The organism is Limnomicrobium aquaticum, from assembly GCF_040545545.1.
In the GTDB taxonomy this organism is placed as follows: domain Bacteria; phylum Pseudomonadota; class Alphaproteobacteria; order Rhizobiales; family Rhizobiaceae; genus Ensifer_A; species Ensifer_A aquaticum.
In genome coordinates this window covers 1-57,671 of sequence record NZ_JBEPMB010000003.1, presented here as the reverse complement: position 1 = coordinate 57,671, position 57,671 = coordinate 1, and the positions used below count along the sequence as shown (strand labels likewise).

Genomic DNA, 57,671 nt, shown 5'->3' with positions numbered 1-57,671 from the left:
AGAAATCATGCGCCGGGCAAGACGGCCTGCGGCACCCAGGAACGTATCGGGTGCGGAGCCCAGAGCAAGGCCCCTCTGTTTGGCCGTCGTGACGAGGCTGCGGCCTTCCGCGCCTGTGACACCCAACGGCTTTTCAGTGAAGACATGTTTGCCCGCCAGCAGCGCCTGCATCGAAATATCATGATGGGCGGCGGGTATGGTGAGGTTCAGGACGAGGTCGATATCCCTGGAAACGATCAGGTCCTCGACTGCCTGGGCGCGGAGGCCGAACTGCTCCGCGCGCGCTTTTGCCGCAGCCGGATTGATGTCGGCGCAGGCGGTGATTTCGACATTCCGAAACAGCGCGGCGTTGCGCATATAGGCAAGCGAAATGCTGCCGCAACCGACCACGCCGATGCGCAGAACCTGTTCTTTTTGTGTTGTCATATCAATTACCTATAACTTCCTGCGTGGGGGATTGAGATCCGAAAGGACGGCCGATGACTGCGCGCGCTTCACGATTAAACTTGACGCACGATAACATTTAATCTTACGTAATGACAAGACGTTGGGAGGCGTCTCGATCCCACCAAATGCTCGTCTCCGGTACCCCTGCGTCAGCGGCAAATGGCTTGCGACTTTCGCAAGGCCGGAGCACCCCATCGAACAGCCAGCGCCCCCTGGCTTGCACAGGACAGGTCAGGACCATCATGAACACGACAGAACTGAAAATCGGCTGCCAGACATTCACCTGGGAGATGCTCGGCAGCGGCTGGGACGGCGGGCCGGACGACCTCCTGAGCGCCATTTCTGCGGGCGGCTATTCGGGTATCGAAATCACCGATACGATGATCGGCCACTATGCCGGCAAGCCGGATGCCTTTGCAAAAGCGCTGGCCTCGGCCGGACTGCAGCTTGTTTCCTTTGCCTTTGGGTCGCAAAGCGGCTTCACAATTCCTGCGATGCTCGCCGAAGATCTGGAGGCAACGCGGCGCTGGGTGGATTTTGCCGCGCATTTTCCGGGCGCGCTCGTGTCGATGGGCTCCGCAACGGTCATGGATGAAGGTCCGCGCGAGGAGAAATTCGCCATCGCCGCAGAATGCTACAACCGGTCGAGCGAAATCGGCAGGGCGGCAGGCGTGACCGTCGCCATTCATCCCTCATCGCACCACAACACGCTTCTGTTCACCCGCGCCGATTACGACGCCATTTTCGAGAAGCTGGAGCCGACGGTCGGCTGGGTGCCGGATACCGGCCATATCCTGCGCGGCGGCCAGACGATGGGCGACACGCTCAACGCCTACCGCGACCGCATCCGCTACGTTCATCTGAAGGATGTGGACAAGGCGGGGAACTGGGCGATGCTGGGGCAGGGCGCATGTGATGTGCCCGCAGTGATTGAAGCTGCGAAAAACGCGCCGAATTTCAATGGATGGATCGTGGTGGAGGAGGAATCGAAAGAAGCGGGAGCAGACCCGGCCCGCGCCGTGAAGGTCAATTTCGAGACATTGCGCAGGTTAGGGTTCTAAGGGCGAGCAGCGGCGGCCGGCCACGCCTGAATTGTCAGGCGTAGCGCACTTCGACGCCAAGCTTGTCGAGCCGATGGCGGATGCTGTGGGGCAGGCCGCTGTCGGTAATGATCAGATCGACGCGGGAGAGCGAGAAGGCCTTGGAGGATGCGCCAATGTCCCACTTGCTCGAGTCAGCCACCAGGACGACGCGACGGGCCATGCGCACCAGGTTCCGCTTGGTGCGGGCGACGTCTTCGGAGACATCGACGACGTCAAAGGACTGGTCGATCGCGTGCGCACTGACGAAGGCCTGATGGGCGACGAGCCCGCCGAGCACCTTGTCGGAATCGGCGATCAGCGTGCTGACCGTGCTCGGAAATACCCGGCCGCCGATCATGTGGACGTCGAGGCCGGGCCGATACATCAGGTGCTGCGCGATGTTCATCGCCGTCGTCGCCACGACGACATTGTTGACCGGCGGCATCTGCATGGCGACCTGCAGCAGGGTGGAGCCGCTGTCAAAGACGATGGACTGGTTGTCGATGATCTGTTTCGCGGCGAGATGCGCGATCCGCCGCTTGGCGTCGAAATTGCGCTGCATGCGCTCTTCGAAGGCGGCGGCGGGCGATGCTGCAGGCAGCGCAATCGCGCCGCCATGGGTTTTGATGAGGAGTTTCTTCGACGCCAGAAGCTCGAGATCGGCGCGTATGGTGACCTCTGAGACTTCGAACAGCTCCGAAAGCTGGTTCGTCCTGATCTGACCGACCCGCTGCAGCTCGATCAATATCTGTTGCCGTCTCTGCTCTGCCAGCATGTGCAATCCCAAATGAACCGCGCTTTTCGAAGGTGGCTTTTGAAATTCGAAAGGGCGGAGACGTTTCGAAAGGTTTCGTTTTGAATTTCGCATCATTTAGCACGGAAATTTGATCTCGCTAAGTGAAAAATGAAAGGTTTCGAAAGATTGAGTCTTTGTTTGCTTTCGAGTTAAGGTCCGCTCGATCTCTTCAGCTCACATAAGGAAATCATCATCATGGGTCTTGGAACCAAAATTCGCCTGTCTCGCCTTTTCTCCAATCCGTCCGGAAATCTCTTCGGCGGGGCCGTCGACCACTTCGTCGGCTACGGCAATGTCCGTGAAGGCGGGCTGGCAGATCTGCCGGGCGCGCTCAGCCGCGTCATGGCAGGCGGTCCCGACTATGTGAGCATCCAGCCGGGTGCTGCCCGCCATCTCTGGTCCCAATATGCGGGCAAGGCGGCTCTCGTCATCCAGGCCGGCTGCTTCACGGCCGACGACCGCATTCGCCAGCTGATCGCAACGCCGGAAGACGCCGTGCGCTATGGCGCAGATGCGCTCGCGGTGGCCATTCCAGTTCGCGGCAATACCGAGGGTGAGTATATCCGGTGGCTGACAGATACGGTCAACGCGGCGGCACGCTTCGAAATGCCGGTCATCGCCCATGTCTATCCGCGCGATTTCTCCGACGGTGGCAAGATCGTCTTTACCCCGGACGAGATCGCCTATGCTGTGCGCATCGGCTACGAGACGGGCGTCGATGTGATCAAGGTCGGCTACACTGGGGACTTCGACTCGTTCCGCGAAACGGTTGCGACCTGCCCGGTCCCCGTGGTCATCGCCGGCGGACCGAAAACCAAGGACCTCCTGGGCGCATTGACCCAGACCGCAGACGCCTTGCGGGCGGGCGCGAAGGGTGCCGTCGTCGGCCGCAATCTCTGGGGCCATGGCGACACGACGAAGGCGGCTCTCGCCTATAAGATGGTCATCCACGATGGTGTGGCGCCTGCAGACGCGCTCGCTGCCGCAGGAGCATAATCCCATGTCGGGCCGGATCGATGTCATCGGATTCGGAGCCATTGCGGTCGATCACATCGTCTATGTCGATCGACCGCTATCGGCCGGCAAGGGCAAGGTGACGGGCCGCCGGCTCGCCCACGGCGGCAATGTCGCCACGGCCCTTGTGGCCGTGGCCCGCCTTGGCGGTCGTGGCGCCTTTATCGGCTGGTTGCCCGATCTTGCAGACGATGTCGCCGGTATCGAACTTCAGCGCGAAGGCGTCGATATTTCCATGGCGCCGCACCGGCCTGACGCAGCGCCCATACGATCGCAAATTACCGTCGGTTCCGATGGAGAGCGCTTCATCGCCTATGATGACGACGTGCCCCACGGCACGTCCGATAGCCTGGCCGAAGAAACATTCACCGCCGCGGCGGTTCTGCTTGTCGATGGCTATGCGGTGCATTCTGAGCCGGCCGTCGGGCGCGCGAAGGCGCTGGGCGTGACCATCGTTGCCGACATCGAGTGGTCGGTGGGTGAGGCGACAGACCGCGTCATGGCGCTTGCCGATCATCTCGTCCTGCCGATGGCCTTCGGGCGCGGGGCGACCGGTCTGAACGATCCCGTTGACATCCTCGACCGGCTCTGGCGCAGCGACTTGACTGCCGTCGTGCTGACAGATGGCGAACGCGGCTCCTATTTGCGCCAAATTGGCGACGAAAGAATTTGGCATATCCCGGCAATTCCGGTGCAAACGGTGGATACGACCGGAGCCGGCGATTGCTATCACGGCGCCTATGCCCTGGCTGTCGCCAGGGGCGAAAAGCCGCTGGACTGCGCCGCCTACGCGACCGCCGCCGCCGCACTTTCCGTGACCGCCGAGGGCGGACGCAGCGGGCTTCCGACAGACACGGCCTGCCGGGAAATCATGCGCCAGGCCGCCGCGCCGACAATCGTGAAGCTCCGGTAAAAGACTGCATCCGAATGTTGATTCAGGTCAGCGCAGCCTGCCGCAGTCGAGGCCGCATGGAAGCATGCCGGCGCGTGTCTTCAACACAAAAAATTACGCGCGTCAAAAAATAATATCTCCTGAAGCTATTCATGCTACGTCATTTTAATATATATTTTACAATAGCTTATGTATTTCATTCCGACATCTCGAGGATCGAGACCCAAAATTTTCTATTGACAAGCCAGCCCAGTCCTGACCCTTTGGGAAGCAAGAACGGCAGCGGGAGACTGCCTGATGAATGCTGATACGCGCCGGGAGGAATCGTCGTGGCTGTCGTGGTGCTGGACAAGATCTGCAAGACCTATGGAAACAAATTTCACGCGATCAAGGATCTCAGCCTGACGATCGAGGACGGCGAATTCCTGATTCTCGTCGGCCCGTCCGGCTGCGGCAAATCGACGGCTCTGCGCATGATTGCCGGCCTTGAGGAAATCACCAGCGGGACGCTGAGCATTGGCGGGCAGGATGTCGAAGACCTGCCGCCCAAGGATCGCGATATCGCCATGGTGTTTCAGAACTACGCGCTCTATCCGCACATGACGGTGTTCGACAATATCGCCTTCTCGATGAAGCTCGCCGGCAAGAGCAAGGCAGAGCGGGAGAAGCGCGTCAATGAGATCGCCAAGGTCCTGCAACTGGAAACGCTTCTGCAGAACAAGCCGGCGCATCTCTCCGGCGGCCAGCGCCAGCGCGTCGCCATGGGCCGCGCCATGGTGCGCGAGCCGGCCGCATTCCTCATGGACGAGCCGCTCTCCAATCTCGACGCGAAGCTGCGCGTGCAGATGCGGGCGGAGATTGCGGGCCTGCAGCGTCAGCTCGGCGTGACCACGATTTACGTGACGCACGACCAGACCGAGGCCATGACGATGGGCGACCGGGTTGCGGTGCTGAAGGGTGGTGTGCTGCAACAGGTCGACACGCCAAAGGCGCTCTATCATCACCCGGTCAATGCCTTTGTCGCCGGCTTTATCGGCTCTCCGTCCATGAACCTCTTCGAAGGTCGCCTCGAAAATCGCAGCCTCCGGTTTGCCTCCGTCTCCCTGCCGCTTCCCCCGGCGGCATTCGAGCGCGCGCCGGGCCTGGCTCGTTTCGAGGGCAAGAGCGTGGTTTTCGGGATTCGTCCTGAAGATCTCTACGACAGCAAGTTGCCGTCCGGCTCTGCCTTCTCGACTGTGCCGGCCATGGTCAAGTCCATCGAAGAGCTGGGTTCGGAGCTGATCGTGCATCTGAAGCTCGACGCGAGCCGCGTTGATTCCGGCGACCCGGATGCGGTCGAGGATCTGAGCGGTGCTGCCAACACGGTGGCCAAATTCGAGGCCGCAAGCACGATCCAGCTGGGTCAGCAGATCGATCTGGCAATCGACGCATCGAAGCTGCATTTCTTCGATCCTGTCACCCATTTGGCACTCTGAGACGGGAGGCAATCCGATCATGCCTGCAAAACAGGAAAAACGTCTTCGCGTCGGTGTTCTGGGCGCCGGGCAGATTGCCCAGGCCGCGCATTTCGAAAGCTGCACCAAGGCCGCCAACGCCGACCTCTACGCAATCTGCGATGTTGCCGACGACCTGCGCGAACGCATGGTGATCACCCATGGCGCAACGAAGGGCTATAACGATTACGCCGCCATGCTTGCCGATCCCGAGCTTGACGCCGTCGTCATTGCGACCGCCGATGCCTTCCATGTTCCGGCTTCCATCCAGGCGCTCGAGGCCGGCAAACATGTGCTCTGCGAGAAGCCCGTCGGCCTGACCGTCGAGGAATGTATCGATCTCAAGGCAGCGGTTGAACGCACGGGCAAGGTTTTGCAGGTCGGCCACATGAAGCGTTTTGACGCCGGTCTCCAGGCGGCGAAGTCCTTCATTCGCGACGAGATGGGCGAGATGATTGCGCTCAAGGCCTGGTACTGCGACAACACGCATCGCTACGCGATGACGGACGCCGTACAGCCGCTGATCGTCACCAGCGCGAGGGCAAAAAAACCCTCCGCCAATCCGAAAGCCGACCTGCGCCGCTACTACATGCTGGCTCATGGCTGCCATCTCATCGATACGGCACGCTACCTTGCCGGCGATATCGTCTCGGTCGATGCGCGCTTGCTGGAGCGTGCCGGCATCTGGTGCTGGTTCATCGATGTCGAGTTTGCATCCGGTGCGCTCGGGCATCTGGATCTCACGGTCCAGGTGCGCATGGACTGGCACGAGGGCTTCCAGATCTATGGCCAGAACGGCAGCATTCTCGGCAAGACCTATAACCCCTGGTACTACAAGTCGAGCGAGGTGGACATTTTCCGCGAGGCCGATGGGGCGACGCATCGCGTGCTTGGCGCTGACGGCCATTTTTACCGCCGGCAGCTTGAGGGCTTTGCCCGCACTGTGCTCGACGGGGCGGCAATGGAAGGCGCCGACATTGACGACGGGCTTGCCTCGGTGCGGGCCATGGTGGCGATTGCCCGCTCGGCGGAATCCGGCAAGCCGGTCGCGCTGGCCGATGTCTCCGGTGGCGTGTGATGAAGCTCGGCATCTTCGCCAAGACCTTCGACGGACACGATCCACAGACCGTTTTGCAGGCGGTCGCAGCGGCAGGCTACGCTGCCGCGCAATATAACATGGCCTGTTCGGGCCTTGCCTCCATGCCGGACAGGATCGAGGCTGCCGAAGCCCATCAGGTGGCGGTGGCCGCAGCGAGCAACAAAGTCGAAATCGTCGCCGTTTCCGGCACGTACAACATGATCCATCCCGATCCTGCCATACGCGAAGCCGGGCATGCGCAGCTAGCGACCATGGCCGCGCGCTGCGCGGAGATGTCGACCCGGCTGATCACGCTGTGCACCGGCACGCGTGATCCCCACGACCAGTGGAAGGAACATCCCGACAACGACACGCCGGAAGCCTGGCGTGACCTTCTGGACTCCATGGCGAAGGCGGTCCGGATCGCCGAGGAACGTGACGTGGATCTGGGGATCGAGCCGGAGCTTGCCAACACCGTGAACTCCGCCGACAAGGCGTTCCGTCTCATCTCGGAATTGCAGAGCCCGCGGCTGAAGATCGTCCTCGATCCGGCCAATCTCTTTGAGGTCGCGACGCTCGAAGACCAGCGCAGAACCGTCTCCCGCGCCATCGATCTTCTGGCCGACCGGATCGTCATGGCACACGCGAAAGATCGCACTCCAGACGGCAGGTTTGCGACAGCGGGCACGGGCGTGCTCGATTACCGGCATTATCTGACCTGCCTGAAGGACATCGGTTTTGCCGGAAGCCTGGTCACTCATGGCCTTGCCGCCGCCGAAGCAAACGACGTCGCCTTCTTTCTCGGCGACCATCTGAAGGCCATCGGCGCATGACAAGCCTCGGGACGTTTCAAACTGCCGATGGCACCACCCTTCATGTCGATGGCGACGCCGATGATCAGGGTGATAGCCTGCCGGTCGTCTTCCAGCACGGGCTCTGCGGTGATGCCGGACAGACAGCGGAGGCCTTTCCAACCTCCGCAAGTTTTCGCCGGATTACGGTCGAAGCGCGGGGTCACGGTCGTTCGGCATCCGGCGACGCATCCCGCTTTTCCATTTCGACCTTTGCCGATGATATCGCGGCCTATTTCGAGCGCCATCTGACGCCGCCGGTCGTGGTGGGCGGCATTTCCATGGGGGCGGCAATTGCGCTCCGGCTCGCCGTGCAGAGACCGTATCTGGTGCGTGGGCTCATTCTCGCCCGGCCCGCCTGGTTCGTCGCCGCAGCCCCGGACAACATGCAGCCAAATGCAGAGGTTGGACATTTGCTGGCGACGATGCCGCCGGAAGCAGCAAAAGAGGCCTTTTTGGCCGGCAAAACCGGCCGCCGCCTCGCCGAGGAGGCTCCAGACAATCTCGCCTCGCTGACCGGCTTCTTTTCCCGCGAGCCCATTGCCGTCACTGCGGCCTTGCTGACCGCCATTTCCGCCGACGGTCCGGGTGTCAGCGAGGCCGATCTTGCCCGTATCAACGTGCCGGCACTGGTCATCGGACATGGCCGCGACATCATTCACCCTTTCGCCCATGCCGAGGCGCTTGCTGCATCAATTCCGCATGCGCGGCTCGTGCGCATCACACCCAAGGCAGAAGACCGTGCCCGATACGTCTCGGACTTCCACGCCGCCGTCCATGCCTTTCTGAAGGAGATCGCCGCAAATGCCTGATCGAAACAAAAACTGGATCGCAAATTTGCCAAAGGACAGGCTCATTGCCGAGTTTTCGGTCTGGTCGGCAGACCTTGTGCGTTTGGCGGATGATCTTGCGCGCGTCGATCCGTATGTCGATGTCCTTCATATCGACGTTGCCGACGGCCATTTTGCGCCGGCCATGCTGTTCTTTCCCGATCTGGTGGCCGGCGTGCGAAAGATTTCGACACGACCCATCCACGTCCATCTGATGATCGATGACAGCATTGTTCTCTCGCAGATCGAGCAGTTCGCGGATGCCGGCAGCGATTTGATCAGCCTGCATGTCGAAAACGAAAGCGTCGCAGACGCAGCGCTAGCGCTGCTGGAGACACGGAACATTGCCGCCGGGATGGTCTTGCGGGTGGAAACGCCCGTCGAAGCCATCCGCAAATATGCCCCCCGCCTGGACTTTATCACCCTGCTCGGCACGGCCATCGGCGTCAAAGGCCAGGGCCTGAGCGACAAGGCCTGCGATCGGCTTGGCGAGGCACGGCGGATCATCGCCGACTGCGGCGCTGCGCACCGCATTGTTCTGGCCGCAGACGGCGGGATTCGCGAGCACACCGTCCCGCTCTTGAGACAGGGCGGTGCCGAAACGGTGGTGCTGGGATCGCTTGCCTTCAACGCGCCCTCGCTGGAAGAGCGGATGGCCTGGCTGAAGGCTCTCTAGACGCTCTTTCAACGAAAAGCTCTTTCGGTCTAACTCGGATTCCAACATGCAGCAGATCGCCATCGGTGTAGATCTCGGAGGAACACAGGTTCGTGCGGCGCTTGTCGGCGAAGCCGGAAACCTGCTCGCTCAGGCCTCTGAGCCCACCGACGCGATGGCCGGACCCGAGCGCGTACTCTCCCAGATCAGCCATCTGGTGGAGGGACTTCTTGAAACCGATCGTTCGCTGCAACCGCTTGGCGTCGGCGTCTCGACGCCAGGGCCCGTCGATACGACCACAGGGATCGCCAGCGACATTCCGACTCTGGCGGGTTTCGACGGTTTCCCACTGCGGGCAGAGCTGCAGCGTCGTTTCGATCTGCCGGTGAGCCTCGAAAACGACGGCATTTCCGCCGCCATCGGCGAATGGCGCTATGGCGCCGGGAAAGGCTGCGATGATCTCATCTACATCACCGTCAGCACCGGAATCGGGGGCGGCATCGTTTCGGGCGGCCGTGTCCTGCGCGGAAGAAAGGGAATGGCCGGCCATGTCGGACACATGGCAATAGTCCTCGACGGCGAAGCCTGCCCCTGCGGAAGTCGTGGCTGCTTTGAAGCCTATGCCTCCGGCACCGCATTTGCCAGAAGGGCACGCCTGGTTGCGGCTGGGGATGCGCAAACAAAGCTTGGCAAAAATGGCAAGCCGATCGACAGCCGCGGCGTTTTCCTTGCCGGACGCGAAGGCGACGCGCTGGCCAATCGTCTGATCGACGAGGAAGCCGAGCTGCTTGGACGCGGCATCACGAACCTCATCCACATTCTGAGCCCCGAGATCGTGGTGATTGGCGGAGGCCTCGCCAACGAATTCGACAGATTGCATCCCCGCATCCGCGACTGCATTTCCCGCACCGCGATGCCAGCCTTTCGCGATGTCCCGGTGGTTCATGCGGGTCTGGGCCAGAATTCCGGATTGATCGGTGCCGCGGCCCTTGTCTTTCTGTAACTGAAGCATTCGCTTGGCCGTCGGCGGCTCCAAGCCGCATTCCCATTTCCGCGCCGAGCGCCTGAAGGTGGCTCATTGGACGCACCATTCCCTCGAATTCGACGATCTCCACCGCTTCGTTGAAGCGGACAAGGTCGATGTCCTTGTGCGTCTTGTCGCTGATACGGCACGACATATTCGCTTCAGGCGACCTGAACGACTTCTCTCTTGACGACCGCGCGCAAAGCTGTTTGGATAAGTGGATACAAAAATCCAGTGAGCCAGAATGATCGCAAACCTCTCATCTCCATCACAAGCTGCCTCTACGGCCGAAGAGGAGGCGTATCTCTACCTGCACAAGGCACTGCGCCTTGGCCGGTACAAGGCCGGCGAGCGGCTGATCCCGGAAGACATTGCCGCCGAGATCGGGATGAGCCGCATGCCGGTGCGCGAGGCGTTTCGCCGGCTTGCTGCCGACGGGCTGGTGACGCTTCGGCCCAATCGCGGCTGCGTGGTGGCCGGGCTCACGCTTGACGAACTCAATGAAGCCTTCGAAATCCGCTCCGTGCTGGAAGGTCTGGCCGTCCGGCTCGCGATGCCAAAGCTGGCGGAAGAGCATTTCGAGGAAATGGACCGTCTGCTCCTGCGCCTGGAGCGTGCCGGCGAAGCCGGCAGCAGCGACTGGGTCCTCCGGCACCAGGAGTTTCACGCCTATATCTATGGCTTGAGCGGCCGGCCGAAGCTGATCCGGCAGATCGCCGCGCTCCACGTGGCGATCGAGCCCTACATGCGCATCTGGTTCGACTATGTCGAAAAGCCGCTTTCGGCACGCGATGAGCATCAGAAGCTGCTCGACGCGCTGAAGTCAGGGGACACGGCAGAAGCCGAGCGGGAAATGGAAGATCATGTTCTCGGCACAGCCTCTCTACTGGCCGAGTTCGCAAGTCCCGGTCGGCGCGACTATGGAATACATGGGCAATGAGCCGTGCTTCATTTCGGAATAATCCGAACTAAAGCCGAATTGCTTACGACTAGGGTAATGCCTGGCGCTCAGGCGAGATCGCGATGACAGGCTGGGGTCTGTCGGCACGCGAAAGCCTGCTTGGCGCCGCCGCTCGAAGCTGCGATGGCAGGACGAGCGATGCAAGACAATATTCTCGGCACAGCCTCGCTGCTGGCCGAGTTCGCAAGTCCGGCTGGCGATAAGCACCGGACCGTCACGATTGTCCGAAGCCGGGGAGACATCCGGCAAGGACGGGGAACAGCCGCTTATGCGGCACAACAAAAAGGGAATAGCCATGACAATTCGTCGTATGGCCGCAACTGCGGCTGCCTTCATGACACTCGCCGCCGCGTCGTTTGCAAGCGCTGCGGAACTGCCGAAGGAAATCAAGATCGCCACGGAAGGCGCCTATGCACCGTGGAACTTCGTCAATTCCGACGGCAAGCTCGATGGCTTTGAAATCGACCTCGCCAACGATCTTTGCGCCCGCATCAAGGTGAAATGCTCGATCGTCGCCCAGAACTGGGACGGCCTCATCCCCTCGCTGAAGGTCGGCAAGTTCGACGTGATCATGGCCGCCATGTTCATCACGCCGAAGCGCCTGGAAACCATCGACTTCACGCAGCCCTATGCCATCGACCCGACCGCCATCGGCGTTGCCAAGAGCAGCGATCTGGGCAAGCAGGGCCCGTCGGCGGAAAAGATCAAGCTTGAAGATGAAAAGGCTGCCCAGGCTGCCATCGACAAGATGAAGCCGGCACTCAAGGGCAAGGTGATCGGGGTTCAGTCCGGCACGCAGCTTCTGGCATTCGTGAAGAAATACTTCGGCGATGTGGCCGAAGTGCGCGAATACAAGACCACGGAACAGCATGACCTCGATCTCGCCGCCGGACGCATCGACGCCGTCGTCGTGCAGCAGACCAATCTGGCGGCTATTTTCGCCAAGCCGGAATTTGCCGATTACACGGCAGCAGGTCCGGGCTTTGTCGGCGGCATTCTGGGTATGGGCACCGGCGCCGGTGTCCGCAAGGAAGACGCGGCGCTGAAGACGGCCTTCAACAAGGCGATCGATGACGCCATCGCCGATGGCACGATCAAGCGCCTGTCGGAGAAGTGGTTCCACGCTGACGTGACCCCGGTAAAGTAAGCCAAGGCGGACCAATGGGGATCGGGTGCGAAACCCGATCCCTCTCCATCACTTTAAACAACCGGACTGCTGCGCCGTCCGACAGGTTTCTTGATCCCCATGTTCGACAAACTCCCTCTGCTCGGTTTCGGAGCAGGCGGCTGGGGTGCCCTGCTTGTTGAAGCAGCCGGCATCACCCTGGCTCTGTCTGTCCTCGGCTTCGCGCTTGGCGCCGTTTTTGGCGGCCTGGCTGCGGCCGGAAAGCTTTCGCCCAAGAAGGTGCCGCGCGGTCTTGCCTCGTTCTATGGCACCGTGTTTCGCGGTGTTCCGGATCTTCTGAGCATCTATCTCTTCTATTATGGCGGCAGCGTCGCGCTGACCTCCATTGCCCGTCTGTTCGGCGCGGAAGGCTTTGTCGGGCTGCCCACCTTTGCCACCGGCGTCGTGACCATTGGTTTCATTTCCGGCGCTTACCAGTCGGAGGTCTATCGCGGCGCCTATCTCGCCATCGACAAGGGGCAATTCGACGCCGCCAAGGCGCTGGCGCTGACGCGCATGCAGATGCTGCGGCTCGTCATCGTTCCGCAATTGTTGCGCCATGCCATTCCCGGTCTCGGCAATGTCTGGCAGCTCGTGCTGAAGGACTCCGCGCTGATCTCGGTCATCGGCCTCGTCGAACTCATGCGCCAGGCGCAGATCGGTGCAGGCTCGACGCGCGAGCCGTTCCTGTTCTACTTGGCCGCAGCGGCCCTCTACTATGCCATTGCGGGCGTCACCGACCTCTTCTTCAGCCGGGCGGAAGCCAATGCCTCGCGGGGGATCGTCCACCGATGATCGATCCCGGCTTTTTCCTCGAAATCATTCCGACGCTTCTCGCAGGCTTGCCGCTGACCCTGCAGCTTTCCGCGCTTTCCGTGCTTTTCGGCTTCGTTCTGGCGCTCGCGCTGGCGCTTGCCCAGCAGGGCGAAAGCCCGTTCGTTCTTTGGCCGATCCGCACCTTCGTCTCGGTTTTCCGTGGGACACCGCTGCTGGTGCAGATCTTCCTGATCTATTACGGGCTCGGCCAGTTCCGGCCAAGCCTGCAGGCGATCGGGCTCTGGTGGATGTTCCGCGAACCCTATTGGTGCGCCATCATCGCGCTGACACTCAACACCGCCGCCTACAGCAGCGAAATCCTGCGCGGCGCGATCCGCAACGTGCCGCGCGGACTTTCGGAAGCGTCCCTGGCACTCGGGCTCACGCGGGTCCAGAACCTGCGGCTTGTGGTTCTGCCACTGGCACTGCGACAGGCCCTGCCGGCCTATAGCAACGAGATCATCCTGATTGTGAAAGGGACATCGCTTGCCTCGATCATCACGCTGACCGAAGTCACCGGCCTTGCTCAGGAACTCATCTCGCAAACCTATCGCGCCATGGAGGTCTTTGTCGCTGCCGGCGCGATCTACCTTCTTCTCAATTTCCTCATCGTGAAGGCCCTCGAACTGCTCGAGGTGAAGCTGACGCCTTATCGGCGGCGTTGAGGCAAGCAAAAAGCATATCAGGGAGTCCAAGAAACAATGCGCAATTTCGAAACGCCGACCCGCTCGGTCGTTGTCGCCGCACAGGCGATGGCCGCGACGTCGCATCCGTCCTCCACCCTCGCCGCGATCAATATCCTGCAGGCCGGCGGCAACGCCATGGACGCGGCCATTGCCGCCTGCGCAGTGCAATGCGTGGTGGAACCGGGTTCGACCGGCATTGGCGGCGACTGCTTCGCCCTCTATGCCCCGAAGGGCGGCGACAAGGTGATCGCCTATAACGGCTCTGGCCGCACACCAGCGGCTCTCACGGTCGAATGGTTCGAGGAACGGGGACTGACCGAAGTCCCGCGCTGCTCGCCGTCGGCCGTCACCATTCCCGGCGCCATTGACGCGTGGACGCGCCTGCATGCCGATCACGGACGTCTGCCGCTCGCCGACGTGCTGGCACCCGCTATCGCCTTTGCCGAAAACGGCTATGCGATTGCACCGCGGACCCAGTATGACTGGGCCAAGGAGGAGGCGCTGCTGGCGGCTGACGAACATGCCGCCCGTATCCTCCTGATCGACGGTCGCACGCCCCGCGTCGGCGAAATCCACCGCCAGCCGGAACTGGCCGAGACGCTCAAGCGGATCGCAGCCGAGGGCCGCGACGCCTTCTATCGCGGGCCGGTGGCCGAGGACATGGTAAGCCGCCTGCGCGAACTGGGCGGCCTCCACACACTCGAAGACTTCGCCGCGGCGAAGGGCGAATATGTGACGCCCGTCACCACGGATTTCCGGGGCTACACGATCCATGAATGCCCGCCGAACGGCCAGGGCCTTATCGCACTGATGATCCTCAACATCCTGTCGCATTTCGAAGCCAAGGGTGCGCCGGACGATATCGACCGCGTGCATATCGAGCTGGAGGCGACGCGGCTGGCCTACGCGGCGCGCGACACATGGCTGGCGGACCCGGCCAAGGCCGATGTGCCGATTGAAGAGATGCTCTCGGACGAGATGGCGAAGCGGCTTGCCGGTATGATCGACCTCAAGAAGGCCATAGCCGATCTGCCGCCCTTCGAACTGCCCGTCCACCGCGATACGGTCTATATCACGGTCGTCGATTCCGAGCGCAATGCGGTCAGCTTCATCAACTCGGTCTTCTATACGTTCGGCTCCTGCATCGTCGCGCCGAAATCAGGCGTAGTGCTGCACAATCGCGGCCAGAGCTTCTCGCTGCAACGCGGGCATCTGAACATAATCGGGCCGGAAAAGCGGCCGCTGCACACCATCATCCCCGGCATGGTGACGAAGAACGGCCGCACGGAAATGTCCTTCGGCGTCATGGGCGGCTATTATCAGGCCATGGGCCACGCACACCTCATTTCCAAGGTGCTCGACTTCGGCATGGATATGCAGGAGGCCATCGACATGCCGCGCCTCGTGCCCGCAAGCGGCTTCGAGCCCAAGATTGAGGTGGAGCATACCGTTCCGCCGGCAACCATTGCCGAACTGAAGGCGCGCGGTTTCGAGATCGTGCCCAGCGAAGACCCGATCGGCGGCGCGCAGGTCATCCGAATCGACTGGGAAAAGGGCACGCTGACCGGCGCATCGGAATCCCGCAAAGACGGGATCGCGCTCGGCCTCTGAGGCGAGAAAAGCCCGCTGCCGGACAACCGGCGGCGGGCTTCTCGGAGGCTTGCGGCAGGTCGAACGAGGGCGCCTTATACCGGCCGTTCCGGGAAAAGTGCCTTAAGGCCCTCCGGCGAGGCGTCGGCGATGCCGCGCTCGGTGATGAGCCCCGTGACGAGACGGGCGGGCGTCACATCGAAAGCCGGATTTCCGGCCGGCGTCCCCTCCGGCGAAACCCGGACCTGGACCACCGTTCCGTCGGCAAGCTTGCCCTGCACGAGCGAGACTTCGTCGCCGTTTCGCTCTTCGATCGGGATTTCCTTCACGCCGTCCTTCACCGTCCAGTCGATGGTGGGCGAGGGGAGGGCGACATAGAAGGGGATGCCGTTATCCCTGGCGGCGAGCGCCTTGAGATAGGTTCCGATCTTGTTGCAGACATCGCCATTGGCGGTCGTGCGGTCGGTGCCGACAATGACCATGTCGATCATGCCGTGCTGCATCAGATGGCCGCCGGCATTGTCGACGATCAGCGTATGCGGCACGCCGTGCCCGTTCATCTCCCAGGCGGTCAGCTGGGCGCCCTGGTTGCGCGGCCGCGTCTCGTCCACATAGACATGAACCGGAATGCCCTCTTCCGTCGCCAGATAGATCGGGGCGGTCGCCGTGCCGTAATCGACGGTCGCCAGCCAGCCGGCATTGCAATGGGTCAGGATATTGACCGGCTCGCCCGGCTTCTTCCGCGCCGCAATGCCGCGAATGACTTCAAGACCATGCTGGCCGATGCTGCGGTTGAGCGCGACGTCCTCCTGCGCAATTTCGGCGGCGCGCGCATAGGCAGCAGCCGCGCGCTCGGGAGGCGGCAGCGGGGAGAGTACGCGCTTCATCTCGTTGAGTGCCCAGCGCAGATTGATCGCGGTGGGGCGCGTTTCGTTCAGCTCATGCCAGACGCGCTCGAGATTTTCGTCGCTCGCATCGTCCGTCATGGCAATGGCCACGCCATAAGCTGCCGTGACGCCGATCAGCGGCGCGCCGCGCACCCACATATCGCGAATGGCGGCCGCCACGTCCGGCACGGTTTTCAGCGTGACGATGCGGAATTCGTGCGGCAGCCAGCGCTGGTCGATGATATCGACAGACCGGCCGTCTTCGTTGAGCCAGATCGTGTGATAGTGCTTGTCGCCGACATTCATTGGATGTCTCCCCGGTCAAGTCGCTCGGCCAGTCCCGCAAGCGCGGTAAGGCCCGTGATGGAGCGGCGGTTGACGGCGAGATGCCGTCCGAATTTGAGGGCTGCGGCCTCGCAAGCACCGCGCAGGTCGAGATCGGCAATCGTCTCGAAATCCGCATTGTGAGCAAGGCCGAGAATGCGGCGGTGCATTTCGATGCCGGCAAAGCCGAGCATGTCGGTCCAGATGTCGCCGAGCACGCGGGAAAGCGCCAGTTCGGCGCCCAGCGCGTCGCCCCGATCCTCGAACAGCGAGCGCTGGTAGAGAATGCCGGTGCGTTCCGTGCGCCACAGATGCGAGAACTCGGCGACGAAGGTTTCCCAGATCTCGTCGATGACGCCGATCAGGAAGCGGCGCATCTCATCGCGCGATCCGCTTTCCTCATGGCCACGCTGGGAGAAATAGCTCATCCAGAAATTGGAGAGCATCATGCCAACGTCCAGCGCCATCGGGCCGTAGAAGGCGAATTCCGGATCGATCACCTTGGTATCGTTCTTCGTCACCATGATCGAGCCGGTATGCAGATCGCCATGCAACATCGTCTCGGCTTTGGCCACGAAGAGATGCTTGAGCGCCTGCGCCTCGACTTTCAGATCGCGATCCGCGCGCAGCTCGGCGACCAGGCCGTCGAGCTGCGGTGTGTGACGGTTGAGCTCCGCCTCGAAATAGGGGTCGGAGAAGACCAGGTTTTCGGTGATGTCGCAAAGCTCGACATTGTCGGCGAAGAGGGCGAGGTCTTCCTTGCGGGCGCGGGCGCTCATCGAAAGGTCGGACCCGCGGAAGAGCGTGCGTGCGGCAAAACGTCCGAGGTCCTTGCCGATCTTCGGCAGGATCTCACCCCTGATCAGCGCCTGACGCAGGATGATGTGCGGGTTCAGGAACTCCATGACCACGATGGCCTGCGCACGGTCGAAGTGAAAGACTTCCGGCACCATGCCCGGATCGCGATCCGCCTGCCGGATGAGGGCATTATATTCAAAATAGGACCGCTTCAGCGGCAGCGGCCAGCTCTCGCCCACGAGGCGGACATAGGGCAGCGCCTGCTTGACGATGACGGCGCCGGCCGGGCCTTCGACGATAAAAACCAGATTGAGATTGCCGTCGCCGACTTCACGGACCCGCCATGCGGACGGATCCGATCCGATCCGCGTCTTCAGCACATCCAGCCCGCCCAGCTTTGTGGGCAGAGTTTCGGGCGTGAGCGCCACGAATGCTTCCGCGTCTGCCATTTATTCCTCCCATTTGCCTCCCCCGGAACACGGATGTTGCGTGTTCGGAGCCCATTTTAGACAGCCTGGTTTCGACCGGTCCTCTCTCCCGATCTAACCTGCATCTTGCGATCTGATCAATTTGCTAGGCGTCGCGCTGTCAAATGTCAATGGGCTTGACATATGACTAAGTGAGGTCATAGCATCATCGTCGGGAGGAAATTCATGAACGCAACGGCGATCTTTCGCGTCGAGAATCTGCGCAAGTCGTTTGGCCCTAACCGGGTCCTCGACGGCGTCAGCATCGACCTGCAGCCTGGCACGGTGACCGTGCTGATGGGCGCAAACGGCGCGGGCAAATCCACGCTCGTGAAGACGGTCTGCGGGGTTTACCAGCCCGACAGCGGTAGCCTCACGCTCGATGGCGCACCCTTCGCGCCGGCCTCGACCGCCGAGGCGATCCGCGCCGGCGTCGTGACCGTCCACCAGAATATCAATGACGGCGTGATTGCCGATCTCGATGTGGCGACCAACCTGATGCTCGACCGGCTCACCGGCTGGGGCAAGCCGGTCCTGTTCAATCCTTTCCGCATTCGCCGCGAGGCGCGCGAAGTCGCCGACAAGATGGGCCTGACGGTTGATCTGAGGGCCGAGGTCGCCGATCTGCCGCTCGCCGACCGCCAGATGGTGGCGATCGCCCGCGCCATGGCGCACAAGCCCAAGGTGCTGATCCTCGACGAGCCCACCTCGTCGCTCTCGAGCGCCGAGGCCGAGCGGCTCTTCGATCTGGTCGAGCGGCTGAAGGCCGGTGGCGTAGCCATCCTTTATATCTCTCACCGCATGTCGGATATCCGCCGTCTCGCCGACCGGATCGTGTCGCTGCGCGACGGGCGCATTGCCGGCACGTTCGACGGTCCGGTGCTGGACTATGAAGGCGCGGTCAATGCCATGCTCGGCGAGATCATCAGCCACGACCGCATCGAGGTGCGGGATGGCGGCGAGACTGTCTTTGCCGCGCGGAACCTGACACTCAAGGCGGGGCGCAAGCCGTTTTCCTTCGACCTGAAGGATGGCGAGATCGTCGCCGTCACTGGCCTGGTCGGCGTCGGCAAGACGGACCTCGCCGAAACGCTGTTCGGTGCGCGGCGTGTCGTTTCCGGCGACATGACCCTGTCCGGCCGGCCCTATCGCCCCAGATCGGCGGCGGATGCGATTGCCAACGGTGTCTTTCTTGTTGCCAAAGATCGCTCGGCAAGCTCGATCGTGCCCGACTTCAACATCTACGAGAATATCAGCCTTCCCTTCCTGAAGAACCTCTCGCTCGTCGGCGTTTCGGCCCGCTCACGCGAACGGGAGCGGGCGCGGGCGCAGATCGATGCACTCGGCATCGTCTGCCGCACAGAGCGCGACGAAATGTACACCCTGTCGGGCGGCAACCAGCAGAAGGTGACGGTGGCGCGCTGGCTTGCCGAACCGGCGCGGCTTCTCATTCTCGACGAGCCGTTCCAGGGCGTCGACATCGCGGCGCGGCGCGACATTGCGCGCAAGCTGCGGGCCTCGGCGGACGGACGCGCGACGCTGGTCTTCCTGACCGAACTGGACGAGGCCTTCGAGATCGCGGACCGCATTCTGGTCATGTCCGAACACACGCTTTGCGGCGAACACATCAACCGGAACCTCGATATGGAGCGCCTGCTCGCCGAGATTTCCGGCCAGACAATGACGGTGAATTGAATGAATACTGACGCCACCAACACCGCTCAATCCGCGCCCAAGGCGACGAAGACCGCAAAGGCCGGATCGTCCACGCCGACGCGGGATTTCGCCATTCGCTATGGCTTTCTGCTGCTGGTTCTCGCCATCGTCGTTTATTTCTCGGTGATGGCGGATGGCTTCGCCTCGCCGCAAAGCGCGGTCTTCATCCTGCAGTCGGTGTCGATTACCGGCATTCTGGCGCTGGGCGTGACGGCCACGCTGGTGGCGGGCGGTTTCGACCTCTCCATCGGTTCGGTCGCGACAACGGCAATGATGGCCTCGTCCTATGTCATGGTGGTCATGAACGGCGATGCGCTCTCGGCGACGCTTGTCTGCCTCGCCATCGGCATCCTGATCGGGCTGATCAACGGGTTCCTGATCGTCTATATGCGCGTTCCGGATCTTCTGGCGACGCTCGGCATGATGTTCCTGCTGCTCGGCCTGCAGCGCATCCCGACCGAAGGCCGCTCGATTGCGACCGGCATGACGATGCCCGACGGCACCGTGGCCTCGGGCACGTTTTCGCCGTCCTTCCTGGCGCTCGGCCGCTACCGCTTCGATTTCATCATTCCGAACCTCGTGCCGGCCTCGGTCGTGGTGCTCGTGGTTCTGGCGATCGTGATCTGGTTCTTCCTCGAATACACGCGCTTCGGCCGCATGATGTATGCGGTCGGCTCCAACGAGCGGGCGGCGAGCCTCGCAGGTGCGCCTGTCAAGGGCTACAAGATCCTCGCCTATGTGATCTCGGCGATCTTTGCCTCCATTGGCGGCATTCTCCTGGCGGCGCGTCTCGGGCGCGGTGATATCGCCTCGGGCAACAACCTGCTTCTGGATGCGGTGGCGGCAGCACTTACCGGCTTTGCCGTGCTGGGCGCTGCCAAGCCCAATGCGTTCGGCACAGCCATCGGCGCGCTTTTCGTCGGCATCCTCCTGCAGGGGCTGACCATGATGAACGCGCCTTACTACACGCAGGACTTCGTCAAGGGCGTCGTCCTTGTCTTCGCGCTGGTCTTCACCTTCGCCCTGTCGGGCAGGAACCGGCGCTGAGCAGGCGCAAAAGCAATCCGGAGCGCGTGGATGAGCCCCGCGCTTTTGGGAAGGGACATGAAACAACCACTTGTCTTTAGGGAGGATAGAACATGGATTTCACGAGAAGAACATTCGGCAAGCTGACCATGGCACTCATGGGCGCGGCAAGCTTCGGGACGATGGCCCATGCGGCCGATATGCCCAAGCCGTTCGACGATCCGGGCAAGGTAAAGATCGCGCTGGTGCGCTATCTTTCCACCGGCGACTTCTTCGAATCCTATCTCGCTGGTGTCACGGCGCAGTCCAAGGCGCTCGGCGTCGACCTGCGCGTCTTCGACAGCCGCCAGGATGCAGCACTTCAGTCCGACATGGTCGACCAGGCGATTGCGCTTGGCGTCAAGGGGATCATCATCCAGCACGGCCTGACGGAATCGATGAAGGCCGCAGCACAGCGCGCCGTCGACGCCGGCATCAAGGTCGTCGCCTTCGACGTCAATGTCGAAAACCCGAAGATCCCGCAGGTTGAACAGTCCGACCGCGATCTGGCCCGCCTCGCGCTCGAGCAGGCGGTGAAGGACAATGGCGAGAAGTTCAAGGCAGGCTATGTCTATGTCGCCGGCATTGCGCCGCTCGACCGCCGCAACGAGACCTGGGACGCCTTCAAGAAGAAGTATCCGGGCATCAACCAGGTCGCCATGTTCGGCACGATGGACAACCCGATCGCCAACTCGGTCGCCAACCAGGCCCGCTCGGTGGTCTCCGCCCATCCGGACATCACCGTGATGTTCGCGCCCTATGACGAATTCGCCAAGGGCGTGAAGATCGCCGTTGACGAAGCCGGTCTTTCCAAGAGCGTGAAGATCTATTCGGCCGACATTTCGACGCCGGATATCTCCGCCATGCGCGAACCCGACAGCGCCTGGGCTGCCACGGCCGCCACCAACCCGGCGCTCGTCGGCCAGGTCTCCGTCCGCGCGCTCGCCATGCTGCTCGCCGGCGAAGACCCCGGCCACAACGTGGTCGTGCCGCCGACGCTGATCACGCAGAAGGACCTGAAGGACAAGGACATCAAGAACATGGAAGAACTGTCGGCCAAGCTGCCGCAATTCGCCCAGACCGATGTTGCAGCGCCCAAGTGGATGCCGGTGCCGAAGGGCAAGTAAGGCGAAACGCAAGGATTTGAACGGGAAGCGCCGCTCGAAAGGGCGGCGTTTTTTTATGACGTCGACGTGTTGACATGATATCATATGAGATACCATGTTGGGCAATGATCGTGATTGACGCGAACATTCTTCTGGCTGCCTTTCGCTCCTCGCGCGGGGCCTCGCATCTTTTGTTGCGTGCGATGTTGACTGGAGATGTGCCGTTCGCAGTCTCTCCTGCGGTCGCGCTGGAATATGAAGACGTGCTAAACCGGCCGGGTATCCTGGGTGCTTACCCCTGGATTTCGGCGGCGGAGATTGGCGCAGTTCTGGATGCGCTCTTCGCGAGAGCTAAGTTGGTATCGCCCTGGTTCCGGTTCCGACCATTCCTGGCGGATCCGAAGGACGACATCTACATAGAATGCGCGCTTGCGGCAGGTGCTGCGGTGATTGTCAGCAACGATCGCGATTTTCAGGATGCTTCGGTCGAGGCGTTTGGAATATCCGTCATGAAGGCTGGCAGCTTCGTGGCGACTTTGATGTGAAGGAGATCGACATGACCACTTACCCACTCAGACTTGCAGACCATGTGATGGAAGAAGCGCGCCGGGCGGCCATGGAAGACAATGTCTCCCTGAATCAGTTGCTGTCGGCTTTCATCGCGGACGGCATAGGTCACCGCAGGGCCATCATGTCCTTGAAGACGCGGGCAGAGCGCGGCGACGTGGATGCCGCGCTTGCTATTCTCGCCAAAGCTCCCGATGTGCCACCGGAGGCGGGCGACGAGATCGTTCCTCGAAAGAGGAGCGGATAACCTCGCTGACAAGCTCACCGATGAAGCGGCGTATCGGATACTCACATCACCTCAGCGCCGCAGCGATGTTCCCGCCGTCTACGGTCGCGACGCCGCCCGTCGTGCGGTCGGCAAGGGCGAGATCGAGGAAGGCTTCGGCGACGTCCAGTGCTGTCACTTCCTGGCCGAGCAGGTTGCCGCCCATGTAATCCTTCACCGACAGACCACGGGCGGCGGCCCGGCTTTCGATCATCTTCTCGTCCAGCAGGCCGGAGCGGATGCGGTCCGCATTGACGGCATTGGAGCGGATACCATCGGCCCCGTGCTCCAGCGCATATTGGCGCGACAGAAACAGGGTCGCGGCCTTCGGCAAACCGTAAGCGCCGAATTTCGCACCGGGATTGACCGCCTGCTTGGAAGCATTGAAGAGCAGCACGCCGCCGGTCTTCTGCGCCTTCATGATGCGGACGGCCTGCTGAGCCACAGTCTGATGGGCGAAGAAATTCAGTTCGAAACTTTTGCGGAGAAGCGCGTCGTCCAACGTCGCGATGGCGCCCTCGATGGCGGCGCCGGCATTGGAGACGAGAATGTCCACCCCGCCGAATGTGCTGACGGCCTCGGCGAACGAGGCCGAAACGGAGGCCGGATCGGTGACGTCACAGGCAACGCCGATGGCGCCGTTTCCGGCTGCCTTGGCTGACGCCATGGCCTTGTCGCCGTCGAGATCGGTGACGACGACTTGCGCACCCTCGCGGGCGAAGACAGCGGCAATGGCCGCGCCGATGGCGCCCGCACCGCCCGTGACCAGCGCCACCTGTCCCGTCAGCGGCTTGGGCTTGGCACCGGCAAGCTTGGCCTGTTCCAGCGACCAGTATTCGAGATCGAAGAGGTCCGGCTTGCTGACCGGCTCGAACCGGCCGACGCTTTCGGCATCGCGCGCGGTCTCGATCCACATTTCGCCGAGATCGGCGGCGATTTTCGCGTCCTTCAGCGTGCGGCCATGGCCGAAGAGGCCGACGCCGGGCACGAGGGTAAGGCGCGGCATGGGGTCGAGCATGGTGCGCTTGACGTCGTCGCGGGCGTCATTCTCGCGGAAATAGGCCTCGTAGGCCGCCGCATAGTCGGCGACGCATTGGCGCACGGTCTCAGCCCAGCCGGCGATATCTTCCGCCGCCGGCGCGGGCACGACCATCGGACCGGTCTTGACGCGGATGGAAAGGTCGGGCGTCGAGACGCCGCGCGAGGCCATGTCGGAAACCTGCGCCGCATTGACGAATTCGAGAATTGCCGGCGAGGTGCGGAATTCGCTCGTCATGCGGTCGAAACGGCCTTCGCCCTTCGGCACAGCGACCGCACCGCGCAGGATCGGCGCGATGTCTGCAGCGCCCGCGACAGTGGCCGGAAGTTGTGCGGGCGTGAAAGGATTGCGCCCGTTCTGCTTCACATAATCTTCGGCCATGGTGACGTAACGCACCATCAGCTCATAGGCTTCCTTCGCAGTCTCCGCGAAGGTGAAGATGCCATGCTTGTCAAGGATCAGCGCCTCGACGGTCGGGTCGCGCTCGAAGGCTTCCGCCGCGGCCTTGGCCAGTGCAAAGCCGGGCATGATGTAGGGGACATAACCGGCTTTCGGCCCGAAGACCTCCGGGATCATGCGGGCGCTCTCAGCCTGGTCGGCGATGGCGAGAACCGCGGTCGAGTGAGTGTGGTCGACGAATTTGTGCGGCAGGAAGGCGTGGAGCAGCGTCTCGACGGACGGATTGGGCGCGGAGGGATCGATGAGGTTGGCGCGCTGCAGCGCCACCATGTCCTCGTCCGACAGACGGTTGAGCTTGCGGGCTTTCAGAAGCGGCGCGAGCTTGACGGCAGGCAGGCCCGCCGGTTCGATCACCGCCATGTCCCACCCGCTTCCCTTGACGCAGAGCACATCAAAGCTGTCGCCGACCAGATCGGTCATGACCGTCTTCACCGACGTGTTGCCGCCGCCATGCAGCACGAGACGCGGATCACCGCCCATCAGCCGGGTCGTGTAGGTGCGCAGCGCGAGATCGCGATTGACGCCCTTTTCGGCATAGCGCTTCACGGCGGCTTCCGCGTCGTGATCGTTCCACAGGCTTTGCATTCATTCCTCCCGAATGTCTTCAAACGGGCCCGTTTCGGGCCTCTGTCGTGATAGGGTTTACGCCGGTCCGGCGTCGGCGTCGAAACGCTCCAGCAGGCGCTGGGCCATGGATGCGGTGACGACGAGATGGCTCACCAGTCCGCCGCGAATGGCGGCATAGAGGGCATCGAATTTTTCCATCTGCTCGACCACCATCATGCGGCGGGGGATGGAGCGGATGGAGGAGATACTGGCCGAAATGCAGCGGCGGTTATGCGCGCAGTCCATCCACTGGCCGTCGCCGTCGATCACCTGGCCGGCGATGACGCCGCGCGCGCCCTGCGCTTCCAGTGCCTTCAATTCGTCTGCCGTGACGGCGCCGCATTTCACGAGATGGCTGTCCGGCTCGATGCCGCCGACCGAGTAGAGCACGAGGCTGCATTCCGAAATACGCGCCATCTGTTCCTGGATGACCGGTTCGCGGCGCAACGCATCGGCAAGTTCCGGCGTGCTCATCACCAGCGGCGCATAGAAGTTGATCCCCTCGGCATTCAGCCGGCGGGCGATTTCGGTCGTGCACTGGTCGGGACGATAGGAATAGGGCGCGCCGAGATTGCCGCAAAGCTGGACCACGGTTGCGCCCTGAAGATCGGCAAAGGGCATGACATCGGCGATGTGGTATACAGTCCGGCCCCAGGCGACGCCGATCGTGTCGCCTTTCTTGACGAGGCTCTGGAAGGCTGCGGCGGCCACGACCGGCATTTCGGCTGCCGGATCGAGCGCATGCCCGCCCTCCGGCACGATCCAGACCGTGTCGAAGCCGAGCCGATCTTCGAGCGTGCGGGCAAGAACGTCGTCCGAGAAGAGTTCTGTCGAGGTCGCTATGGTGACGATGCCCATTTCGCGGGCGCGGCGCAGATACATGGCGACCGAAGCGCGCGAAATATCGAGGTGCTTCGCCACCTCATCCTGGCGCAGGCCATGCGTGTAATAAAGCCAAGCGGCCTTGTGAAGAATCTGCTCTGCCGGACGGATCGCCATCACACCCCCAAACGATGATTTTGTCATTATTCACGAACGCTGACAAAAGTCAAAGGGGCGATTTCAAGCTATGGAAAGCTTGAGGTGTCGGGGATCAGTTCATTTATTGGAGATTTCGCCAACTCCGTCAACAATCAGCGGACTGCTCGGCCTATCGTCTTGCTCATTCCGTTATCAATTTAGATTGGTCAATTTGATAATTTAAATCAGTCGAGTTTTGAGTTAAAAATGGCGAATGAACAACAAGCCCGAACATCCTTCCCATAACGCCTATATCGCACGTAAGGCGACCATTCGCATTGAGGAAGCCCTTGAAGATACGCGTGTGGTTCTCGTCGCTGGACCACGTCAGGCAGGCAAGACCACGCTTGCTCGCCAGGTTGCCGGCAGGGAGCGACAGTATATTACACTTGACGATGCCGGTGCGCTGAATGCTGCGCGAACCGATCCGGTCGGCTTCGTCCGCGGTCTCGACCGGGCCGTGATTGACGAGGTGCAACGAGTCCCTGCCTTGATGCTCGCAATCAAGGAGAGCGTTGATGCCGATGACCGCCCGGGCCGCTTTCTGTTGACGGGTTCGGCCAATCTGGCGGCGATTCCGGCGATTGCCGATTCGTTGGCGGGCCGCATGGCGGTCATTCCGCTCTTGCCTTTCGCGCAATCTGAAATCCTGGGGAGCGGTGGACAGGCCATCGACCACCTTTTCTCTGGGGATGCACTGTCGGTTCCGAGCGTTTGCCTGACCGGGGATGCTCTCGTCGATATGGTCTTGCGCGGAGGTTATCCGGAGGTGCTGCGTCGGGCGACGCCAGCCCGCCGTGTCGCCTGGCTGGAAGACTACGTACAACTCATCCTCGATCGCGATATCCGGGACGTGGCCCAGATCGACCAGATTGACCGGCTGCCAAGGCTCCTGCAGATATTGGCCGAACATGCCAGCCAACAGACGAACTATACCAGCTTTGGCACGGCGCTCGGATTGTCGAACGTTACGGCGCAGAAATATGTCGGGCTGCTGGAGCGGCTTTTCCTGGTTCGCACGCTGCAACCCTGGTCGAACAACCGGCTCAGCCGCCTTATCAAGACACCGAAAATCCAGTTCCTCGACACCGGCCTACTCGCCGCCTTGCGGGAGGACGATGCGCAGACGCTTGCGCGGGAAAGAAGCCGGTTCGGCCCTCTTCTGGAGAGCTTCGTCTTTTCCGAATTACAGAAGCTTGCATCCTGGTCTGAGCGCAGGGTTACGCTGACGCATTACCGCACCAAGGAGCAGGATGAGGTTGATATCGTGCTTGAAGACCGCAGAGGACGGGTCGTCGGCATAGAAGTAAAAGCTTCGGCGACCGTGTCTGCCCGTGACTTTCGGGGTCTAAGACAATTGCGCGATGCCGTTGGCGAGCGCTTCTTGCGTGGCCTCGTCCTACACGATCACGACCGTATCACGCCGTTCGCCGAGAATCTGCATGCGGCTCCAATCTCGCTGCTTTGGACCTGACTCCATCGGATCAACTCCCATCTTTACATTTGTCGAGACTGTTGACATATGTAGAAAACGACGCCGGACACACGGTCGCGGGAGGAAACATGCTGAATTCGAAAACCACGGACGAAGTGGCGCTGGGCATTCGCCGGCGCGTCTTCGAACATTCGATCCTCAACAATGGCGGCTATATGAGCCAGGCCTGTTCGGCTGCCGAGCAGATCGCCTGGCTCTATAACGAGGAGCTGAAGCTCGGCCAGCCGACCTTGCCGATGATCCCGAAGCCGTTTGGCGGCGTGCCATCCGCCTCCAACCCGGATTATCACACGGGTGCCGGCTACAATGGCCCGGCTGCCCCGCAATTCGACCGGCTGTTCATCGCGCCCGCGCATTACGCCCTCGTTGCCTATGCCGCGCTGATCGAGGTCGGCCGCATGGCGCCGGAAGGGCTCGACATGTTCAACAAGGATGGCTCTTCGGTCGAAATGATCGGGGCGGAACATTCGCCGGGCATGGAAGTGCATAACGGCACGCTGGGCATCGGCCTGTCGACCGCCGCCGGTCTTGCCTGGGGCCGCAAGCGGCGGGGCGAACCGGGCCGCGTCTGGGTTTTCATGTCCGATGGCGAGGTGCAGGAGGGGCAGACCTGGGAGGCCGTGCAGGCCGCCGCCTATCACGGCATCGACAATCTCTATGCCATCATGGACGTCAACGCCCAGCAATGCGACGGCGCGATGAGCTCGGTCATGGAAGTGGGCGACATCCGCGCCAAGCTGGAACTCTTCGGCGCGCGCGCCATCGACATCGATGGGCATGATCTCGACGCCATGCGTCAGGCCGTGGCCGAGCCGCATGATGGCAGGCCGCTGATCGTTCTGGCCCATACCTCGCCCTTCAGGGGCATGAGCTTCCTCGAGCGCCGCTTCCCGCGCCTCCACTATGTCCGCTTCAAGTCCGAGCAGGAGCGCGTGGAAATGAACACGGAAATCGCACGCGAACTCGGCGTCGAGCCGGTGGTATACGGGGAGCATTGAACGATGGTCGAGATGGTTTCGCGCCCCTATGCCGGGGCTTTCGAGAAATATGCGGTCGCCAACCCGGAGGTCCTTTGCCTCTCGGCGGATCTTACGTCGTCCTGCGAGGTCGATGGTTTCCGCGATCGGCATCCGGATCAGTTCATTTCGCTCGGCATGGCCGAGCAGAACATGATGAGCTTTGCTGGCGGTCTCGGCCTTGCCGGCTTCCGGCCGTTCCTGCACACATTCGGCGTCTTCCTCTATCGCCGGCCTTATGACCAGCTCATGGCCTCCGTCGCCTATCCGCGTCGCAAGGTGCGTCTCATGGGCTTCCTGCCGGGCATCACTACGCCGGGCGGCATGACGCATCAGGCGATCGAGGATATCTCGGTCATGCGGTCTATCCCGAACATGACGATCCTGGAAACGGGCGATGCTACCGAAGTGGAAAGCATCTGCGAGGCTGCCGACAGCATCGACGGGCCGGTCTATTGCCGTGTGCTGCGCGGCTCGGTGCCGCGCCTGTTCGACACACCGATCAAGGTGGGCGAAATGCGCGAACTCGCACGTGGCGCGGATGTGCTGATCGTCACCGCCGGGATCACCACGGAGGAGGCGCTGCGCGCCCGTGCCGCGCTGGAGGCTGCCGGCGTGTCCGTGCGCCACCTGCATCTCAACACGATCAAGCCCTTCAATGCGGCGGCGCTGCTCGACCACATCGCCTCCGTGCGCCACGGTGTGGTTACGCTGGAGAACCATGTTACCGAGGGCGGCATCGGCTCGCTGGTGGCCGAAACCATGGCGGATGCAGGTGTCGGCAAGCGCCTCATCCGGCTCGGTCTGAAGGACACCTATGCACATGGCGGCTCCAAGCCCTATCTCATGCGCTTCTACGGTCTCGACGCGCTGGCGCTGACGCGGGGCGTCGAAAGCCTCATCGGCCAACCGCTCGGGATCAGCGAAGACGATCTCGACGCCGCGCGCGTCGATGCCGTCCATTCGCTCGTCAAGGCGGAGGCCCTATGAGCGGCGACCGCTTTATCGTCACCTACCGCATCTTTGCCGGCGATGCCGCCGAGGCGCGGGAACGGGCCGAAGGCATCGCGCTGGAGCAAACGGTTGAAATTCCCCGCGATGTCGTCCCGGCCGGCTATGTCGAAGACGAAATCCTTGGCCGAGTGGAGAGCGTGGCGCAGGAGGGGGAGGGACGTTTTCTCGCCCGGATCTCCTACAGCCCCGACAGCGCGGGGGAGGAGCTGGCGCAGTTTCTCAATGTCGTCTTCGGCAATTCCTCGATCCAGAAGGGGATCAAGGTCATCGGTCTGGAGACCGGGCCGGTGGTGGCGAGCCGCTTCCCCGGCGCGCGCTTCGGCATTGACGGGTTGCGGCACTTGTCCGCCCGGAAGCGTGGTGGGTTCGTCTGCCCGGTGATCAAGCCGCAGGGCTCCTCGATCGAACATCTTGCCCATATCAGCTACGAGACGGCGCTGTCGGGAGCGGATATCATCAAGGAAGACCACGGGCTGGCAAACCAGCCATCCGCGCCATTCCGCGAACGCATTCCTGAGCTCGTCGAGGCCGTCGCGAAGGCCAATGCGGCACGGCAGGCGGCCGGAGAGACGGCGAGGGCGCTCTATTTTCCGACAATTGCAGGTCATGCGGACCGCTTCTTCGAAGATGCCTGGTTCGCCAGGGAACAAGGCGCCGATGGCGTCATGCTGATGCCGGGGCTTTACGGCTTCGACGCGGTGCAGCGCCTGGCACGCCGGTCCGACTTCGGCCTGCCGATCATGGTCCATCCGTCCTTCCTCGGCGCTTGGGTGCTCAACGAGAATGCCGGCTTCAGCCATGCGATGATGTTCGGAACCATGGCGCGTCTGGCAGGTGCGGATATTTCGGTTTTCCCCAATGTCGGCGGTCGTTTCGGCTTTTCGGCCGAAGAATGCCGCTCGATTGCCGGGGCCTGCACCTCGACGAGTGGCCCCGGCAGAGCGATCCTGCCGAGCCCCGGCGGCGGCATGACGCCGGAGCGCATGCCGGAGATGATCGGCATGTATGGCGAGGATAGCGTCTACCTGCTGGGCGGCAGTATCCTGCGCGCCGGGGCCCGGATGGGCGACACGATCAGAGAACTGAGAAACATCATCGATAAGGCGGCGGCGGTCTGAGGTTTGGGAGGCGGCGCTACCAATACATCCAGCTTGGAGCCGGCGCGCGACCAGGAAAGAAGGGCGCCGATGAAACCCCGGCGCCCTTCGGCATTTCAGGACAGGTGATGCGGCTTCGTGATGCCGTAGACCGGGGTATCGATGCCCACCTGACGGGCCTTCAGCTGTAGCGACAGATATTGCGAATAGTGGCGCGACTGATGCAGGTTGCCGCCGTGGAACCACAGTGCTTCCTGCTGCGTCGGCTTCCACATGTTGCGCTGCTCGCCTTCCCATGGACCGGGGTCCTTGGTCGTGTTGGAGCCGAGACCCCAGCACTTGCCGACCTTGTCAGCCACTTCGCGCGAAATGAGGTCGGCCGCCCAACCGTTCATTGAGCCATAGCCGGTGGCGTAGACCACGAGATCGGCCGGAAGCTCGGCGCCATCCTTCAGCACCACGGCGTTTTCGGTCAGGTGCGAGACGTCCGAGCCGGATTTCAGCCTGATCGAGCCGTCGATGACGAGATCGCAGGCCCCGACATCGATGTAATAGCCCGACCCGCGCCGCAGGTATTTCATGAAGAGGCCGGAGTCGTCATCGCCGAAGTCCAGCATGAAGCCGGCCTTTTCGAGCGCCTTGTAGAACTCCGCATCCTTTTCCCGGATCTGGTTGTAGATCGGGATCTGGAACTCATGCATGATCCGGTAGGGGAGCGAGGCGAAGATGAGGTCGGCCTTGCGCGTCGTCATGCCGCCCTGAACGGCACGTTCCGAATAGAGATCGCCCAGCCCGATTTCCATCAGCGAGTCCGACTTGACGATATGGGTGGACGAACGCTGAACCATCGTCACATCCGCGCCGGCTTCCCAGAGCGCCGCGCAGATATCGTGCGCCGAGTTGTTGGAGCCGATGACGACGACCTTTTTGCCGGAATAGGCGTCCGGACCCGGATGCTGCGAGGAATGCTGCTGCTCGCCCTTGAAGACATCCTGACCGGGAATTTTCGGCACATTGGCCTTGCCGGACATGCCGGTGGCCAGCACCAGCTGCTTGGGCTTGAGGACGACTTCCTGGCCGGCGCGATCGACCACGACGGTCCATTCGCCGGTCTTCTCGTCATATTGGGCGGATTTGCAGGTGGTGGAGCCCCAGTAATTCAGCTCCATGACCTTGGTGTACATTTCCAGCCAGTCGCCGACCTTGTCCTTGGGCGTGAAGACCGGCCAGTTTTCCGGGAAGGGGATATAGGGCAGGTGGTCGTACCAGACGGGGTCGTGCAGGCAGAGCGACTTGTAGCGCTTGCGCCAGCTGTCGCCGGGCCGCTCGTTCTTCTCGATGATGATGGTCGGCACGCCGAGCTGGCGCAGCCGCGCGCCGAGCGCGATGCCGCCCTGACCGCCGCCGATGATGACGACATAGGGCTGGGTGGAGTAACCGAGTTCGGCCGCTTCCGTCTCGCGCTTTTCCTTCCAGGTCTTGCGGTTGCGGTCATGGCCGTGTTCGGCGCCCATCGGACGGCGCGCGCCCTTCGGCTCCTCATGACCTTTCAGTTCCGTCATGGTGGTGAGCAGCGTCCAGATCAGCCCGTCCTTCAGGCGGATATGGCCGTAGCCGCGGGCCACGCCGGTTTCGAATTCGAACCAGCCGTCGGTCACACCCCCGGCTTCGGAGGCGGCCTCTTTGGTATCCTGCACGAAGTTCGAGGGCTTGGTCGCGGCAAGCTGGCTTTTCAGCATGTCGCGCACCTGTTCGTGACCTTCCATGGTCTTCAGGTTCCAGGTGAAGGTCACCAGGTCGCGCCAGTAGCATTCGGCCTGAAACAGGTTGACGGCGGCGTCGATGTCGCCGCTGGCGAGCGCCTTTCCGAGTTTTGACAGAACCGTGTCGATCTTGGTTCCGGGGGTGATGTCAAGCATGGTTTTCTCCTCCGTAAATGCTTGGGGTAGGGTGGTTTGGAACGCCCGCGGCGAGCGTTCCGGAAAGCCTTGGCCGATCCCTCCTGCCGGGCTCCTCTCCCGGTGCAGGCGATGGCGCGAGGGCTTATTTCGAAAGATCGATCAGGATCTTCAGCTGTGTGCCGGCGGGATCGAGCAGGACGTCGAAACCTTCCTTCACGGCGGTGTCGAGCGTGATGCGCTTGGTGACGATCTTCGTCGCCGGCAGGAGGCCCGAGGCGATCAGGCGGATGACGCGCGGCCAGTAATGGGTCGGATAGGCCCAGGAGCCCTTGATCTCGAGATCGCGGAACGTGACCTGGAACCAGTCGATCGGGTTTTCATGCGGATGCAGGCCGGTCTGGACGACGACACCCTGCTTGCGCGCGGCATCGACGCAGGCCTTCAGCGCATGTTCGTTGCCGACGCATTCGATGGCGACATCGCAGCCGACATTGCCTTCCGTCAGCGAACGGACGACATCGCCGACATTGTCGCGCCTCGGGTTGATGGTGATGACATCGGGCAGGATGCTTTTGGCGAGTTCAAGCCGGGCGTCATTGAGGTCGGAGACGAAAAGCTGAGCGGCCCCAGCGGCCCGTGCGGCCAGAAGCGTCAGCATGCCGATGGGACCGGCGCCGGTGACGAGAACGCTGTTGCCGGCGGTCACCCCGCCACGATCGCAAGCATAGACGGCAACGGCGGTGGGCTCGACAAGGGCGGCCTCCTCATCGGTCATCTCATCAGGGATTTTCTGCACATTGTATTCGTTGACGAGGGCCGCTTCCGCCATGCCGCCGCCTTCCCAGCTCAGACCCACAAGGGCAAGCTGCGTACTGAGATGGAACAAGCCGCGATCGGCGAAATAGTCGCCCTTGCGCGGCATGACGAGCGGCTGGATCGAGACGCGGTCGCCGACCTTGACCGAGGTCACGCCCTCGCCAATCGCTTCGACGACACCGCCGAACTCGTGGCCCAGCACCTGCGGACCATGGGCCCCGGTGAAGGGATGCGGTTCCGTCGGAATGAAGATGGGACCGTAGCTATATTCGTGAAGATCGGTGCCGCAGATACCAACGAAGCGGTTGCGGACAAGAACCTGCCCCGGACCCGGCTTATTGGGTTCGGCAATATTCTCGAGACGCAGGTCCTTGGCTGCGTGAAATCGGAGCGCGCGCATGTTTCCTCCCTTGGCGGCTTTTGATGAAAGACAAGGCTGCAACGCCCGTGCCAGAGCAGCGGAGCAAGAGGATCAATTGAAAACAAAGGGCTTTTGGACGCGTTCACCAGCCGGAGCGCCGCACCTGTGGCGCCACATCTGTGGCGGCTGCCTCAGTGCTTTACTCAATGGGGACGATCGATGCCGAGCCGTCGCATGCGGCGATGCATGGTGGTTCGATCGATTCCAAGCCGCCTTGCGGCTTCCGAGACATTGCCCTTGCAGGCCGCAAGCGTCGCGCGCAGGTCGGCCTCCTCGCGTCTCTCGCCCGCGGCGGTGGCGAGGCCGCGCGGGTGTGCAAGAGGGGTGAGGTGATCCGGCAGATCCTCGACCTCGATCAACCCGTCGTCGCAGAGCGCCGCAGCAAAGGCGATGGCGTTGTCGAGTTCACGGATATTGCCGGGCCAGCGATAGTTCAGGATCAAAAGTCTCGCAGCACCGGCGAGCCGCAGGGGTCGGCCAGACCGCCCATGCTTTTCCAGCAGGCGGTCGACAAGCCACGGAAAATCCTCACGCTCGCACAGCGCCGGTAGCGCCAGCACCGCCGCATTCAGCCGATAATAGAGGTCCTCGCGGAACGTGCCGGCGGCGACCATATCCGCGAGCGGCCGGTGTGACGCCGAGACGACACGAAAATCGACCTTGCGCGGCGCAGAGCCGCCGACGGGCATAACTTCGCCCTCGGCCAGCACGCGCAGCAGCCGGCTCTGTGCGGCAAACGGCATGTCGCCGATTTCGTCAAGAAAGAGCGTGCCGCCCTCGGCCTCTTCGATCAGCCCCTTGCGCCCCTTGGCAAGCGCGCCGGTAAAGGCGCCGGGCGTATAGCCGAAGAGTTCGCTTTCGATCAGCTGTTCGGGAATTGCCGCGCAATTGACGGCGACGAAGCGGCCCGTCACGCCGCTCGCATCATGGACGATGCGCGCCAGATATTCCTTGCCGGTTCCGGTCTGGCCCTGCAGCAGGATGGGCAGGCGGCTGGGAGCCAGCTTTTCGACCTTGCGTCGCAGCGCGTCGATGGCAGGTACGGCGCCGCCCAGTCTCGCGATGGCCGGAGGTGGTCGGGCGGCCGCCCACCCGATCGCCACGCCCGAAACCCGCTGCTGCGGCTCGATGGCATGGGCATAGAGCAGGCTGCCGTCGCGCACGGCAATACGCCGATCCTGCGGCAGGCTGGCGCGGGTCAGCGAGGCAAGCTCGTCGAGCCCCGCGTCGAAGAAATCTGTCACCTGCCGGCCGATCAGACGCTCGGGGCTCCGCCAGTCCACGCCACCCGAATTGGCGAGCAACCGCGCGCCGCCATGGGTCATGCCGGTGATACGGCCGCCACCATCGACAGAAATCGCCGCCTCCGGATCGACATCGAGAAATTCCGGTGCGCCGGCGAAGCGCAATACCAGATCGTGCCGGCTATTGGCCATGAGATTGGCAAGCTCTATCCGCCGAACGGTCGAGGACACGAGATGGCGGGCCATGTTCTGGCTCGTCTTGAGGATCGGCGAACTCAGGAGCGAAATGTCGAGCACGGCGGCGAGCGCGCCCTGCGTGTCATAGATGGGGGCTGCGGTGCAGGAGAGGGGGGTGTGGGTGATGTCGAAATGATCGGTCTGGTGGATGGTCAGCGCCTCGCCGGTGGCGATACAGGCACCCACGGCGCAGGTGCCGGCGCGCGGTTCCGACCATTCGGAGCCCAGATAGAGCCCCGCCTTGCGCAAATTGTTGTTGAACGAGGCATCGCCCAGAAATTCGACCGTAACGCCCTGACGATCCGACAGGAGGAGAACGTAATTCTGCTCCGCCACCTGCCGGTAGAGCCGCTCCAGACCGGACCTTGCGATATGAACAAGATCCTCGGCCTGCTGGCGATGCTCGCGCAGCCGGGTCTCGGACACGATGACGGCTTCCTGCGGACGCGTCGGGTCAAGCTGATAGGTCGCCAGACAGCGCCGCCAGGAGTCCACGACGATGGGGTCGCGCCCCGTATTGCTGCCTTGCCAGACGCGCTCGATTTCCTTGATGTGATCCGAAAAACCCATAAAGACACCGGCTTGAGGGCCGCCTCCCGTGATCCTCGGGCGCGATCATAGACGCAACCACGCGCCTTGCCTAATGCTTCGACGATAACCGACGCGATTTTGAGATTTCGCGTCGCATTCGTGAGACGTTTGCGTTCAACGGCCTCTTCGAACACGACACGTTGAGGGACCGCGCACGGGCAGCGGGCTTTGATCCCAGCGGGGGTCATCCGTCCGGCGTGGAGGCGGAGAGGCCCTGATAGCTGTAGGGCTTGCGCACCAAGGGGAGGAACTTCGCGCCCTCCGTCTTCAGGAAATGCGAAAAGGTCTGCATGGCCGGCGTGAAGCTTCGGTCGGAACGCCAGACCGAAAACCATTCGCGCCGGATCGGCATGCCAACGACGTCCAGGATCACAAGGCGCCCGAGTTCCACCTCCATCTCGATTGTGTGAGCCGAAATGAAGGCGACGCCCATGCCGGCCATGACCGCCTGCTTGATCGTCTCGTTCGACGCCATCTCGCGGCCAAGCTGCTCGAGCTTGCCGGGAATATCGGAGAAGAAGATTTCCAGCGAAAGGCGGGTACCGGAGCCGGATTCGCGGATCAGAAACCGTTCCCGGCTGATCTCCTCCTTGCTGATCTCGCGCTTGCCGGCAAGAGGATGATCGGCCGGCCCGACAATGACCAGCGGATGATCCCCGAACACATGGGACTCGACCGGGATATGGCGCGGCGGCCGCCCCATGAGAGCAATGTCGAGCCCATGCCCGCTCAGGGCCGTGACGATTTCCTCGCGGTTGCCGATGGTCAGATCGAGGCTGATATCGGGAAACTTCTTCGAGAAGGAGGCCATCAGACGCGGCGCGAAATATTTGGCGGTCGAGACCACGCCCAGACGGAGCGTGCCGCGCCGACCGCCAGCGATCGCCTCGACCTCGTCGTCCAGAATGCGCAGCCGTTCATCGATCGTTTCGGCGGCCTCAATCACAGCCAAGCCTGCGGCGGTTGGACGCAGACCCTCCGTCAGGCGGTCGAAAAGAGTGACGCCCAGTTCTTCTTCCAACTGTTGCAGCTGCAGGGTCACGGCCGGGCCTGTCAGACCTAACATATTGGCCGCCTTGATGATTTTTCCACTTTCGTGGATCGCCTTGACGGCCCGAAGCTGCCGAAGAGTGACGTTTCGCATGCCGACAAGTTAGGAAAATTTATCGGATATGTAAAATAAATAAAATTCCATTATCGACGTGTTTTGCGGATGCTCTTCCCAGTTTCGAACTTGGGAGGAAAACATGAGCGGAGCGACCCTTGATGCCTATCTGGGTTCTCATGCCAGCCGGGGCGGCGTCCTGCCGCAAGCGGTGGCGCAACTGGTTCGCCATCTGGCGGCGGCAGCCCTGGCGCTGAACAAGACGATCGAGGAAGGGCTCACCGGTGTCGAAAGCCTGAACGGCACGAACCACAATGCCAGCGGCGATGCGCAGCATGCGCTCGACGTTCACGCCGACCGCCTGTTCGCCGAGGCCGCCCGCAAGGCCGACGTGGCCTTCTACGCCTCAGAGGAACAGCCGGAGGTCATGGCGCTTCAATCCCGCGGCCGGCTGGCGCTGGCGGTCGATCCGCTCGATGGCTCGTCCAATGTCGATATCAACATGTCGATCGGCACGATCTTCTCGATCCTTCCCGCGCTGGACGGCGCCGAGGCTTCCTTTCTGCAGGAGGGCAGTAACCAGCTGGCGGCCGGCATTTTCGTCTACGGGCCACAGCTGGCGCTGATCCTCACGCTCGGCCACGGAACGACGATCTTCACCTTCTCCCGTCACCTCGGAACCTTCGTGGAGACCCGGCCGGGCATCATCGTCCCCGAAAAGACGACGAGTTTCGCGATCAACATGTCCAATTACCGGCATTGGGACGAGACGGTGCGCGCCTATGTCGATGATTGCATCAAGGGTGCTGAAGGCGCGCGAGGCGCGGATTACAACATGCGCTGGATCGCCTCGATGGTCGCCGATGTCTATCGCATCCTCGTCAAGGGCGGGATCTACCTTTACCCCGCCGATGCCCGCAAGGGCTACAGCCATGGGCGCCTGCGTCTCGTCTACGAGGCGAACCCGGTCGCGCTCCTGATGGAACAGGCCGGCGGCTGCGCCACCGACGGCGCGCACCGCATCCTTGATCTCGTCCCTGAAGACATCCACGAGCATGTGCCGCTCGTCTTCGGTTCGTCCTACGAGGTCGGCAAGGCGGCACGTTATCTCGCCGCCCCCTCCGAAATCGGCCTGCGCCACCCGCTTTTCGGGCAGCGCGGCCTGTTCAGCGCCTGACCCGGGGGAAGAACCATGTCCAAGAAATTTCCCATCATCGTCATCACCGGCTCGTCGGGGGCCGGCACGACCACGGTTCGCGACACGTTCGACAAGATCTTCAGCCGCGAGAAGATTTCGGCTGCCTTCATCGAGGGCGATGCGTTTCACAAATACGATCGGGCTGCGATGAAGGCGAAGATCGCCGAGGAGGATGCGCGCGGCAACCGCCACTACTCGCATTTCGGGCCGGACGCCAACGAACTCGAAATCCTCGAATCCGTGTTCGAGGAATATGGCCGCCGCGGCAAGGGGAAGACGCGCCACTATGTCCACGACGACCGCGAGTCGGCACGCTACGGCGTTCCCGCTGGCACCTTCACCGACTGGGAAGACCTGCCGGCGAGCGATCTCCTCTTCTACGAGGGCCTGCATGGCTGCGCCGTCACCGACAAGGTCAACCTGCCGCGCCATGTCGATCTGAAGATCGGCGTCGTGCCGGTCATCAATCTCGAATGGATCCAGAAGATCCATCGCGACAAGGCGACGCGCGGCTATACGACGGAAGATGTCGGCGAAACGATCCTGCGCCGCATGCCGGACTACATGAACTACATCTGCCCGCAATTCTCGCACACCAACATCAATTTCCAGCGCGTACCGACGGTGGACACGTCGAACCCCTTCATCGCGCGCTGGATCCCGACACCGGCGGAATCGATGCTCGTCATCCGCTTCGCCAATCCCCGCGGCATCGACTTCCCCTATCTCCTGTCGATGCTGCCGGGCAGCTTCATGTCGCGCGCCAATTCCATCGTCGTGTCCGGCGAGAAGCTGGACCTGGCCATGCAGCTCATTTTCACGCCGCTCATCCACAAGCTTCTCGACGAGAAGCGCCGGGCATCATGAGGAGAGACCCGATGAATATTCAGATCAAGGCGGACGAGATGACCGCCACCGAAAGAGACATGGCGAATGCCCTGCGCTTCCTCTCGATGGATGCGGTGCAGAAGGCCAATTCCGGCCATCCGGGCATGCCCATGGGCATGGCCGATGTCGCTGCCGTCCTCTTCAACCGCTTCATCAAGATCGATCCCTCAAGCCCCGACTGGCCCGACCGCGACCGCTTCGTACTGTCGGCAGGCCATGGCTCGATGCTGCAATATGCGATCCACCATCTCCTCGGCTATGCCGACATGGATATCGAGGCGATCAGGAATTTCCGCCAGCTGGGTTCCGCCACGGCAGGCCATCCGGAATATGGCCATGCGCTCGGCATCGAGACGACGACCGGGCCGCTCGGCCAGGGGATCGCGACGGCGGTCGGCATGGCGATTGCCGAAGAGATGCTCGCCGCGCGCTTCGGCGACCTCGTCGATCACCATACCTATGTGATCGCCGGCGACGGATGCCTGCAGGAAGGCATCAGCCATGAGGCGATCGATCTCGCGGGCCATCTGGGTCTCGGGAAGCTGATCGTTCTGTGGGACGACAATTCCATCTCCATCGACGGGGCGACATCGCTCTCGACCTCGATGGACCAGAAGGCCCGTTTCACCGCCGCCGGCTGGCATGTGCAGGCGGTTGATGGGCATGACCCGGAGGCGATTGGCGCGGCGATCGACAGCGCCCGGAAATCGAAGAAGCCCTCTCTGATTGCCTGCAAGACCGTCATCGGCTTCGGCGCGCCTAACAAGCAGGGGACACACAATGTCCATGGCGCACCGCTCGGTGCCGACGAGATCGCCGCCGCCCGCAAGCATCTCGGCTGGGCGCACGAGCCGTTTGTCGTGCCCGCTTCCATCCGCGCCGCCTGGGCGAATGTGGCGGAGCGCGGTCGTCAGGCGCATCTGAACTGGCGGGTCCGCAAGGCCGCCAGCGGCGTTGCCACCGAATTCGATACGGCGATAGACAGAAGCCTGCCGGCATCCCTTGCCTCGGCACTTTCGGATTTCCGCACCGAGCACTTCGACAAGAAGACGAAGGTTGCGACACGCAAGGCCTCTCAGATGGCGCTCGATGTCATCAATCGGGTGGTCGGCAATACGGTCGGCGGATCGGCAGACCTGACGGGCTCGAACCTGACGCAGACGGCGACGACAGCCTCCATCCGCCCCGGCGACTTCTCGGGCCGCTACATCCATTACGGTATCCGCGAGCACCTCATGGCGGCCGCCATGAACGGGCTGGCGCTGCATGGCGGCTTCATTCCCTATGGCGGCACATTCCTCGTTTTCTCCGACTATGCGCGTGGCGGCATTCGCCTTTCGGCGCTTATGAAACAGTGCGTCATCTATGTGCTGACCCACGATTCCATCGGCCTTGGCGAGGACGGGCCGACGCATCAGCCGGTCGAGCATCTGGCGATGCTGAGGGCCACGCCCAACCTCAACGTTTTCCGCCCCGCCGATATCATCGAGACGGCGGAGTGCTGGGAGCTGGCGCTTCAGGACGAAGAACGTCCGAGCGTGCTGGCGCTGTCGCGGCAGGACCTGCCGATGCTGCGCGAAGCCTCGAGCCGCGAGAACCTGTCGGCGCGGGGCGCCTACCTTCTCCATGCGCCGGAGGGTGAGCGCGATATCACGCTGATCGCCACCGGATCGGAGGTCGAGATCGTGCGCGAGGCGGCGCGCAAGCTGGAAGACGCAGGCATCAGGGCCGTCGTCGTGTCCATGCCGTCCTGGGAGAAGTTCGAGGCCCAAGACCCGACCTATCGGCACGCGGTGCTGGGGGGCGCCCCCCGCATCGCCGTCGAAGCGGCCGGCCGCTTGGGCTGGGACCGCTATATCGGCGAAACCGGCTCGTTCATCGGCATGCCCGGCTTCGGCGCGTCGGGTCCGGCAGCGCAGCTCTACGCACATTTCGGCATCACCGCGCAGCATGTGGCGGATGAGGCGCGCCGTCTTCTGGGGAGGAAATGAACACCATGGCTATTCGAATTGCCATCAACGGTTTTGGCCGCATCGGCCGTAACGTCCTTCGCGCCATCATCGAATCCGGCCGCACCGACATCGAAGTCGTTGCCATCAACGACCTCGGCCCGGTCGAGACCAACGCGCACCTGCTGCGCTACGACTCGATCCACGGCCGTTTCCCGGCCAAGGTCGAAGTTTCGGGCGACACGCTGATCATCAACGGCGGCAAGCCGATCAAGGTGACCGCGATCAAGGACCCGGCAACGCTTCCCCATGGCGAAATGGGCGTCGACATCGCGCTCGAATGCACTGGCATCTTCACCGCCCGCGACAAGGCCGCAGCCCATCTGACGGTCGGCGCCAAGCGCGTCGTCGTCTCGGCCCCCGCCGACGGCGCTGACCTCACGGTCGTTTACGGCGTCAACCACGACAAGCTGACCAAGGACCACATGGTCATCTCCAACGCATCCTGCACGACCAACTGCCTCGTGCCGGTCGTCAAGGTTCTGCATGACCTGATCGGCGTCGATCATGGCTTCATGACCACGATCCACTCCTACACCAACGACCAGCCGTCGCTCGACCAGATGCACAAGGATCTGTATCGCGCCCGCGCTGCCGCTCTCTCCATGATCCCGACTTCGACCGGTGCCGCCAAGGCCGTCGGCCTCGTCATGCCGGAACTCAAGGGCAAGCTCGACGGTTCGTCCATCCGCGTGCCGACCCCGAACGTCTCGGTTGTCGACTTCAAGTTCGTTGCCAAGCGCGCCACGACCGTTGCGGAAATCAACGAAGCGATCAAGGCTGCCGCCACCAGCGGTCCGCTCAAGGGCATCCTCGGCTATACCGACGAGCCGCTCGTTTCGCGCGACTTCAACCACGACCCGCATTCGTCGATCTTCGCGCTCGACCAGACGAAGGTCATGGAAGGCAACTTCGTCCGTATCCTCACCTGGTACGACAACGAATGGGGCTTCTCCAACCGCATGCTCGACACGTCGATTGCCATGGGGAGGTACATCTGATGCGTCCACTTCCCGATATTCGCAACGTCGATGTTTCCGGCCAGCGCGTGATCATTCGCGCCGACCTCAATGTCCCGATGGCCGGAGGCCGGGTGACGGACCGCACGCGCATCGCCCGTTTCGCGCCGACCGTCCGGGCACTGACCGATCGCGGTGCAAGCGTCGTCATTCTCACCCATCTCGGGCGGCCGGAGGGCGAGAAGAACCCGGTCTATTCGACACAGCCATTGGCCGGCGTGCTTTCCGAGGAACTCGGCCAGGAGGTGCGCTTTGTACCGGATTGCGTGGGGCAACTCGCCGAATGGAACACCGGCCATCTGGCTGAGGGCGAGGTCGTGCTGCTCGAAAACCTGCGCTTCTATCCCGGCGAAATCGCCAACGACCGCAATTTCGCGCTGCGGCTCTCCGTCCATGGCGATCTCTATGTCAACGACGCGTTTTCCTGTGCCCACCGGGCGCATGCCTCGACGCAGGCCATTGCCGGACTGATGCCGGCCTATGCCGGGCCGTCATTGATGGCAGAGGTCGAGGCGCTGAAGGGCGCGCTTGAGAGCCCGGAACGGCCGGTCGCAGCCCTTGTCGGCGGCTCCAAGGTCTCCACCAAGATCGATGTGCTGACCAATCTTACGTCCAAGGTGGACACGCTCATCATCGGCGGGGGCATGGCGAACACGTTTCTGGCCGCGCTCGGCCATCCCATGGGCAGCTCGCTCTACGAACCGGATGCTGCGAAGGTCGCGCGGGATATCATGGCGCGGGCGGCGGCGAGGGGCTGCGAAATCATCCTGCCGAGCGATGTCGTTGTCGCGGCAGCATTTGCCGCTCATGCGGACAATTGCGTCGTCCCTGCCGATGCCATTCCGAACGACAGGATGGCGCTTGATGTCGGGCCGGAGACGACGGCCCGCATCATCGCCGCCATCAGCCGGGCAAGGACATTGCTCTGGAACGGTCCGCTCGGGGCGTTTGAACTCGAACCTTTCGGGGCGGCAACCTTTGCCGTGGCCCGCGCAGCGGCGGAACGCTCGATGGCCGGGCGGCTGGTCTCCATTGCCGGCGGCGGCGACACGGTCGCGGCGCTGAACGGTGCAGGCGTCACGGAAGGCTTCTCCTATGTCTCCACCGCCGGCGGCGCATTCCTCGAATGGATCGAGGGAAAGGCGCTGCCCGGCATTGAAATCCTCACCCGCAATTCCACCAGCACAAGGGTAGCTTGACCATGGCGCGCATCACTCTCAGACAGCTTCTCGACCACGCGGCGGAGAGGGGCTACGGCGTCCCCGCCTTCAACATCAACAACATGGAACAGGCGCTGGCCATCATGGAGGCCGCCAAAGCCTGCGACGCACCGGTGATTGTCCAGGTGTCGCGCGGCGCACGCGCCTATGCCAATGACATCATGCTGGCCAAGATGATGGAGGCGCTGGAAGCGATCTATCCCGATATCCCGCTCTGCATCCATCAGGACCACGGCAACAATGTCGCCACATGCCTTTCGGCCATCCAGAGCGGCTTCACCTCCGTGATGATGGACGGCTCGCTGAAGGAGGACGCCAAGACCCCCGCCGACTACGCCTATAACGTTGCCATCACCCGCGAGGTCACCCGCCTCGCTCACATGGTCGGGGCCTCCGTCGAGGGTGAACTCGGCTGCCTCGGTTCGCTCGAGACCGGCCATGGCGAGGCCGAGGACGGGCATGGATTCGAGGGCGCGCTCGACCGTTCCATGCTTCTGACCGATCCGGAAGAGGCCGCCCGTTTCGTGGCAGAGACCGGCGTCGATGCGCTGGCAGTCGCCATCGGCACCTCGCACGGGGCCTACAAGTTCACCCGCAAGCCGACCGGAGAGGTTCTGGCGATGGATGTCATCGAGAAGATCCATGCGCGGCTGCCGAACACGCATATCGTCATGCATGGCTCGTCCTCGGTGCCGGAGGAATGGCAGGCGATTTTCAACGAGAACGGCGGCGAGATGCGCGAGACCTATGGCGTGCCGGTGGAGGATATCGTGCGCGGCATCCGCTCCGGCGTGCGCAAGGTCAATATCGACACGGACCTCCGCCTCGCCGCAACGGCCGCCATGCGCCGCGTCGCGACATCGGCGCGATCCGAATTCGATCCCCGCAAGTTCCTGAAGCCTGCGATGGACGCGATGCGCCAGGTCTGCGCCGCACGGTTCGAAGCCTTCGGCACGGCCGGCAATGCCAGCCGCATCAAGCCGATCGCCATGAGCGACATGGCGCGCCGCTACCAGTCCGGCGCGCTTGACCCCCAAGCAGAAACCCACAAGGCAGCCTGATCGCGGCAAGCCAACCAAGGAGAGTAGATCATGGACCAGTCCAACCGCTACGCCAATCTTTCGCTCAAGGAAGAGGACCTGATCAGGGGCGGCAAGCATGTCCTTTGCGCCTATATCATGAAGCCGAAGGCCGGTTACGGCTATCTGGAAACGGCTGCCCATTTCGCCGCCGAATCCTCCACCGGCACCAATGTCGAGGTCTCGACCACCGACAATTTCACCCGCGGCGTCGACGCCATCGTCTACGAGATCGATGAGGCGCGAGAGATCACCAAGATCGCCTATCCGGTCGATCTGTTCGACCGCAACATCACCGACGGGCGGGCCATGATCGCCTCCTTCCTGACGCTGACCATCGGCAACAACCAGGGCATGGGCGATGTCGAATACGGCAAGATGCACGATTTCTACGTGCCGCCGAATTTCCTGCGCCAGTTCGACGGACCGACGACGACGATCAAGGACTTGTGGCGTGTGTTAGGCCGGCCGGTCGTCGATGGTGGTTTCATCGTCGGCACCATCATCAAGCCGAAGCTGGGTTTGAGGCCCGCACCTTTTGCGGCGGCCTGCTATGATTTCTGGCTGGGAGGCGATTTCATCAAGAACGACGAGCCGCAAGGCAACCAGGTGTTTGCGCCATTCAAGGAAACGGTGCGCGAGGTGCGCGATGCCATGGTGCGCGCGCAGGACAAGACCGGCCAGGCCAAGCTCTTCTCCTTCAACATCACCGCCGACGATCACTATGAGATGCTGGCGCGCGGCGAATATATCCTCGAAACCTTCGGGCCCGATGCCGACCATGTCGCCTTCCTCGTCGACGGCTATGTCGCCGGGCCGGCGGCGATCACCACCGCGCGGCGCAACTTCCCCCGGCAATACCTGCATTATCACCGCGCCGGCCACGGGGCTGTGACCTCGCCGCAGTCGAAGCGCGGTTACACATCCCATGTGCTCGCCAAGATGTCCCGACTGCAGGGTGCATCCGGCATTCATGTCGGCACGATGGGCTTCGGCAAGATGGAAGGCGAGGCATCCGATCGCGAGATCGCCTACATGATCACCGAGGATGCCGCTCAGGGGCCGTTCTACCATCAGGAATGGCTGGGCATGAACCCGACGACGCCGATCGTGTCGGGCGGCATGAATGCGCTGAGAATGCCCGGCTTCTTCGCCAATCTGGGTCATTCCAACATCATCATGACGGCCGGCGGCGGGGCCTTCGGCCATATCGACGGCGGTGTGGCCGGAGCGACGTCGCTACGGCAGGCCGAGCAGTGCTGGCGCGCCGGTGCCGATCCGGTGGATTTCGCCCGCGACCACCAGGAATTCGCCCGCGCCTTCGAGAGCTTCCCGCATGATGCGGACCAGCTCTATCCCGGCTGGCGCTCGCGCCTGAAGATCGCCGCGTAACTGGAACCGAGAGCGAAAGGTCCTCCCATGACCCCGATCATTGCACCCTCCATGCTGTCTGCCGATTTCTCCCGTCTCGGGGACGACATGGAGGGTGTCGTGCGGGCCGGTGCGGACTGGATTCATCTCGACGTGATGGACGGCCATTTCGTGCCGAACATCACCTTCGGCCCGCCCGTCATCAAGGCGCTCAGACCGCGGACCGACAAGGTCTTCGACTGCCACCTGATGATCGCGCCGGCCGATCCCTATCTGGAGGCCTTCGCGGATGCGGGCTGCGATATCATCACGGTTCACGCCGAGGCCGGCCCGCATCTCGACCGATCGCTGCAAAGAATCAGGCAGCTGGGCAAGAAGGCAGGCGTCTCGCTCAATCCTTCAACGCCGGAAAGCGTCATCGAATACGTGCTTGACCGTCTCGATCTGATCCTCCTGATGACGGTCAATCCCGGCTTCGGCGGCCAGGCCTTCATTCCCGCCGTCGTTGAGAAGATCAGACGGGTGAGGGCGATGATCGGCGACCGGCCGATCGACATCGAGGTGGATGGCGGCGTGACGCCGGAGACCGCGCCGCTGGTTGCGGCGGCCGGCGCCAATGTTCTTGTCGCCGGCTCGGCCGTCTTCAAAGGATCCGGCGAAGCGGACTGGCGATCCAATATCGAGGCGATCCGCACCGCCGCCGCCGCCGGTACGTGATGCGAGTTTCTCTGGCGTCAGAACGCTATCTTCAATTGCTCCGTGCGCCCAGTCTCAAAACCTCGGCGGGAAGGCAAGCGATGCTTCCGGCCGGGCATTGTGATGATAAATCGGCCACTTGAGATATCGATAGACCGCTTCCTTGACGACGTTGGCATGATGCCCGCGCACCATCGCGACATGATGCTCGAAACCGTTATAGGATACGAAGCGCATGAGGTCGCGGAGATTGGGAACCTTCGTGACCGCGATGCCGCCGTCCATCGGGAAGGGGTCGTCGGTAAACTCGCCTTCTCCGAGATAGCACTTGACCATGCCGGCGCGGTCGTCGGTCGAGAGACGGAAATAGGTCATGTCACCGGCCCGGACCTTGCCCTTGACGGCGCCGAAGCACTTCTCCCGGCCGATCGTTTCGCCCAGAACGTCGAGTTCCCCGATTTCGGGGGTCGCGCCGAAAAAGCTCTTGGGATAGTTGCCGCAATGGGTGCAGACGCATTTGTCGGCTTCATAGGCGTAGTTGTTGTTCCAGTCTAGAATGGCCGACGGCGCGCCGGACGCAAGCGACAGCGCATACATCGAAAGAGCGCCCATGATATCCACCTCGCAGGCGGACGGCATGAGTTCCTCACCCATCATCGACATGGTCAGGCAGGTGGCGCAGCCGAAATTGTCCTGCAGCGAGCGCCAGCACTGGATGGCGGAGGCATCACAGCCGTTCTCCTCGATCCAGGCATTGACCGCGAGCGTCCACTTTGCCTGACGGACGATCTGCTCCTCTTTGATATGCGCAGGAATGGTACCGTAGGCGCGGATGCGGTCGAGCTTTTCGACCAGCGCCGGGTCATTGTCCGCGATGCGGGCTGCCGCACCCATCATTTCGGACAGATCCACCGTCACCACCGTGATGCCGGACGCCTGCAGCAGCTTTTCGGAATAGCGCATCGTCTGGAAGGCGCCGGTGCGCGCGCCGATGGCGCCGAGCCTTGCGCCCTTCAGTCCCCGAACGGTGCGACAGACACGGGCGAAACGATCCAGATCGCTGCGGAATTCTGCGCCTGCGATATCGCAGGTGTGGGAGGTGGTTTCCGTGAAGGGCACGCCATACTGATAGAAGTTGTTGGAGACGGAAAGCTTGCCGCAGAACGCGTCGCGCCGCTCGTGGACCGAGACCTTGTCAACCTCGTCGTTCGACGCCTGCATCAGGATCGGGACGTTGAGACCTGCCCGATTGACCAGTTCTGCAACCGCAATCTCGTCGCCGAAATTGGGAAGACAGATCACAAGTCCGTCGATCTCCTCGCGTTTCGAACGGAAGAAGGAGGCATATTTGTCAGCGTCGGCAATCGTCTGGACCGCACCGTTGACCGTCGCCTCGAACGGCAGAATGTGGGCATCCACGCCGAGGGACGCCAGTTGCGCCAGCACCTCCTCGCGTGCCGCCCGGCATGGCGCACCGTTGAAGAATGCGCGACTTCCGATGACGACGCCAAGCGCCGTCCGCTTCTGAATAAACCTGCTCAAACTCAAGCCTCCCAAATTCCCAAGCGGGCTCCTCCCGCGTTTTGTTTGAGGCATCTTTGTTGACAGCCGATTGTTTGTCCAGCGCTGGACGCGTCAGCCCAAGTGCGACCTTGGTCGGCGTGACGGTTTCTCGGTTCTGCAACCATGTCCGATGACATTGGCTCGAAAGATCTCGGCTGGTGTTCGAAAGCCGAGGCACTTTCTCGGAGTTGCGTTCAGACCTGCGCAGAGGATGCGCAGGTCGTTTTGCGTAAAGGTCTCGGGATCGGTGTCGCGGCAGATAAAACGCCTGAGCCCCTTGTTCGCATTTTCTGTGCTGCCCTTCTGCCAGGGCGATTGCGGGTCGCAGAACCACATGCGAGCGCCAAGCTCCGCCTGCAGGTGAGGCCAGTCGACGAACTCCGAGCCGCGATCGAAGGTGCCCGAGCGACGCGTACGCGCCCTGCGGGGCCTCAATGCGTTCCATGTTGCGACGTATTCACCTAATTAGTACTACTAATTAAGAGACTTTCCCTTAAGGCGCACTTTGTCAAGGCGAAATAGGTCAATTTTTGAGAGTTTGTCGGTCTAGATGAAGATATAATAGTACTTATTAATTGACGACCAGTTTTTAATGTGGTTAGATTTTCTCGTTCTTGAGGAGGAGCAAGATTATGAAATTGTCATCGTCACTTTTTGCGGCCGCAATGGCCGGCTTCATCGCATCTGCAGCCCACGCCGAAGGCCCGATCACCATTGGATTTGCCAATCCCTTGCCCGCCTACCCGGTCTTCGTGGAGGCGGACAAGTGCTTCAAGGAAACCTCGGCAAAGCTCGGGGTCAACGGCCAAACATCCGGACCGACGGGGCTTCAGGTTGACAACCAGTTCGTTCTGGATCGGCTTTCGCAATATATCGCGACCGGGGCAAAGGGCATCATTCTCGTTCCCTTCGACGGACCGATGTATGAGCCCGTCATGAAAGAGGCCAAGAGCAAGGGCATGTTTGTTGTCACCATGAATACCGGTGACACAACGAAAACCCAGGATGTTCAGGTTGGAACGGACTACGGCAATCAGGGGAAGGTTGTCGCCCAGAACCTCGCAGCCAGAAGCGGCCAGCAGAACGTGATCATTCTCGGCAATCAGCCGACCGGTGTTCACCGTGTCTTCGTCAATGGCTTCGAGGCGGCCGCCAAATCATTCCCTAATGTGAAACTGGTGGCCGAAGGTTTCGACTCCGGCGATCCATCACAAACGACGGATGTCGTCTCGCGCATCATGACCGCCCATCCGGAAGCCAATGTCGTGCTTTCGTGGGAAGGAAACGCCGTTGCAGGCATTACGACCGCCATCAAGGAAAAAGGCGCGATCGGCAAGGTGGTTGCCGTGGTCAACGACATGACGCCGGAAGTGGTTGCTGGCCTGAAGGACGGCACGATCTACGGCACCAGCCGTCAGAACTTCTGCGCCATGGCCTCCAAGGGTGTCGAGAGCATCGTGGCCCTTTCAAAGGGTGAGAAGGTGGAGAAGAATATCGACACCGGCATCACGTTTGTGACCAAGGCAAACCTGGATGCGGAGCTGAAGAAGTGAGCATTCCTCTCACCTCCCCGGCGCCGTTTTCCGCAGAGAAATCCGCTGGTCTCGAGTTGAAGGGCATTTCGAAGGCGTTTGGTCAGGTTCAGGCGCTTTCAAATGTCGATCTGCATGTCGCCCCAGGCGAGATTCTGGCGGTTCTTGGCGACAACGGAGCGGGAAAGAGCACGCTGATCAAGACCATCAGCGGCGTCTACAGGCCCGACAGGGGGACGATCCGGGTCGGCGGCGTTGAAAAGACTTTTCACTCGCCAGCCGATGCCCGCGACGCAGGGGTCGCAACCGTCTTTCAGGACCTCGCGCTTGTCGAGGTCCTGGATGTCGCAACGAACATGTATATCGGGCAGTTGCCGAAACGCGGCTGGTTTGTGGACCGGGCGAAAATCGAGCGCGACACGCGCGCGCTCCTCGATGATCTGAAAGTCACCGTCAAGTCCGTCAAGACGCCGATCGGCATGCTGTCGGGTGGTCAAAGACAGATTGTCGCCATCGCGCGGGCGATGCGAACAGGCGCGAGCGTCGTGCTTCTCGACGAACCGACGGCGGCACTGGGTGTCAAGGAGACGGCGCACGCGGCGAACCTCATTCGCTCGCTTAGAGACCGGGGGGCGGCTGTGATCTGCATCAGCCATGATATCGGGTTTGTATTCGACATCGCCGACCGGGCACAGGTGATGCGCCTTGGCCAGACGGCAGGCATTCGCAAGATTGCCGAGACCGATCGCAATGACATTATCGGGCTCATCACGGGAGCACATCGTCATGGATAGCGGCAGCACGATTGAGCAGGCCAAGATTTCAATGGATGTGGATACAAGCTGGAAGGCAAGACTTTCCGGGATGGCGCAAAAGGCAGGCCTACTGATGGTCATCGTCCTGCTGTGCGCAATCTTCGGATCCTTCAATCCGGTCTTCCTGAGCTACGGGAATTTCATGGAAATCCTGCGCGCCGGTTCCCTCTATTTCATCGTGGCCTGCGCTTCGACGATGATACTGGTGGGCGGCGGGCTCGACTTCTCGGTCGGTTCGATTTTTCCGTTGGGCGGCATTGTCGCCGGCGCGTTGATGCTGGCGGGAATGCCCTGGCCGGTTGCGATCATTTTCGGCGTTCTGGCCGGTGCCCTTGTCGGCCTCGTCAACGCCATTGTGATCGTCAAATACGATGTACCCCCACTGATCGCGACGCTCGGTACGTTTTTCGCCATCGGAGGCGCCATCACCGTCTACACGGGCGGCACCAATCTTTTCGGGTTTCCGGATTCGTTCAACATCCTGGGCCAGGGGCGCTTCTTCGGCATTCCCTATCTCGTTTTCTACGCCGTCATATTCGGCGTGATTTTCCATATCCTGCTCGAACACACGGTCTTCGGCTATGAAACGCGCATTGTCGGCGGCAACAGGCAGGCAGCCTCCGCAAACGGCGTGCGAGTCGAATGGCTCGACATGAAGCTCTACGCCCTGTCGGGCGCAACGGCGGCACTCGCCGGCATCATGTTCGTCGCCCGCACCAGCACGGCATCACCCGCCGCCGGTGGTTCCGCCCTGACATTTCAGGTGATCACTGCAATCATCATTGGCGGTACCAGCCTGTTTGGTGGTACGGGCTCCATCACCGGCACCGCGCTCGGCGTCATGATGTTTGCCGTTCTCAATAACGGTCTGGCCGTGATCAACGTCAACCCGCTATATCAGAACATCTTCATAGGGTTCGTGCTGGTCGCTGCCGTAGCGTTCGATCAGATGCAGCGCAAACGGCGTTTCAAAGCACGCTGACACCGTCGAGGAATGACATGAGCCTTCTCATCAACAAGAGAAATCCCACCGCCGTTCCGGGTCAAATTGCCATGGACCTCGCGCTGGCGATGGAACGGATCGAGCAGCGTCAGAGCAAATCCATGCAGGACATGGTCATGAATGCGGCCGACTACCGGGCATGGTTCGATGACTATACGAGCGTCATCTCTTCGCGGGAGGAGCGCGCACAGGTCGAAACGCGGGATACCATGGTTTCCGTTGACGGTCTCGATACGGCCGTGCGCATCTATGAACCGCCGCAGGCGCAATCTGTCATAGTCTTCGTTCATGGTGGTGGATGGATCATGGGCAGTATCGAAACGCATGATCATCAATGCCGCTGGCTTGCGTTGAACACGTCCAGTCGCGTGATTTCGATCGAATACGGATTGGCGCCTGAACGCCCCTATCCTTTTGCGGTCAACCAGGTTGCGGGCGTCGTGCAGAAGATCATGACGACCGCCGAGCTGCACGCGGACATGCCGATCTTTGTTGCCGGCGACAGCGCGGGTGCCAACATCGCCGCCATGGCCATTCTCGAACTGCCGAGGACCGACAGGGAAAAGCTGACGGCATTCATTTCGATTTACGGTGCCTATTCGCCCCACATGAATCTCTCCTCGCACAAGCTGTTCAAGGATGGAACCTACGGTCTGTCAAAACAGCAGATGCAGTTCTTCTGGAACCTCTACGCGCCGCATATCAGCCCGGAAGACCGATCGCAGATCACAATTCTCGGCCGCCAGATCGATTTCTTCCCGCCGACACTCTGCATCGGCGTGGAGTACGACCTGCTGCTGGATGACACGCTGTCCTTCTACAGCGATCTCGCCAGCATCGGTGCGGATGTGACCCTGTCGCTTTGGCCTGGCCTGACACATGGTGTTCTGCACTTTCTCGGCATTGTCGACAGCGTCACGACGTCGGCGCAAACCATCGTGCAATTTGTGGCAACCCGCCGCGGGGGTGATGGGCGGGGCTCGGACAATCCCAGCATCGGCAGATTACTGACCGAACCGCGTTATCGCTCCATTGTGCAATTGCCGATGCTGGAGCAGGAACAGCGCGTTTCGGTCGGCAAGACACTTGCCATCACCGCACCCCATCTCATTCCACGCGGGCGGCTGCATGGCTCGCTGACCTACATGCTGGGCAATGAGATCATCAGCGGGAAATACCCGCCGGGCGAGCTGCTGCCCTCCGAGGACGAGGTCGCCCCGGATCGCGCGGTGTCACGTAACGCCTACCGAGAAGCGATCCGGACCCTGGCGGCCAAGGGCCTTGTTGTCGCGACCCCGAAAGTGGGTACGAAGGTCGCCCCGCGCGACAATTGGCGCGTGCTCGACCCGGATGTGCTCGCCTGGCAGCTCGAATCGGCGCTGGACGAGGACTTTCTCAAGAGCCTGTTTGAGATGCGTAAGGTTGTCGAGCCGAGCGCCGCCGCACTTTGCGCCGTCCGCCTGACGAAGGCAACGCGCGCGGAGTTTGCCGATGCCCTGTCGAAGCTGACGCATAACGCGCTCTATGATCCCGCCTGGATCAGCGCGATGCTCAAATTTCACCGGCTGCTGCTGGAGGGAAGCGGAAATCTCCTGCTGGCCGGACTGTGGCCAAGCTTCGATGTCGGTCTGCGCTGGTTGGCGAACCTGCACGCGGTCTATGGACAGGAAGGCCGCATGCGCGACCCGGTCGGCGATTACGCCATGGTGTTCGACAAACTCGCCTCGCGGGATGCCGAGGCGAGCATGATCCATGCTGCCTATCTGATCGATGAAGCGCTGGCGGATGCGGCCAGCATCCTGCAAAGCCTGGCCGCTGGTGACATCCCCTACAACAGGCCGGCTGTCCATGACGCGGATGTCGAATTCGGGACGGCAGGGCAGCTCGCAGAAGCGTCTTCCACCAAGGACCATTGATCCCAACGGGCGGCGCTCCCATGGAAATGCCGCCCGGCAAAGTTGCCTTCCCGGCGCGATGCTTTCAGAAAACGCCGACCTCGCGCCCAGGGACGACCAGGCCCATGACAAACATCAGCCGTTGCGTAGGCCGGGGCAGGTAGGCGGTCAAGCCGCCTCCGCGCGCAGCGCGAACCGGTCGAGATTGGCGAGGCTGGCCAAATGCGCATAGACCATTGGGATGAACCCCATTTGGCGGAGCCGGAGAAAGTCCTTGTCCGGAAGGGCGTTGAATTTCTGAAGATCGATCATCATCAGTCCGTGCATCACCCGGCGATCCTGGGCCGCGGGCTGGACATCGATGGTGACCGTCTGGAAGAGATCGAGTTCCGCCATCGTCTTCACGAACTCATCCGTGCGCCGGGCCGCGACAAGGTAATCGTTGATGAAGCGGATCTTGTCCTGAAGCAAGGCCGTCTCTTCGCCGCTCTCATCAAACAATGGCTGGCCGGTCTCCGTGCCAAACAGCTCGCTCGACTGGTCGATGCAGACGATGGACTCGGCACCCTCGACCTCACCGATGATGAACGGATAACGGCGGAGATAGGCGGGAACGTAGATATCCTCCCATCGTCCGTCGCTGGCGATGAGCCGATTGTCGCCGGGGTTCATCCCGAGCAGGAAGACGGCGCTTGGGACCTTTGCGCCGGGCAGAAAAACGATGGGCAGAGTGCGCCCGCCCATGCCGAATTCATCGACAATGGCTGGAACGACATGCGATTGCGCCGCGAATTTATACCGGGGCGGCTCCCCCTTCAGCCTGAACGACTTGTGATGCATACGATCCAGCGGCACGATTTCCTTGTAGAAAATGGGGGTATCTACCATTGCACTTGTCCTTCATTGCGTGTTGCCGGCGCTGCGATGCCATTCATCTTGCGGCGCCTTGTCATTGGAGTGTGGGCGTGCCGCTCGAAAACTTGATCGCCAGCGGTTGTTTGGCGGTCCAGTTCACGGCGGGCACATAGCCCGAACTGTTCATCGGCGCGTCGCCCGATGTGGCATAGACGCTGGGGTCGGGGTTCCAGGTTGGAGCGGATGCGTCGTTGCTGTCTTCGTTTGCAGACCCGACGCTGCCGATCACCTGGCCGACATTGCCCGCCAGACTGAAGCCGAGGATCATGCGTCCGTTCATGTCCTGCCGGACCTTTGCGCCCGAGGCGAACTGGACGACGAGCGAATTCGTGGTCGTTTCCAGCCCGTATTGCTGCAGATAGAAGCTGCCGGTCGGCAGATAGGACTGCACGCCGTAGCCATTCTGCGGCGACGCGAAGAAGGCGGTCATGTAGATGCTCTGCTGCGCCGTTGTCAGAAGCAGGCTTTGCATGATCCTGCCGCTGCCGATGACGACATTGCCCGAGGTGGTGGATATCGAGGCCGTGTTTTCGTTCAGAGAGCCGATATTCAACAGGTTTGGCGTGACGATGCGCAGCGAAGCCGACTGGCCCATGGCCCCCCGGTATCCGCCGAGATTGACGTTGAAGCTGCCGGAAGCGCTCGGGTCCTGCGACAGGGTCGTCACATCGATGGAGCCGGAAGCCAGATTGACGGTCCCGGAGGCGATCAGCTGGCCAATCGAGACGCTGCTGCCGGCCCCGATGGTCACATTGGCCGGGTCGATCTTGGCGATGTCAATCGTGGTCGCGGCATCCAGGGTGACATCGCCGGGGGCGGAAAGTTCGGTTCCGTTGATCGCGCCGGATTGCGACGTAGCGACGATGCTGCCGGCGCTCGAGATGATATTGCCGAAACCGATGTTTCCGTAAGCCGTATAGTTTCCATCGCCGCCGCTGTTCGCCGAACCGACGGTCAGCGCACCGCCCGTCGAGGCCATGCGGAGCGCGCCTGCCGTGGTGGCGCGGGCGACATGAATCGCGCCTGCGGCCTGAACGACACCCGTCCCGTTGTTGGCCCTGAGCGAGGACGCCGAGACGGTGGTCGTAGCGGCGAGGTTGAAGCCGCCGTTCGCTTCCAGCGTGTCGGTGCCAGTCACGCCAATGGCTGCTGTGTCGGATATCAGCGCGATATCGCCGGCGATGCCGGTGGTCTTGAGGTTCGTATAGGTCAGATTGTTCTTGGAATGCAGCGTCTGGCTGCCGCCGCTGGTGGCAGAGCCGATGGTGAGGGTGCTGCCTGAAGCGGTGGCAACGATGGTCGTAGCGGCAGATAGGTTCGACCAGTCGATACGGCCGTGGGTTGCGCCTATGCCGATCTTCCCGAGGGTCGCGGTGATGTCCGACCCTATGCTTTCGGTGTAAGCCGAAAGAATTGTGTCGCCGGAAGCGGCGACCGTCGTGCCGCTGACAGCGCCGGCAGAAGACGTTGCAGAGATGTTGCCGCCTGTGGACTTCAGAAGCGTAAAGCCTATGTCGCCCACCGCCATATAGGTCGCATTGCCGCCACTCGTGGCGGAGCCGACCGTGAGCGTGCCGCCGGTCGAAGTGATGCCCAGCGTGGTCGCGGCCGTGATGTCGCTCGCATTGATCGCGCCGGCTGCCCGCGCAAGGCCTGCGCCGTTGTCGGCCTTGAGCGAGGAAGCGGAGATCGTGGTTGCGGCCATCAGGCTGAAACCGTCGTTCGCTTCCAGCGTGTCCGCGCCGGTGACGGCGATGGCGCCCGTATCCGAGGTGAGGGCGATAGCGCCCGCATCCCCGGTGATGCCGGTTGTCTTGAGGCTCGTATAGGTCAGATCGCTCTTGGAATGCAGCGTCTGGGTTCCGCCGCTTGTGGCGGAGCCAACCGTCAGGGTGCTGCCTGTCGAAGTCATGCCCAGCGTCGTTGCAGTCGTCACGACGCCGACGTTGACGGCACCTGCAGCCTGTACAAGGCCTGCGCCCTGGGCGGCCTTGAGCGACGAAGCCGAGATCGTGGTTGCGGCGGCAAGATTAAAGCCGCCATTGGCTTCCAGCGTGTCCGCGCCCGTGACGCCGATGGCGCCTGTATCGGAGGTAAGGGCGATATCGCCCGTATCCCCGGTGATGCCGGTGGTCTTGAGGTTCGTATAGGTCAGATTATTCTTGGAATGCAGCGTCTGGGTTCCGCCGCTTGTGGCGGAGCCAACCGTCAGGGTGCTGCCTGTCGAAGTCATGCCGAGTGTGGTTGTTGTTGTTACCCCACTGATATTGATCATGCCCGCGGCTTGGATCAGCCCTGCACCCTGGTCGGCCTTGAGCGTCGACGCGGAGATCGTCGTCGCGGCCGTCAGGCTGAAACCGCCATTGGCCTCCAGCGTGTCCGCGCCGGTGACGGCGATGGCGCCTGTATCGGAGGTAAGGGCGATATCGCCCGTATCCCCGGTGATGCCGGTCGTCTTGAGGCTCGTATAGGTCAGATCGCCCTTGGAATGCAGCGTCTGGGTTCCGCCGCTTGTGGCGGAGCCAACCGTCAGGGTCCTGCCTGTCGAAGTCATGCCCAGCGTCGATGCAGCCGTCACGACGCCGACGTTGACGGCACCTGCAGCCTGCACAAGGCCTGCGCCCTGGGCGGCCTTGAGCGACGAAGCCGAGATCGTGGTTGCGGCGGCAAGATTAAAGCCGCCATTGGCTTCCAGCGTATCGGTGCCCGTGACGCCGATGGCGCCCGTATCCGAGGTGAGGGCGATATCGCCCGCATCCCCGGTGATGCCGGTTGTCTTGAGGCTCGTATAGGTCAGATCGCTCTTGGAATGCAGCGTCTGGGTTCCGCCGCTTGTGGCGGAGCCAACCGTCAGGGTGCTGCCTGTCGAAGTCATGCCGAGTGTGGTTGCAGCCGTCACGACGCCGACGTTGACGGCACCTGCAGCCTGCACAAGGCCTGCGCCCTGGGCGGCCTTGAGCGACGAAGCCGAGATCGTGGTTGCGGCGGCAAGATTATAGCCGCCATTGGCTTCCAGCGTATCGGTGCCCGTGACGGCGATGGCGCCTGTATCGGAGGTAAGGGCGATATCGCCCGTATCCCCGGTGATGCCGGTCGTCTTGAGGCTCGTATAGGTCAGATCGCCCTTGGAATGCAGCGTCTGGGTTCCGCCGCTTGTGGCGGAGCCAACCGTCAGGGTCCTGCCTGTCGAAGTCATGCCGAGTGTGGTCGCGGCCGTCACGACGCCGACGTTGACGGCACCTGCAGCCTGCACAAGGCCTGCGCCCTGGGCGGCCTTGAGCGACGAAGCCGAGATCGTGGTTGCGGCGGCAAGATTAAAGCCGCCATTGGCTTCCAGCGTGTCCGCGCCCGTGACGCCGATGGCGCCCGTATCCGAGGTGAGGGCGATATCGCCCGCATCCCCGGTGATGCCGGTCGTCTTGAGGCTCGTATAGGTCAGATCGCTCTTGGAATGCAGCGTCTGGGTTCCGCCGCTTGTGGCGGAGCCAACCGTCAGGGTGCTGCCTGTCGAAGTCATGCCGAGTGTGGTTGTTGTTGTTACCCCACTGATATTGATCATGCCAGCGGCTTGGATCAGCCCTGCACCCTGATCGGCCTTGAGCGACGACGCGGCGATCGTCGTCGCGGCCGTCAGGCTGAAACCGCCATTGGCCTCCAGCGTGTCAGCTCCGTTGACGGCGATGGCGCCCGTATCCGAGGTGAGGGCGATATCGCCCGCATCCCCGGTGATGCCGGTTGTCTTGAGGCTCGTATAGGTCAGATCGCTCTTGGAATGCAGCGTCTGGGTTCCGCCGCTTGTGGCGGAGCCAACCGTCAGGGTGCTGCCTGTCGA

Annotated in this window: 49 protein-coding genes (1 of these 49 running past the window's edge); 35 read left to right on the top strand and 14 right to left on the bottom strand. The window is 62.2% G+C overall.

Features of this window, described 5'->3' with window-relative positions:
* Positions 1–426: the start of a Gfo/Idh/MocA family protein gene (locus ABID16_RS11970; RefSeq protein ID WP_354556581.1), read on the bottom strand. The gene continues 723 nt to the left of window position 1, outside the view; the window shows 426 of its 1,149 coding nt (coding positions 1–426); its start codon is at positions 424–426; the stop codon falls past the left edge of the window.
* A gap of 263 nt (positions 427–689) precedes the next feature.
* On the opposite strand from ABID16_RS11970, the gene ABID16_RS11965 reads away from it, so the two are divergent.
* Positions 690–1,508, top strand: coding sequence for a sugar phosphate isomerase/epimerase family protein (locus ABID16_RS11965; protein WP_354556580.1), 819 nt, complete (start codon positions 690–692; stop codon positions 1,506–1,508).
* A gap of 34 nt (positions 1,509–1,542) precedes the next feature.
* Here ABID16_RS11965 and ABID16_RS11960 read toward each other — a convergent pair whose 3' ends face one another.
* The gene (locus ABID16_RS11960; protein WP_354556579.1) at positions 1,543–2,304 is read right to left on the bottom strand and encodes a DeoR/GlpR family DNA-binding transcription regulator; all 762 of its coding nucleotides are present in this window, start codon (positions 2,302–2,304) and stop codon (positions 1,543–1,545) included.
* Positions 2,305–2,520: 216 nt separating this feature from the next.
* Here ABID16_RS11960 and ABID16_RS11955 point away from each other — a divergent pair, with 216 nt between their 5' ends.
* The 13 genes from ABID16_RS11955 (at position 2,521) to ggt (ending at position 15,401) form a co-directional block, all read left to right on the top strand.
* A complete protein-coding gene (locus ABID16_RS11955) occupies positions 2,521–3,321 on the top strand; it encodes a beta/alpha barrel domain-containing protein (protein WP_354556578.1) in 801 nt (266 codons plus the stop codon).
* Positions 3,322–3,325: 4 nt separating this feature from the next.
* Positions 3,326–4,252, top strand: a complete 927-nt coding sequence (locus tag ABID16_RS11950; protein WP_354556577.1) for a PfkB family carbohydrate kinase — start codon at positions 3,326–3,328, stop codon at positions 4,250–4,252.
* 308 nt (positions 4,253–4,560) lie between these two features.
* On the top strand, positions 4,561–5,706 hold the full coding sequence (locus tag ABID16_RS11945; RefSeq protein WP_354556576.1) for an ABC transporter ATP-binding protein: 1,146 nt from the start codon (positions 4,561–4,563) through the stop codon (positions 5,704–5,706).
* A gap of 19 nt (positions 5,707–5,725) precedes the next feature.
* The gene (locus ABID16_RS11940) at positions 5,726–6,802 is read left to right on the top strand and encodes a Gfo/Idh/MocA family protein (protein WP_354556575.1); all 1,077 of its coding nucleotides are present in this window, start codon (positions 5,726–5,728) and stop codon (positions 6,800–6,802) included.
* The gene (locus tag ABID16_RS11935) at positions 6,802–7,635 is read left to right on the top strand and encodes a sugar phosphate isomerase/epimerase family protein (protein ID WP_354556574.1); all 834 of its coding nucleotides are present in this window, start codon (positions 6,802–6,804) and stop codon (positions 7,633–7,635) included. The genes ABID16_RS11940 and ABID16_RS11935 overlap by 1 nt, the downstream gene beginning before the upstream one ends.
* Positions 7,632–8,465, top strand: a complete 834-nt coding sequence (locus ABID16_RS11930; RefSeq protein WP_354556573.1) for an alpha/beta fold hydrolase — start codon at positions 7,632–7,634, stop codon at positions 8,463–8,465. The genes ABID16_RS11935 and ABID16_RS11930 overlap by 4 nt, the downstream gene beginning before the upstream one ends.
* Complete coding sequence (locus tag ABID16_RS11925; RefSeq protein ID WP_354556572.1) at positions 8,458–9,159, top strand: ribulose-phosphate 3-epimerase; 702 nt, start codon at positions 8,458–8,460, stop codon at positions 9,157–9,159. Before ABID16_RS11930 ends, ABID16_RS11925 begins: the two co-directional genes overlap by 8 nt.
* A 46-nt stretch (positions 9,160–9,205) precedes the next feature.
* Positions 9,206–10,141, top strand: coding sequence for an ROK family protein (locus ABID16_RS11920; RefSeq protein WP_354556571.1), 936 nt, complete (start codon positions 9,206–9,208; stop codon positions 10,139–10,141).
* Positions 10,142–10,406: 265 nt separating this feature from the next.
* Positions 10,407–11,102 (top strand): GntR family transcriptional regulator, encoded by a 696-nt coding sequence (locus ABID16_RS11915; RefSeq protein ID WP_354556570.1) that lies wholly within the window; start codon positions 10,407–10,409, stop codon positions 11,100–11,102.
* A gap of 316 nt (positions 11,103–11,418) precedes the next feature.
* Positions 11,419–12,270 carry a transporter substrate-binding domain-containing protein gene (locus ABID16_RS11910; RefSeq protein ID WP_354556569.1) on the top strand — a complete coding sequence of 284 codons (852 nt, stop codon included), beginning with the start codon at positions 11,419–11,421 and terminating at the stop codon, positions 12,268–12,270.
* A 99-nt stretch (positions 12,271–12,369) separates the two neighbouring features.
* Positions 12,370–13,083 carry an ABC transporter permease gene (locus tag ABID16_RS11905; protein WP_354556568.1) on the top strand — a complete coding sequence of 238 codons (714 nt, stop codon included), beginning with the start codon at positions 12,370–12,372 and terminating at the stop codon, positions 13,081–13,083.
* Positions 13,080–13,769, top strand: coding sequence for an ABC transporter permease (locus ABID16_RS11900; protein WP_354556567.1), 690 nt, complete (start codon positions 13,080–13,082; stop codon positions 13,767–13,769). Before ABID16_RS11905 ends, ABID16_RS11900 begins: the two co-directional genes overlap by 4 nt.
* Positions 13,770–13,805: 36 nt before the next feature.
* Complete coding sequence (gene ggt / locus ABID16_RS11895) at positions 13,806–15,401, top strand: gamma-glutamyltransferase (protein WP_354556566.1); 1,596 nt, start codon at positions 13,806–13,808, stop codon at positions 15,399–15,401.
* 74 nt (positions 15,402–15,475) lie between these two features.
* On the opposite strand, the gene mtnA is transcribed toward ggt, so the two are convergent.
* Together mtnA and mtnK are read right to left on the bottom strand one after the other, a co-directional pair.
* Positions 15,476–16,573: an S-methyl-5-thioribose-1-phosphate isomerase gene (gene mtnA, locus ABID16_RS11890; RefSeq protein ID WP_354556565.1), complete on the bottom strand. Its 1,098-nt coding sequence runs from the start codon at positions 16,571–16,573 to the stop codon at positions 15,476–15,478.
* Positions 16,570–17,838 carry an S-methyl-5-thioribose kinase gene (gene mtnK, locus ABID16_RS11885; protein WP_354556564.1) on the bottom strand — a complete coding sequence of 423 codons (1,269 nt, stop codon included), beginning with the start codon at positions 17,836–17,838 and terminating at the stop codon, positions 16,570–16,572. The genes mtnA and mtnK overlap by 4 nt, the downstream gene beginning before the upstream one ends.
* 204 nt (positions 17,839–18,042) lie before the next feature.
* Between mtnK and ABID16_RS11880 the strand changes: the two genes are divergently transcribed.
* The 5 genes from ABID16_RS11880 to ABID16_RS11860 all read left to right on the top strand — a co-directional run bounded on the left by ABID16_RS11880 (position 18,043) and on the right by ABID16_RS11860 (position 22,557).
* Positions 18,043–19,551 carry a sugar ABC transporter ATP-binding protein gene (locus ABID16_RS11880; RefSeq protein WP_354556563.1) on the top strand — a complete coding sequence of 503 codons (1,509 nt, stop codon included), beginning with the start codon at positions 18,043–18,045 and terminating at the stop codon, positions 19,549–19,551.
* Positions 19,552–20,619 carry an ABC transporter permease gene (locus ABID16_RS11875; RefSeq protein WP_354556562.1) on the top strand — a complete coding sequence of 356 codons (1,068 nt, stop codon included), beginning with the start codon at positions 19,552–19,554 and terminating at the stop codon, positions 20,617–20,619.
* A 92-nt stretch (positions 20,620–20,711) separates the two neighbouring features.
* Entirely contained in the window at positions 20,712–21,764 is a 1,053-nt protein-coding gene (locus ABID16_RS11870; protein ID WP_354556561.1) for a substrate-binding domain-containing protein, read from the top strand.
* 104 nt (positions 21,765–21,868) lie between these two features.
* Positions 21,869–22,288 (top strand): putative toxin-antitoxin system toxin component, PIN family, encoded by a 420-nt coding sequence (locus ABID16_RS11865; RefSeq protein WP_354556560.1) that lies wholly within the window; start codon positions 21,869–21,871, stop codon positions 22,286–22,288.
* 11 nt (positions 22,289–22,299) lie between these two features.
* Positions 22,300–22,557, top strand: a complete 258-nt coding sequence (locus ABID16_RS11860) for a hypothetical protein (RefSeq protein ID WP_354556559.1) — start codon at positions 22,300–22,302, stop codon at positions 22,555–22,557.
* A gap of 46 nt (positions 22,558–22,603) precedes the next feature.
* On the opposite strand, the gene ABID16_RS11855 is transcribed toward ABID16_RS11860, so the two are convergent.
* Positions 22,604–24,658, bottom strand: coding sequence for a bifunctional aldolase/short-chain dehydrogenase (locus tag ABID16_RS11855; RefSeq protein ID WP_354556558.1), 2,055 nt, complete (start codon positions 24,656–24,658; stop codon positions 22,604–22,606).
* A 57-nt stretch (positions 24,659–24,715) separates the two neighbouring features.
* Positions 24,716–25,678, bottom strand: a complete 963-nt coding sequence (locus ABID16_RS11850; RefSeq protein WP_354556557.1) for a sugar-binding transcriptional regulator — start codon at positions 25,676–25,678, stop codon at positions 24,716–24,718.
* A 235-nt stretch (positions 25,679–25,913) separates the two neighbouring features.
* On the opposite strand from ABID16_RS11850, the gene ABID16_RS11845 reads away from it, so the two are divergent.
* The 4 genes from ABID16_RS11845 to ABID16_RS11830 all read left to right on the top strand — a co-directional run bounded on the left by ABID16_RS11845 (position 25,914) and on the right by ABID16_RS11830 (position 30,342).
* Positions 25,914–27,173, top strand: a complete 1,260-nt coding sequence (locus ABID16_RS11845; RefSeq protein WP_354556556.1) for an ATP-binding protein — start codon at positions 25,914–25,916, stop codon at positions 27,171–27,173.
* Between the two features lie 89 nt (positions 27,174–27,262).
* Positions 27,263–28,192, top strand: a complete 930-nt coding sequence (locus ABID16_RS11840; RefSeq protein ID WP_354556555.1) for a transketolase — start codon at positions 27,263–27,265, stop codon at positions 28,190–28,192.
* 3 nt (positions 28,193–28,195) lie between these two features.
* The gene (locus ABID16_RS11835) at positions 28,196–29,200 is read left to right on the top strand and encodes a transketolase family protein (protein WP_354556554.1); all 1,005 of its coding nucleotides are present in this window, start codon (positions 28,196–28,198) and stop codon (positions 29,198–29,200) included.
* Positions 29,197–30,342 (top strand): RuBisCO large subunit C-terminal-like domain-containing protein, encoded by a 1,146-nt coding sequence (locus tag ABID16_RS11830; RefSeq protein ID WP_354556553.1) that lies wholly within the window; start codon positions 29,197–29,199, stop codon positions 30,340–30,342. The genes ABID16_RS11835 and ABID16_RS11830 overlap by 4 nt, the downstream gene beginning before the upstream one ends.
* A gap of 95 nt (positions 30,343–30,437) precedes the next feature.
* Here the strand turns inward: ABID16_RS11830 and ABID16_RS11825 are convergent, their stop codons facing one another.
* The 4 genes from ABID16_RS11825 to ABID16_RS11810 form a co-directional block, all read right to left on the bottom strand.
* Complete coding sequence (locus ABID16_RS11825; protein ID WP_354556552.1) at positions 30,438–32,240, bottom strand: NAD(P)/FAD-dependent oxidoreductase; 1,803 nt, start codon at positions 32,238–32,240, stop codon at positions 30,438–30,440.
* Between the two features lie 124 nt (positions 32,241–32,364).
* A complete protein-coding gene (locus ABID16_RS11820) occupies positions 32,365–33,438 on the bottom strand; it encodes a 2,3-butanediol dehydrogenase (RefSeq protein ID WP_354556551.1) in 1,074 nt (357 codons plus the stop codon).
* Positions 33,439–33,602: 164 nt separating this feature from the next.
* Positions 33,603–35,510, bottom strand: coding sequence for a sigma-54-dependent Fis family transcriptional regulator (locus tag ABID16_RS11815; RefSeq protein ID WP_354556550.1), 1,908 nt, complete (start codon positions 35,508–35,510; stop codon positions 33,603–33,605).
* 205 nt (positions 35,511–35,715) lie between these two features.
* A complete protein-coding gene (locus tag ABID16_RS11810; protein ID WP_354556549.1) occupies positions 35,716–36,675 on the bottom strand; it encodes a LysR family transcriptional regulator in 960 nt (319 codons plus the stop codon).
* A 103-nt stretch (positions 36,676–36,778) separates the two neighbouring features.
* Here ABID16_RS11810 and ABID16_RS11805 point away from each other — a divergent pair, with 103 nt between their 5' ends.
* The 8 genes from ABID16_RS11805 to rpe are packed head-to-tail and all read left to right on the top strand — an operon-like array spanning position 36,779 to position 46,137.
* The gene (locus ABID16_RS11805) at positions 36,779–37,813 is read left to right on the top strand and encodes a class 1 fructose-bisphosphatase (RefSeq protein WP_354556548.1); all 1,035 of its coding nucleotides are present in this window, start codon (positions 36,779–36,781) and stop codon (positions 37,811–37,813) included.
* A 15-nt stretch (positions 37,814–37,828) separates the two neighbouring features.
* On the top strand, positions 37,829–38,701 hold the full coding sequence (locus ABID16_RS11800) for a phosphoribulokinase (protein ID WP_354556547.1): 873 nt from the start codon (positions 37,829–37,831) through the stop codon (positions 38,699–38,701).
* An 11-nt stretch (positions 38,702–38,712) separates the two neighbouring features.
* Positions 38,713–40,713: a transketolase gene (gene tkt, locus ABID16_RS11795; RefSeq protein ID WP_354556546.1), complete on the top strand. Its 2,001-nt coding sequence runs from the start codon at positions 38,713–38,715 to the stop codon at positions 40,711–40,713.
* Positions 40,714–40,718: 5 nt separating this feature from the next.
* Positions 40,719–41,732, top strand: coding sequence for a type I glyceraldehyde-3-phosphate dehydrogenase (gap, locus tag ABID16_RS11790; RefSeq protein ID WP_354556545.1), 1,014 nt, complete (start codon positions 40,719–40,721; stop codon positions 41,730–41,732).
* Positions 41,732–42,949 carry a phosphoglycerate kinase gene (locus ABID16_RS11785; RefSeq protein WP_354556544.1) on the top strand — a complete coding sequence of 406 codons (1,218 nt, stop codon included), beginning with the start codon at positions 41,732–41,734 and terminating at the stop codon, positions 42,947–42,949. The genes gap and ABID16_RS11785 overlap by 1 nt, the downstream gene beginning before the upstream one ends.
* A 2-nt stretch (positions 42,950–42,951) precedes the next feature.
* Positions 42,952–44,031: a class II fructose-bisphosphate aldolase gene (gene fba / locus ABID16_RS11780; RefSeq protein ID WP_354556543.1), complete on the top strand. Its 1,080-nt coding sequence runs from the start codon at positions 42,952–42,954 to the stop codon at positions 44,029–44,031.
* Positions 44,032–44,061: 30 nt separating this feature from the next.
* Complete coding sequence (locus tag ABID16_RS11775; protein ID WP_354556542.1) at positions 44,062–45,441, top strand: ribulose-bisphosphate carboxylase; 1,380 nt, start codon at positions 44,062–44,064, stop codon at positions 45,439–45,441.
* A 27-nt stretch (positions 45,442–45,468) separates the two neighbouring features.
* Entirely contained in the window at positions 45,469–46,137 is a 669-nt protein-coding gene (gene rpe / locus ABID16_RS11770) for a ribulose-phosphate 3-epimerase (RefSeq protein ID WP_354556541.1), read from the top strand.
* Positions 46,138–46,191: 54 nt separating this feature from the next.
* Here rpe and ABID16_RS11765 read toward each other — a convergent pair whose 3' ends face one another.
* Positions 46,192–47,658 carry an L-fucose/L-arabinose isomerase family protein gene (locus ABID16_RS11765; RefSeq protein WP_354556540.1) on the bottom strand — a complete coding sequence of 489 codons (1,467 nt, stop codon included), beginning with the start codon at positions 47,656–47,658 and terminating at the stop codon, positions 46,192–46,194.
* A 93-nt stretch (positions 47,659–47,751) separates the two neighbouring features.
* Positions 47,752–48,114: an IS30 family transposase gene (locus ABID16_RS11760; RefSeq protein WP_354556539.1), complete on the bottom strand. Its 363-nt coding sequence runs from the start codon at positions 48,112–48,114 to the stop codon at positions 47,752–47,754.
* A gap of 197 nt (positions 48,115–48,311) precedes the next feature.
* Here ABID16_RS11760 and ABID16_RS11755 point away from each other — a divergent pair, with 197 nt between their 5' ends.
* From ABID16_RS11755 to ABID16_RS11740, 4 genes are read left to right on the top strand one after another with little or no spacing between them, the layout of a single operon-like run.
* Positions 48,312–49,232 (top strand): sugar ABC transporter substrate-binding protein, encoded by a 921-nt coding sequence (locus ABID16_RS11755; RefSeq protein ID WP_354556538.1) that lies wholly within the window; start codon positions 48,312–48,314, stop codon positions 49,230–49,232.
* Positions 49,229–50,005: an ATP-binding cassette domain-containing protein gene (locus ABID16_RS11750; protein ID WP_354556537.1), complete on the top strand. Its 777-nt coding sequence runs from the start codon at positions 49,229–49,231 to the stop codon at positions 50,003–50,005. Before ABID16_RS11755 ends, ABID16_RS11750 begins: the two co-directional genes overlap by 4 nt.
* The gene (locus ABID16_RS11745; protein WP_354556536.1) at positions 49,998–51,008 is read left to right on the top strand and encodes an ABC transporter permease; all 1,011 of its coding nucleotides are present in this window, start codon (positions 49,998–50,000) and stop codon (positions 51,006–51,008) included. The genes ABID16_RS11750 and ABID16_RS11745 overlap by 8 nt, the downstream gene beginning before the upstream one ends.
* Positions 51,009–51,025: 17 nt before the next feature.
* Positions 51,026–52,945, top strand: a complete 1,920-nt coding sequence (locus tag ABID16_RS11740) for an alpha/beta hydrolase fold domain-containing protein (protein ID WP_354556535.1) — start codon at positions 51,026–51,028, stop codon at positions 52,943–52,945.
* 147 nt (positions 52,946–53,092) lie between these two features.
* Here ABID16_RS11740 and ABID16_RS11735 read toward each other — a convergent pair whose 3' ends face one another.
* Both ABID16_RS11735 and ABID16_RS11730 read right to left on the bottom strand, forming a co-directional pair.
* Positions 53,093–53,812, bottom strand: coding sequence for a SapC family protein (locus tag ABID16_RS11735; protein WP_354556534.1), 720 nt, complete (start codon positions 53,810–53,812; stop codon positions 53,093–53,095).
* A gap of 61 nt (positions 53,813–53,873) precedes the next feature.
* Positions 53,874–57,671, bottom strand: a 3,798-nt coding sequence (locus ABID16_RS11730; RefSeq protein ID WP_354556533.1) for a beta strand repeat-containing protein, incomplete at its 5' end; no start/stop codon positions are given.

Bases quoted from the DNA above. Each gene is read 5' to 3' on its own strand.
- ABID16_RS11965 (WP_354556580.1), top strand. From the start codon at position 690: ATGAACACGACAGAACTGAAAATCGGCTGCCAGACATTCACCTGGGAG.
- ABID16_RS11960 (WP_354556579.1), bottom strand. From the start codon at position 2,304: ATGCTGGCAGAGCAGAGACGGCAACAGATATTGATCGAGCTGCAGCGG.
- ABID16_RS11955 (WP_354556578.1), top strand. From the start codon at position 2,521: ATGGGTCTTGGAACCAAAATTCGCCTGTCTCGCCTTTTCTCCAATCCG.
- ABID16_RS11950 (WP_354556577.1), top strand. From the start codon at position 3,326: ATGTCGGGCCGGATCGATGTCATCGGATTCGGAGCCATTGCGGTCGAT.
- ABID16_RS11940 (WP_354556575.1), top strand. From the start codon at position 5,726: ATGCCTGCAAAACAGGAAAAACGTCTTCGCGTCGGTGTTCTGGGCGCC.
- ABID16_RS11935 (WP_354556574.1), top strand. From the start codon at position 6,802: ATGAAGCTCGGCATCTTCGCCAAGACCTTCGACGGACACGATCCACAG.
- ABID16_RS11930 (WP_354556573.1), top strand. From the start codon at position 7,632: ATGACAAGCCTCGGGACGTTTCAAACTGCCGATGGCACCACCCTTCAT.
- ABID16_RS11925 (WP_354556572.1), top strand. From the start codon at position 8,458: ATGCCTGATCGAAACAAAAACTGGATCGCAAATTTGCCAAAGGACAGG.
- ABID16_RS11920 (WP_354556571.1), top strand. From the start codon at position 9,206: ATGCAGCAGATCGCCATCGGTGTAGATCTCGGAGGAACACAGGTTCGT.
- ABID16_RS11915 (WP_354556570.1), top strand. From the start codon at position 10,407: ATGATCGCAAACCTCTCATCTCCATCACAAGCTGCCTCTACGGCCGAA.
- ABID16_RS11910 (WP_354556569.1), top strand. From the start codon at position 11,419: ATGACAATTCGTCGTATGGCCGCAACTGCGGCTGCCTTCATGACACTC.
- ABID16_RS11905 (WP_354556568.1), top strand. From the start codon at position 12,370: ATGTTCGACAAACTCCCTCTGCTCGGTTTCGGAGCAGGCGGCTGGGGT.
- ABID16_RS11900 (WP_354556567.1), top strand. From the start codon at position 13,080: ATGATCGATCCCGGCTTTTTCCTCGAAATCATTCCGACGCTTCTCGCA.
- ggt (WP_354556566.1), top strand. From the start codon at position 13,806: ATGCGCAATTTCGAAACGCCGACCCGCTCGGTCGTTGTCGCCGCACAG.
- mtnA (WP_354556565.1), bottom strand. From the start codon at position 16,573: ATGAATGTCGGCGACAAGCACTATCACACGATCTGGCTCAACGAAGAC.
- mtnK (WP_354556564.1), bottom strand. From the start codon at position 17,838: ATGGCAGACGCGGAAGCATTCGTGGCGCTCACGCCCGAAACTCTGCCC.
- ABID16_RS11880 (WP_354556563.1), top strand. From the start codon at position 18,043: ATGAACGCAACGGCGATCTTTCGCGTCGAGAATCTGCGCAAGTCGTTT.
- ABID16_RS11875 (WP_354556562.1), top strand. From the start codon at position 19,552: ATGAATACTGACGCCACCAACACCGCTCAATCCGCGCCCAAGGCGACG.
- ABID16_RS11870 (WP_354556561.1), top strand. From the start codon at position 20,712: ATGGATTTCACGAGAAGAACATTCGGCAAGCTGACCATGGCACTCATG.
- ABID16_RS11865 (WP_354556560.1), top strand. From the start codon at position 21,869: ATGATCGTGATTGACGCGAACATTCTTCTGGCTGCCTTTCGCTCCTCG.
- ABID16_RS11860 (WP_354556559.1), top strand. From the start codon at position 22,300: ATGACCACTTACCCACTCAGACTTGCAGACCATGTGATGGAAGAAGCG.
- ABID16_RS11855 (WP_354556558.1), bottom strand. From the start codon at position 24,658: ATGCAAAGCCTGTGGAACGATCACGACGCGGAAGCCGCCGTGAAGCGC.
- ABID16_RS11850 (WP_354556557.1), bottom strand. From the start codon at position 25,678: ATGGCGATCCGTCCGGCAGAGCAGATTCTTCACAAGGCCGCTTGGCTT.
- ABID16_RS11845 (WP_354556556.1), top strand. From the start codon at position 25,914: ATGAACAACAAGCCCGAACATCCTTCCCATAACGCCTATATCGCACGT.
- ABID16_RS11840 (WP_354556555.1), top strand. From the start codon at position 27,263: ATGCTGAATTCGAAAACCACGGACGAAGTGGCGCTGGGCATTCGCCGG.
- ABID16_RS11835 (WP_354556554.1), top strand. From the start codon at position 28,196: ATGGTCGAGATGGTTTCGCGCCCCTATGCCGGGGCTTTCGAGAAATAT.
- ABID16_RS11830 (WP_354556553.1), top strand. From the start codon at position 29,197: ATGAGCGGCGACCGCTTTATCGTCACCTACCGCATCTTTGCCGGCGAT.
- ABID16_RS11825 (WP_354556552.1), bottom strand. From the start codon at position 32,240: ATGCTTGACATCACCCCCGGAACCAAGATCGACACGGTTCTGTCAAAA.
- ABID16_RS11820 (WP_354556551.1), bottom strand. From the start codon at position 33,438: ATGCGCGCGCTCCGATTTCACGCAGCCAAGGACCTGCGTCTCGAGAAT.
- ABID16_RS11815 (WP_354556550.1), bottom strand. From the start codon at position 35,510: ATGGGTTTTTCGGATCACATCAAGGAAATCGAGCGCGTCTGGCAAGGC.
- ABID16_RS11810 (WP_354556549.1), bottom strand. From the start codon at position 36,675: ATGCGAAACGTCACTCTTCGGCAGCTTCGGGCCGTCAAGGCGATCCAC.
- ABID16_RS11805 (WP_354556548.1), top strand. From the start codon at position 36,779: ATGAGCGGAGCGACCCTTGATGCCTATCTGGGTTCTCATGCCAGCCGG.
- ABID16_RS11800 (WP_354556547.1), top strand. From the start codon at position 37,829: ATGTCCAAGAAATTTCCCATCATCGTCATCACCGGCTCGTCGGGGGCC.
- tkt (WP_354556546.1), top strand. From the start codon at position 38,713: ATGAATATTCAGATCAAGGCGGACGAGATGACCGCCACCGAAAGAGAC.
- gap (WP_354556545.1), top strand. From the start codon at position 40,719: ATGGCTATTCGAATTGCCATCAACGGTTTTGGCCGCATCGGCCGTAAC.
- ABID16_RS11785 (WP_354556544.1), top strand. From the start codon at position 41,732: ATGCGTCCACTTCCCGATATTCGCAACGTCGATGTTTCCGGCCAGCGC.
- fba (WP_354556543.1), top strand. From the start codon at position 42,952: ATGGCGCGCATCACTCTCAGACAGCTTCTCGACCACGCGGCGGAGAGG.
- ABID16_RS11775 (WP_354556542.1), top strand. From the start codon at position 44,062: ATGGACCAGTCCAACCGCTACGCCAATCTTTCGCTCAAGGAAGAGGAC.
- rpe (WP_354556541.1), top strand. From the start codon at position 45,469: ATGACCCCGATCATTGCACCCTCCATGCTGTCTGCCGATTTCTCCCGT.
- ABID16_RS11755 (WP_354556538.1), top strand. From the start codon at position 48,312: ATGAAATTGTCATCGTCACTTTTTGCGGCCGCAATGGCCGGCTTCATC.
- ABID16_RS11745 (WP_354556536.1), top strand. From the start codon at position 49,998: ATGGATAGCGGCAGCACGATTGAGCAGGCCAAGATTTCAATGGATGTG.
- ABID16_RS11740 (WP_354556535.1), top strand. From the start codon at position 51,026: ATGAGCCTTCTCATCAACAAGAGAAATCCCACCGCCGTTCCGGGTCAA.
- ABID16_RS11735 (WP_354556534.1), bottom strand. From the start codon at position 53,812: ATGGTAGATACCCCCATTTTCTACAAGGAAATCGTGCCGCTGGATCGT.